At 59.1% G+C, this 57,671-nt stretch carries 50 protein-coding genes and 1 pseudogene (2 of these 51 cut by a window edge); 20 read left to right on the top strand and 31 right to left on the bottom strand.

Annotated features, from left to right (window positions below; translation table 11 throughout):
* Positions 1 to 2,720, top strand: the 3' portion of a protein-coding gene (locus tag BSG20_RS19330) for a proton-conducting transporter transmembrane domain-containing protein (protein ID WP_072377218.1). The gene continues 406 nt to the left of window position 1, outside the view; the window shows 2,720 of its 3,126 coding nt (coding positions 407-3,126); its start codon lies off the left edge, out of view; its stop codon occupies positions 2,718 to 2,720.
* 69 nt (positions 2,721 to 2,789) lie between these two features.
* Here BSG20_RS19330 and BSG20_RS19325 read toward each other — a convergent pair whose 3' ends face one another.
* Positions 2,790 to 3,941 carry an alpha/beta hydrolase gene (locus BSG20_RS19325; protein ID WP_072377216.1) on the bottom strand — a complete coding sequence of 384 codons (1,152 nt, stop codon included), beginning with the start codon at positions 3,939 to 3,941 and terminating at the stop codon, positions 2,790 to 2,792.
* Between the two features lie 949 nt (positions 3,942 to 4,890).
* On the opposite strand from BSG20_RS19325, the gene BSG20_RS39180 reads away from it, so the two are divergent.
* The 3 genes from BSG20_RS39180 to BSG20_RS19305 all read left to right on the top strand — a co-directional run bounded on the left by BSG20_RS39180 (position 4,891) and on the right by BSG20_RS19305 (position 7,526).
* The gene (locus BSG20_RS39180) at positions 4,891 to 5,133 is read left to right on the top strand and encodes an efflux RND transporter periplasmic adaptor subunit (RefSeq protein WP_478013398.1); all 243 of its coding nucleotides are present in this window, start codon (positions 4,891 to 4,893) and stop codon (positions 5,131 to 5,133) included.
* Positions 5,134 to 5,156: 23 nt separating this feature from the next.
* Complete coding sequence (locus BSG20_RS19315; protein ID WP_244541349.1) at positions 5,157 to 5,348, top strand: hypothetical protein; 192 nt, start codon at positions 5,157 to 5,159, stop codon at positions 5,346 to 5,348.
* A gap of 1,038 nt (positions 5,349 to 6,386) precedes the next feature.
* Entirely contained in the window at positions 6,387 to 7,526 is a 1,140-nt protein-coding gene (locus tag BSG20_RS19305) for a helix-turn-helix domain-containing protein (protein WP_072377214.1), read from the top strand.
* A 367-nt stretch (positions 7,527 to 7,893) separates the two neighbouring features.
* On the opposite strand, the gene BSG20_RS19300 is transcribed toward BSG20_RS19305, so the two are convergent.
* From BSG20_RS19300 to BSG20_RS19280, 5 genes are all read right to left on the bottom strand, one after another.
* A complete protein-coding gene (locus tag BSG20_RS19300) occupies positions 7,894 to 10,029 on the bottom strand; it encodes a beta-galactosidase (RefSeq protein ID WP_072377213.1) in 2,136 nt (711 codons plus the stop codon).
* A 17-nt stretch (positions 10,030 to 10,046) separates the two neighbouring features.
* Entirely contained in the window at positions 10,047 to 11,183 is a 1,137-nt protein-coding gene (locus BSG20_RS19295) for an ABC transporter ATP-binding protein (protein WP_072377211.1), read from the bottom strand.
* 24 nt (positions 11,184 to 11,207) lie between these two features.
* Positions 11,208 to 12,059, bottom strand: coding sequence for a carbohydrate ABC transporter permease (locus tag BSG20_RS19290; protein WP_072377209.1), 852 nt, complete (start codon positions 12,057 to 12,059; stop codon positions 11,208 to 11,210).
* Positions 12,059 to 12,943: a carbohydrate ABC transporter permease gene (locus tag BSG20_RS19285; protein ID WP_072377207.1), complete on the bottom strand. Its 885-nt coding sequence runs from the start codon at positions 12,941 to 12,943 to the stop codon at positions 12,059 to 12,061. Before BSG20_RS19285 ends, BSG20_RS19290 begins: the two co-directional genes overlap by 1 nt.
* A gap of 138 nt (positions 12,944 to 13,081) precedes the next feature.
* On the bottom strand, positions 13,082 to 14,362 hold the full coding sequence (locus tag BSG20_RS19280; protein WP_093041291.1) for an ABC transporter substrate-binding protein: 1,281 nt from the start codon (positions 14,360 to 14,362) through the stop codon (positions 13,082 to 13,084).
* Positions 14,363 to 14,572: 210 nt separating this feature from the next.
* On the opposite strand from BSG20_RS19280, the gene BSG20_RS19275 reads away from it, so the two are divergent.
* Positions 14,573 to 15,727, top strand: coding sequence for an ROK family transcriptional regulator (locus tag BSG20_RS19275; RefSeq protein ID WP_083539934.1), 1,155 nt, complete (start codon positions 14,573 to 14,575; stop codon positions 15,725 to 15,727).
* Positions 15,728 to 15,939: 212 nt separating this feature from the next.
* On the opposite strand, the gene BSG20_RS19270 is transcribed toward BSG20_RS19275, so the two are convergent.
* From BSG20_RS19270 to BSG20_RS19250, 5 genes are read right to left on the bottom strand one after another with little or no spacing between them, the layout of a single operon-like run.
* Positions 15,940 to 16,707 (bottom strand): ABC transporter ATP-binding protein, encoded by a 768-nt coding sequence (locus BSG20_RS19270; RefSeq protein WP_072377203.1) that lies wholly within the window; start codon positions 16,705 to 16,707, stop codon positions 15,940 to 15,942.
* A gap of 1 nt (position 16,708) precedes the next feature.
* The gene (locus BSG20_RS19265) at positions 16,709 to 17,557 is read right to left on the bottom strand and encodes an ABC transporter ATP-binding protein (protein ID WP_072377201.1); all 849 of its coding nucleotides are present in this window, start codon (positions 17,555 to 17,557) and stop codon (positions 16,709 to 16,711) included.
* Positions 17,550 to 18,461, bottom strand: a complete 912-nt coding sequence (locus BSG20_RS19260; protein ID WP_072377199.1) for an ABC transporter permease — start codon at positions 18,459 to 18,461, stop codon at positions 17,550 to 17,552. Before BSG20_RS19260 ends, BSG20_RS19265 begins: the two co-directional genes overlap by 8 nt.
* Positions 18,462 to 18,465: 4 nt before the next feature.
* Positions 18,466 to 19,527 (bottom strand): ABC transporter permease, encoded by a 1,062-nt coding sequence (locus BSG20_RS19255; RefSeq protein ID WP_072377197.1) that lies wholly within the window; start codon positions 19,525 to 19,527, stop codon positions 18,466 to 18,468.
* A gap of 23 nt (positions 19,528 to 19,550) precedes the next feature.
* Positions 19,551 to 21,152, bottom strand: coding sequence for an ABC transporter substrate-binding protein (locus tag BSG20_RS19250; RefSeq protein WP_072377195.1), 1,602 nt, complete (start codon positions 21,150 to 21,152; stop codon positions 19,551 to 19,553).
* A gap of 122 nt (positions 21,153 to 21,274) precedes the next feature.
* Between BSG20_RS19250 and BSG20_RS19245 the strand changes: the two genes are divergently transcribed.
* The 3 genes from BSG20_RS19245 to BSG20_RS19235 are packed head-to-tail and all read left to right on the top strand — an operon-like array spanning position 21,275 to position 24,059.
* A complete protein-coding gene (locus BSG20_RS19245) occupies positions 21,275 to 21,985 on the top strand; it encodes a GntR family transcriptional regulator (RefSeq protein WP_072377193.1) in 711 nt (236 codons plus the stop codon).
* Between the two features lie 13 nt (positions 21,986 to 21,998).
* Positions 21,999 to 22,907: a dihydrodipicolinate synthase family protein gene (locus BSG20_RS19240; RefSeq protein ID WP_072377292.1), complete on the top strand. Its 909-nt coding sequence runs from the start codon at positions 21,999 to 22,001 to the stop codon at positions 22,905 to 22,907.
* A 12-nt stretch (positions 22,908 to 22,919) separates the two neighbouring features.
* Positions 22,920 to 24,059 carry a mandelate racemase/muconate lactonizing enzyme family protein gene (locus tag BSG20_RS19235; RefSeq protein ID WP_072377191.1) on the top strand — a complete coding sequence of 380 codons (1,140 nt, stop codon included), beginning with the start codon at positions 22,920 to 22,922 and terminating at the stop codon, positions 24,057 to 24,059.
* A gap of 112 nt (positions 24,060 to 24,171) precedes the next feature.
* Here BSG20_RS19235 and BSG20_RS19230 read toward each other — a convergent pair whose 3' ends face one another.
* The 6 genes from BSG20_RS19230 to BSG20_RS19205 form a co-directional block, all read right to left on the bottom strand.
* On the bottom strand, positions 24,172 to 25,398 hold the full coding sequence (locus tag BSG20_RS19230) for an MFS transporter (RefSeq protein ID WP_072377189.1): 1,227 nt from the start codon (positions 25,396 to 25,398) through the stop codon (positions 24,172 to 24,174).
* 361 nt (positions 25,399 to 25,759) lie between these two features.
* On the bottom strand, positions 25,760 to 26,668 hold the full coding sequence (locus BSG20_RS19225) for a homocysteine S-methyltransferase family protein (protein ID WP_072377188.1): 909 nt from the start codon (positions 26,666 to 26,668) through the stop codon (positions 25,760 to 25,762).
* A gap of 122 nt (positions 26,669 to 26,790) precedes the next feature.
* Positions 26,791 to 27,480, bottom strand: coding sequence for an ABC transporter permease (locus BSG20_RS19220; protein WP_072377186.1), 690 nt, complete (start codon positions 27,478 to 27,480; stop codon positions 26,791 to 26,793).
* Between the two features lie 10 nt (positions 27,481 to 27,490).
* The gene (locus BSG20_RS19215) at positions 27,491 to 28,216 is read right to left on the bottom strand and encodes an ABC transporter permease (protein WP_072377184.1); all 726 of its coding nucleotides are present in this window, start codon (positions 28,214 to 28,216) and stop codon (positions 27,491 to 27,493) included.
* Positions 28,217 to 28,228: 12 nt separating this feature from the next.
* A complete protein-coding gene (locus BSG20_RS19210; RefSeq protein WP_072377182.1) occupies positions 28,229 to 29,002 on the bottom strand; it encodes a transporter substrate-binding domain-containing protein in 774 nt (257 codons plus the stop codon).
* 47 nt (positions 29,003 to 29,049) lie between these two features.
* A complete protein-coding gene (locus BSG20_RS19205; RefSeq protein WP_072377290.1) occupies positions 29,050 to 29,829 on the bottom strand; it encodes an ABC transporter ATP-binding protein in 780 nt (259 codons plus the stop codon).
* 163 nt (positions 29,830 to 29,992) lie between these two features.
* Here BSG20_RS19205 and BSG20_RS19200 point away from each other — a divergent pair, with 163 nt between their 5' ends.
* Positions 29,993 to 30,484, top strand: coding sequence for an Lrp/AsnC family transcriptional regulator (locus BSG20_RS19200; RefSeq protein ID WP_072377180.1), 492 nt, complete (start codon positions 29,993 to 29,995; stop codon positions 30,482 to 30,484).
* 185 nt (positions 30,485 to 30,669) lie between these two features.
* Here the strand turns inward: BSG20_RS19200 and BSG20_RS19195 are convergent, their stop codons facing one another.
* Positions 30,670 to 31,785 (bottom strand): ABC transporter ATP-binding protein, encoded by a 1,116-nt coding sequence (locus BSG20_RS19195; RefSeq protein ID WP_072377178.1) that lies wholly within the window; start codon positions 31,783 to 31,785, stop codon positions 30,670 to 30,672.
* A gap of 227 nt (positions 31,786 to 32,012) precedes the next feature.
* On the bottom strand, positions 32,013 to 33,215 hold the full coding sequence (locus BSG20_RS19190; protein WP_072377176.1) for an ROK family transcriptional regulator: 1,203 nt from the start codon (positions 33,213 to 33,215) through the stop codon (positions 32,013 to 32,015).
* Positions 33,216 to 33,369: 154 nt separating this feature from the next.
* Here BSG20_RS19190 and BSG20_RS19185 point away from each other — a divergent pair, with 154 nt between their 5' ends.
* Positions 33,370 to 34,374, top strand: a complete 1,005-nt coding sequence (locus BSG20_RS19185; RefSeq protein ID WP_177309858.1) for an ROK family protein — start codon at positions 33,370 to 33,372, stop codon at positions 34,372 to 34,374.
* The gene (locus BSG20_RS19180) at positions 34,371 to 36,113 is read left to right on the top strand and encodes a GH116 family glycosyl hydrolase (protein WP_072377174.1); all 1,743 of its coding nucleotides are present in this window, start codon (positions 34,371 to 34,373) and stop codon (positions 36,111 to 36,113) included. Before BSG20_RS19185 ends, BSG20_RS19180 begins: the two co-directional genes overlap by 4 nt.
* A 110-nt stretch (positions 36,114 to 36,223) precedes the next feature.
* Here BSG20_RS19180 and BSG20_RS19175 read toward each other — a convergent pair whose 3' ends face one another.
* From BSG20_RS19175 to BSG20_RS19165, 3 genes are all read right to left on the bottom strand, one after another.
* Complete coding sequence (locus BSG20_RS19175) at positions 36,224 to 37,042, bottom strand: carbohydrate ABC transporter permease (RefSeq protein WP_072377172.1); 819 nt, start codon at positions 37,040 to 37,042, stop codon at positions 36,224 to 36,226.
* Positions 37,039 to 37,887, bottom strand: a complete 849-nt coding sequence (locus BSG20_RS19170; protein WP_244541348.1) for a carbohydrate ABC transporter permease — start codon at positions 37,885 to 37,887, stop codon at positions 37,039 to 37,041. The genes BSG20_RS19175 and BSG20_RS19170 overlap by 4 nt, the downstream gene beginning before the upstream one ends.
* A 101-nt stretch (positions 37,888 to 37,988) precedes the next feature.
* Positions 37,989 to 39,230 carry an ABC transporter substrate-binding protein gene (locus BSG20_RS19165; RefSeq protein WP_072377168.1) on the bottom strand — a complete coding sequence of 414 codons (1,242 nt, stop codon included), beginning with the start codon at positions 39,228 to 39,230 and terminating at the stop codon, positions 37,989 to 37,991.
* Between the two features lie 216 nt (positions 39,231 to 39,446).
* Between BSG20_RS19165 and pglB the strand changes: the two genes are divergently transcribed.
* Entirely contained in the window at positions 39,447 to 40,748 is a 1,302-nt protein-coding gene (gene pglB / locus BSG20_RS19160; protein WP_072377166.1) for a polygalacturonase PglB, read from the top strand.
* Between the two features lie 321 nt (positions 40,749 to 41,069).
* On the opposite strand, the gene BSG20_RS19155 is transcribed toward pglB, so the two are convergent.
* The 6 genes from BSG20_RS19155 to traA form a co-directional block, all read right to left on the bottom strand.
* Complete coding sequence (locus BSG20_RS19155) at positions 41,070 to 41,681, bottom strand: hypothetical protein (protein WP_072377286.1); 612 nt, start codon at positions 41,679 to 41,681, stop codon at positions 41,070 to 41,072.
* Positions 41,682 to 41,941: 260 nt separating this feature from the next.
* Entirely contained in the window at positions 41,942 to 42,412 is a 471-nt protein-coding gene (locus tag BSG20_RS19150) for a transposase (protein WP_072377164.1), read from the bottom strand.
* A gap of 173 nt (positions 42,413 to 42,585) precedes the next feature.
* The gene (locus tag BSG20_RS19145) at positions 42,586 to 43,194 is read right to left on the bottom strand and encodes a hypothetical protein (protein WP_072377162.1); all 609 of its coding nucleotides are present in this window, start codon (positions 43,192 to 43,194) and stop codon (positions 42,586 to 42,588) included.
* Between the two features lie 163 nt (positions 43,195 to 43,357).
* Positions 43,358 to 43,804: a hypothetical protein gene (locus BSG20_RS19140; RefSeq protein ID WP_072377160.1), complete on the bottom strand. Its 447-nt coding sequence runs from the start codon at positions 43,802 to 43,804 to the stop codon at positions 43,358 to 43,360.
* A gap of 300 nt (positions 43,805 to 44,104) precedes the next feature.
* A complete protein-coding gene (locus BSG20_RS19135) occupies positions 44,105 to 44,872 on the bottom strand; it encodes a DUF6118 family protein (protein ID WP_072377158.1) in 768 nt (255 codons plus the stop codon).
* Between the two features lie 8 nt (positions 44,873 to 44,880).
* Positions 44,881 to 48,414: a Ti-type conjugative transfer relaxase TraA gene (gene traA, locus BSG20_RS19130; RefSeq protein ID WP_072377156.1), complete on the bottom strand. Its 3,534-nt coding sequence runs from the start codon at positions 48,412 to 48,414 to the stop codon at positions 44,881 to 44,883.
* Positions 48,415 to 48,661: 247 nt separating this feature from the next.
* On the opposite strand from traA, the gene BSG20_RS19125 reads away from it, so the two are divergent.
* Both BSG20_RS19125 and BSG20_RS19120 read left to right on the top strand, forming a co-directional pair.
* Entirely contained in the window at positions 48,662 to 48,967 is a 306-nt protein-coding gene (locus BSG20_RS19125) for a mobilization protein (RefSeq protein ID WP_072377154.1), read from the top strand.
* Positions 48,964 to 50,637 carry a type IV secretory system conjugative DNA transfer family protein gene (locus BSG20_RS19120; RefSeq protein ID WP_072377152.1) on the top strand — a complete coding sequence of 558 codons (1,674 nt, stop codon included), beginning with the start codon at positions 48,964 to 48,966 and terminating at the stop codon, positions 50,635 to 50,637. Before BSG20_RS19125 ends, BSG20_RS19120 begins: the two co-directional genes overlap by 4 nt.
* 254 nt (positions 50,638 to 50,891) lie before the next feature.
* On the opposite strand, the gene BSG20_RS19115 is transcribed toward BSG20_RS19120, so the two are convergent.
* From BSG20_RS19115 to BSG20_RS19105, 3 genes and pseudogenes are all read right to left on the bottom strand, one after another.
* Complete coding sequence (locus BSG20_RS19115; RefSeq protein ID WP_072377150.1) at positions 50,892 to 51,191, bottom strand: DUF736 domain-containing protein; 300 nt, start codon at positions 51,189 to 51,191, stop codon at positions 50,892 to 50,894.
* A 373-nt stretch (positions 51,192 to 51,564) separates the two neighbouring features.
* Positions 51,565 to 51,696: pseudogene (locus tag BSG20_RS37585) on the bottom strand (histidinol phosphatase); the annotation flags it as partial.
* A 10-nt stretch (positions 51,697 to 51,706) separates the two neighbouring features.
* The gene (locus tag BSG20_RS19105) at positions 51,707 to 52,564 is read right to left on the bottom strand and encodes a GNAT family N-acetyltransferase (RefSeq protein WP_083539933.1); all 858 of its coding nucleotides are present in this window, start codon (positions 52,562 to 52,564) and stop codon (positions 51,707 to 51,709) included.
* 269 nt (positions 52,565 to 52,833) lie between these two features.
* Here BSG20_RS19105 and BSG20_RS19100 point away from each other — a divergent pair, with 269 nt between their 5' ends.
* The 6 genes from BSG20_RS19100 to BSG20_RS19075 all read left to right on the top strand — a co-directional run.
* Entirely contained in the window at positions 52,834 to 54,162 is a 1,329-nt protein-coding gene (locus tag BSG20_RS19100) for an NAD(P)/FAD-dependent oxidoreductase (protein ID WP_072377146.1), read from the top strand.
* Between the two features lie 11 nt (positions 54,163 to 54,173).
* Complete coding sequence (gene argE / locus BSG20_RS19095; RefSeq protein ID WP_072377144.1) at positions 54,174 to 55,298, top strand: acetylornithine deacetylase; 1,125 nt, start codon at positions 54,174 to 54,176, stop codon at positions 55,296 to 55,298.
* 20 nt (positions 55,299 to 55,318) lie between these two features.
* Entirely contained in the window at positions 55,319 to 56,242 is a 924-nt protein-coding gene (locus BSG20_RS19090; protein WP_072377142.1) for a 2-hydroxyacid dehydrogenase, read from the top strand.
* 27 nt (positions 56,243 to 56,269) lie between these two features.
* The gene (locus tag BSG20_RS19085) at positions 56,270 to 56,623 is read left to right on the top strand and encodes a cupin domain-containing protein (RefSeq protein ID WP_072377139.1); all 354 of its coding nucleotides are present in this window, start codon (positions 56,270 to 56,272) and stop codon (positions 56,621 to 56,623) included.
* 5 nt (positions 56,624 to 56,628) lie between these two features.
* Positions 56,629 to 57,099, top strand: coding sequence for a GNAT family N-acetyltransferase (locus tag BSG20_RS19080; protein WP_072377284.1), 471 nt, complete (start codon positions 56,629 to 56,631; stop codon positions 57,097 to 57,099).
* An 87-nt stretch (positions 57,100 to 57,186) separates the two neighbouring features.
* Positions 57,187 to 57,671, top strand: partial view of a hydantoinase/oxoprolinase family protein gene (locus tag BSG20_RS19075; RefSeq protein WP_072377137.1) — the beginning only. The gene runs 1,558 nt beyond the window's last position; the window shows 485 of its 2,043 coding nt (coding positions 1-485); its start codon is at positions 57,187 to 57,189; the stop codon falls past the right edge of the window.

Here is a 57,671-nt window from a genome sequence, read left to right as displayed (position 1 = left end):
TTTTCCTGGAGATCATGTCGATCGGGACCTATGGGCTTCTCGGACTTGAACGGACGCTCGCAGCGCTTGCGGCCAGCTTCAAATACATCATGGCGACGGTGCTTGCCTCGTCCTTCTTCCTTTTGGGAGCCGGACTTCTCTACCATGTGACCGGTACGCTCAACATCGACGACATGATCACCAACCGGGCGGCAATCACCGGCCCGATCGGCGTGACCGCGCTGCTGTTCGTGCTTGCCTGCCTCGTGCTGGAACTGAAGCCGTTCCCGGCCAATGGGTGGGGGCTCGACGTCTACGAGACGGCGGCCAGCGGCGTCGCGGCGCTTGTCTCAGTCGGGGTGTCGGCGGGTGTGTTTTTTACGCTTTTCAAGCTGCTGCCGCTTTTTGGCGATCACCTGGGTATCCTCGCCGTATCGGGTGGGATCACCTTCCTGTTCTCCAATCTCGTCGGGCTGAACCAGACGAGCGTGCAGCGGATGCTCGGTTATTCCTCCGTCGCGCAGATGGGGCTTCTGATGCTTGCGCTGGCGCTGCTGCATCAGCTTGGGGCCGAGCAGTCGCTGCCGCTGGTGGTCGGGGGCCTCTTCATCAACCATCTACTCGCGAAGGCCGGTCTGTTCTGGCTTGCCGGCCTTGTCGAGCGTCGTGAGATCGGCGGTTGGGCGGATGTCGCAGGCAATCGTCTTGTGCTCTCCATCCTTGCTGTGTTTCTGGTCGCGATCGCCGGCTTGCCGCCATTTCCGGGCTTCTGGGCGAAATGGGAGCTCGTGATGCAGGCGGCGGCGGGCGAGCGATATATCTGGATTGCCGTCATTCTGGTCGGGTCGCTGCTTGAGGCAGCCTATATGTTCCGCTGGTTCAAGCAGGCGACGCGGCCAATGCCGAGCCAGTTAGACAGTGGTTTGTCGGCTGGCAACCTGACGCCCATCAGGCTGCCGCTAACCAGGTTGGTTCCAGTGATGACCAGCGCCGTTCTACTGTTTGTGAGTGGCCATGTGGCGGCGACCTTTTCCGGCGCGGCGTCGCTGTGGCTTGTCGGACCGCTTTGCGTCGGTGGCGTTCTGTGCCTTCTCGACAGGCTTCCCGGGCGGATCAAGTGCGTGCTAATGCTAGCGGCGGTGCTGGTTGTCGGTCTGTGGATCACCGATGATATCGAAGGTTTGCGCCGACTATTCGCCGTACTTCTCCTCGCAGGCGGTATGGTCATTGCTTTCGCCAGCCTCTATCGCTCCGATTGTCGGCGAGGCTTCTATCCGATGATGGCGATCCTGCTGCTGTCGATCGCCAGTCTGCTGCGCGCCGCCACCAGCCTCGAGTTCTTTTTCCATTGGGAGATCATCACCCTTTCTTCCTATTTCCTGATCGCGCAGCGGCCCGGCGCCCACCCCTATGTGCTGCAGTTCCTGCTGTTTTCTCTGGTGTCGGCGTTTTGCCTGCTCGCGGGCTTCGGCGTTGCCACCAGCGCCAACGGCAGCACGGCGCTTGCAGCGTTTGCCACGGCTGGCTCGGATGCGGCGCCGGCCTTCATGTTCCTCGCGATCGGCTTTCTAATCAAGGCCGGGGCGGTTGGCGTCCATGTCTGGCTGCCCGGCGCCTATGCCGAGGCCGATGATGACCTCTCGGCGATGCTCTCCGCCGTCATCAGCAAGGTGGCGGTCTTCGGCTTGTTTATGGTGACTTATCTCGCCATTCGCTCAAAGGTTGGGCTCGAGATGGCGCATGTGATGGGTTGGATCGGACTTGTGACGACCATCGCTGGTGCAGTGATGGCGTTTCAGCAAAGCGACCTGAAGCGCATGCTCGGCTATTCCAGCATGAGCCAGATCGGTTACATCATCACGGCGATCGCATTGATGAGCCATCTCTGCTGGGTCACGGCGTTCTACCTGGTTGCCAACCATCTGATGGTGAAGGGCATCCTTTTTCTTGCCGCAGCCGCCGTGATCCTGCGCACCGGCACGCGCTTGTTCGACGAGATCGGGGGCCTCGCCCGAAAGATGCCGCTCACCTTTGCTTCGGTGGTCATTGCTCTTGTCTCGATGTCCGGTCTGCCGCCGCTCGCTGGCTTCGGCGGAAAATGGCTGCTTTTGAGTGCGATGGTGGACAGACGTTGGTACGGCCTTGCGATCGTTGCTGTGCTCGCGACCTTCATTGGTTTCCTCTACATGTTTCGCTTTGCCTATGCGATCTTCCTGGGGCAGCGAAAGCCAGCGCACGACGAAATCACGGAAGCGCCTTTGGCGCTGCTGGTGCCGCAATTCGTTCTGGTTCTGGCAATTCTCCTGCTGTCATTCTTCCCGAAGCTGGTGATGGATCCCGTGTCCGCCGCGATCGATCCATACTTCGCATCGACGCTGGTCTGGCAAGGCATGTCGCTGGAGACCATCTATGGCTACTGGAACCCCTTCCCTGTCATGGCCGTCAGCGTGGCGATCGCAACGGTTCTGCTTGGGCTGTTCCTGTTGATCTATATAATCTGGCGGGGCCGCTCCATTCCTGTCACTACCGCGCATTTCTACGCCTTCTATCGATCAATGTTTGCCCCGCTCGTTACGCCACTTGCAAACTTCGTCTGGGACGGCCTCTGCGATCTGACTGTCGGTGCGGCGGGAGTGGTGCGTAGAGTCTACACCGGCAATGGCCAAACATACGCGCTGCACGTGCTCTACTATGTTATCGCCTTATATCTGTTGGGCACCCTAGGCCTTCTCGCAGCTTGATATGCGGTCAATGCGTGCCGCTGAACGGGTGACGTCTCGGCGATCTGGGTTCGACCTGCACAAACTCCGCTATTGCCCAGCGGCTGCTTGCGCAAGCCCACCCAGAATGCGGCTTGGAAGAAAGATCACCAGGGTTGCAGCACCCTCGATCACCGATGCTCCGTCTGCCAGCATGGTCTGGCCAACGGGACCTTGGTCCTCTCGGAGCACGCTGCGCATCAGGGCATTGTTGCTGACAATGTCCATGAGCGTCGGTGAACTGGCAAAGACGTTGTGTCTACCGCCATCGATGTCAGAGACATCGATAACGGCGATGTCCCTTTTTTGAAGAATCGCGACATCCGAGCCGCTGCCGACGCGCGGGCGGCCGCCCGCCAATCGCCGGGAAATCCCGAGCGCTCGATCGCGCTGTGAAACGATGATTGTAAACGGTCGCGGGATTTCCCCGATATCGTCAAGCTGGCTCAGGAAGACGTCCACGTCGATGTCCGGGGCCGCGAGCACCACTCCACCCAGACGCTTCAGAGTGCTGGTGCGGCCTCTAAGGGCCAAATCGCGTAAGGCTTCGGTGACGACATAGGCGCCCATTGAATGACCGACCAGGATCACTCTCGTCGCATTCGTCTGTGCAGCGATTTCGATCGTCTCGGCAAGTCCCCGCCGGCCGACAAGGGCGCTATCGCGGTCGAAGACGTAGAGAGGGACGGACGCTCCTGACGGCCAGGCATAGTGCAACGAGACCGACTTGATATCGTAGTCGTAGGTGATCTGAGCATTACGGAAGACGCTGTCGGCGAAGTTGTTGTTGTATCCGTGGACGAAGATCAAGATCTCGCGATTTTCGGGCGCACGCTGCGCCAGGGCGGTATTCAGCCGCCTGATGAATTCTTGTCGCTCGGCAATCGGCTGGTAGGTTCGCGCCGAAAAGTGCCGGCTGGGATCGGGCAGGCGCCCGCTTGTCTCGACGCGGCCAGGAACGTGGTTTCTTGGAATTCCAATCTCGAGTTTCGCAAAATTCAGCGTCTTCGACCGTTCAGCCGAATAAGGCAGGGAAAGGTTGTCGGACCGCGCGCGCGTGGTAGCGACGTAGATCGGAACGATTGACCGTGGTTCTGCTCCCGATGACGATGCCACGGGAAGGCCGAGCACCGCGCGTGGTCCGCCACAGCCGAGAAGAGCCAATAGCATGATCACAATGACCGACAATCGCATTGAGGACATGGCTCGGTCTTAATCCCTGGCGAGCTGTTCAAATCGTCAACAGCAAAGTGTCTCGTGGACAATCTCTCACGCGACCTACACGCATGAGGCGAAGCATTTCGTAGTTCTAGGCTATCCGCGCCAGGTTCGGTAGAGGAATTCTGAGCGCGCTCGCAGTCTCGGCGAATGGACGGTGTTTCAATCGTCCGACGAACAGAGACCCGTTCCCCTATGGACGGCAGGCCTGTTTGCGGGATTCAGTGCTGATCACTTCGCTTCTTAAACCGCTCTATAGTTCCCAATGGAGAAGTGCGCCTCCGGGTTCGGTGGCAAGCGCAAGCCGATAGGGCGTTTAAGGGAGCACCGTCACTTGAGTTCCTACTCAGGATTTCTACCAGTGGCGCTGATCACTCCGGCAGATGGATTGATGAATGACGGGCGCATTTCTTCATCGCCCCGTTGTTTCGCCAAAGCCGTCGTGTCGGTCAGGTCGATTTTTGTGTCTCTGATGAGCTTTGCAGCGCGCGCGGTGGGACATGACGACGCGTCCAATCTTATGAGGTGGATGTATCCTATTGATTGCCTTTCATTTCCGCCATCATCCACGCGTGCCGGCGAGCTGTCGCGACGGTGAGCATTCGGGCGCCGATGAGAATACGCCTTGCTGCATCGAGATCCCCCGCAACGTTCCACTTGTCCGCCGCAGTGCTGGCTGCCTTTTTCCTGATCGGGCTGCCAGCGCGAGGATGACACTGCGGAGCGGCCGCCGAGGCCAGTCAGAACGATTGCCGTTTCATTCAATCCCGAGGATACGTACGGGTCGCTTGTCGGAGAGATTCGGCCGCGCATCGAGACCAGCTTCAGCTTCCGACAGGGCGGTGAGATCCGAGAGCGCGATGTCGACGTCGGCGATCTTGTGGAGGTGGGAGCCGTTCTCGCTCGTCTTGATGCCGAAGATGCACAGGACGCCATGCGTAAGGCCGAAGCAAACCTGTTTTCGGCCCAGGCCCAGTTCCAGAACGCAGAGACCGAGCGGGCACGGCAGCAGCAGCTTTACCCGCGCACTTCCACCCGACAGGCCTTCGAGGCCGCCATCGCTCAGGCGAGTATGGCGCAAGCTGGTGTCGATGCTGCCCAAGCCGGTCTGCGGATCGCCCAGACCAATCTCGACAACCGCGTACTGAAGGCAAACGCTGCCGGCGTCGTTTTCTGACGGCGGGCTCGACGGTCCTTGGAATGCTGCCGATCATCCGCGATCCCTTCTGGTCACCGCTCGCTTTTACCGTCATCGGCGGTCTGGTGGTGGCTGCGGGGTTGACACTGATCTTCTTGCCGGTGCTCTATGTGCTGTGGTTCCGCATTCCGGCCGAGACTGCACCCGACAATGTGGAAGTCTCAGCGCCGGAGCCGGCTGCAGCTGGGGGATGACAGCTTTCCGGCCGACGTCGCCCAAAAGCATATGGCCAATGTCAATGTAATAGCACTGCGCGCGGTCGTGTCAGGCCACACTGCTGCGCTGGCTCCCGAAGCTCCTGGGGCTTCACAGTGAGCGTCACCGTGGTCGTCATTGCCGCCATCGGCGCCTCGGAGGCATGAGGGTTCGGCAAGCTTGCGCAATGGCTCTTCGTCAACGCTGACCGTTTTCAGACGATCTATGTAGACTGGACAAAATGCCTGAAGGGCACGGCCTCGCCGTCCAGCGGCGTGCCTATCCTTATTGTGTACATCGTTGATTGCGCGGGCACATCCCCGGGAACGTGAGTTGCCACGTTTCTGTCGCGCCGTTCAAAGGCCGAGGTCGATCGTGAACCAGGAGCAGCAGTGCGAAGACAACTTAAGGCCTTCGTACAGCGAAGTCGCTGGCTCGTCATGCATCTGAGGGTTGAGAAGCCGCATCGGAAAGGCTAGATTGCAGCTGGGAGGGAATGCCACCACAGGGGCTTGCCGCCATTTGCCGTGACGAATGCCGAATATTCGGCATTCGCGGCGTGCGAATGACGGGCTGTCCTGGAAGCCTGCAGAAAACAGTTCGCTTGCATCATTCAAACGTCACCTGGCCCTCGCTTATAGGCCCAAGAGGAGAGTACGAATGAACTGCACATTTTTTTCTGTTGTCTCAACCAGCCTTTCCATCGCGTCAGGCCTCGCACAGATATGCACCCTCGAGAGGATCGTCACCATTTCGAGTGGTCGCTTTCCGCGCAAACCCGGCACTTCAGCCAGCGCTTATTCTCATCGCTGGAACAGCTTCGACACCGATCACAAAACGATACCCTGCAACGACGGCCGCAATATGCTTGGCGGCCAAACCGACAGTGCGGCCGCGCTTGTGGTACGGGCGAAAATCACGCGGCAGCACGACTGCGCGCGTCGGACTTTGCGCTCAAAGTCCACGTCTTTAGGGGCGAATTTTCCGATACCAGCAGCTGGTCGCGCCATGACATCGGCCCACTGGAGGTCGATGCGATGAGGACCGAAGGCGGCATAGCGCCCGTCAGGTTGCTGGCGCGGAAGTTGGAAGACGAAAACCTTGCAAGCCCGAATCTCGAGGCAGATGATGCGGTGTCGGTGGACGCGAGGGCATCGTTCCTGCCCTCCTTTGAATTTTCGACCTCAGGGTTGCCGCGACCGGATCAGTTTGCGGCATGGCACAATAGTTTCGAGCCTATGCTCGAACTGGCTGACATCGACCCAACGACCGCCGCCTTTAACGGCCGGCAGAAGCTTTGGGATCTTGGCAGTCTTGTACTTGCCCAAATCAGCACTGACAGCCTCGCATTTTCCAGCCTACCGGGACATCTCAGGCGGGATCCGGTTGATCACTGGACAATGACAATCCTGCTGTCGGGAAAGATCCGGACCGATGCAGCGAGAAATGCGTTTACCGCGGGTCCCGGTGAGGTCCAGATTCATTCGCTTGGTCGCTCTTTCACCGGCGTCGTCGACAAAAGCGAAATGCTCGTACTGTTCGTGCCGCGTGATCTTTCGCTTGAGACGGCGGCCACGCTTGGCTCGGCGGAATTTTCGACACTTGGGACAGGTATGGGACGATTGTTCTCGGACTACCTGATTGACGTCGCCAATCGTCTGCCGATGCTCGCCCAGGCCGATCTGCCAGGGCTCGCAGCAGCCACACGTGCAATGATCCTTGCCTGTGTGTCGCCGTCTGCAGACCATATCGAGGCGGCCGAAGGACCTATTGCCAATGTGCTTCTCGAAAGGGCGCGACAATTTGTGCACAATCGGTTGCTCGACCCGAAACTCGGAAGTGAGTTAGTGCGACGGGAGCTCGGGATCTCGCGCACGCGCCTCTACAACTTATTCGAGCCCTTCGGCGGGGTGATGCATTACATTCAGCATCGTCGGTTGCTGAGTGCTTATGCCGCGTTGACCGACCCCAACGATCGGCGTCTGATATTCCAGATTGCCGAAGAGCGCGGTTTCAGCGACGGCGCCGAGTTTGGCCGCGCGTTCAAGCGAGCGTTCGGTTACAGCCCGAGCGAAGTGAGGAACCGTGGAGGGGGTGGCATACCGGTTCGCCCAGATCTTGAGGATTGCCCATCCGAGAAGCGATTGGGCGTGCTTCTTCGACGGTTGCAAGGGTAGCCTAAATGCGTGCCTCTGGCCGTTGGCAGGCATCCTCGATCGACAAGTCCTCGTCCCATTTTCATGGCGTGGCTGCAAAGGTTCGTCGCCGCGATCCCGGGCACCCATCTGCCAAGTCATCGCTCCGTGCTGGGCCGCCCCGCTTCCTGGTCGAGGGTCCTCCTCAAATGGTAGGTCACGGTGCGGCCCAACTTCCGGAAAATGAAGTCAGCACCTTTGCTGGCGTCGGTTCAATCAACTGCGATATGCGTAATGGCCTCGCCAGGTAGTCGCCTTTTGAGAAATCGAACTTGCGAGCTCGCGCTGGTTGCTGAGCCAAGCTTGCAAATTCAAGTTTCGAAGCATCTTGGCAGGATGTTGCTCTTCTTCATAATTGAATCACAGCGCATTCATGCGGGCCTAGCGTCAAATTTCCTTCGACAAGCTGACCGGTGATTAGATCGATACCTTGCGGAGGAGTTTTGATTTCCGTTGCTTCGGCCTCGCAATTTAGGACGAATAGCAACTTGCGGTCATCGGCCTCCCGCATTGTGACTTCCACATTCTGCGGCAAGTCCTGGAGAAGAGGTTGAACATGGCTTTCTCCGAACAATTGGGTCGCCAAGGCTTCGACTAGCGACTCCGTTAGATACGTTCCGACATATACCGCCCGACCTTTACCAACTCTGCGGACTGTGACCATTGGTCGACCGCTGGCGAATCGGTTTGTCCATCGCCCGATTACCTTCACATCATCGTCGAGCCCAAGAAGCTCGTACAAATGCGCTGCGTCGTACTCCTGGTTGCCGAGACTGAAACTGTAACGTCTGGTCGCCGAACTCGCCGGCAGACGGTTCGCTGGATTGTGGAGGCCGTACTCAGTTCCGTGCAGGCCGAAGAGCCCATCGGCACCCGGCTCTGCGACGCGGCCGAACTCCTCGACGCGAACGCCGCATAGTCTGGATAGACCCGGTCCCGGAGCGAGTTCGGTTGGAATATGGTTGTTCTCGTCTCTGGTGCCCGTCATCGCACCGACAATCAAGGTCCCGCCATCCTTGATGAACGCTTCCACATTCTCGTTCCATTCCGGTCTCCACATTACCCAATGCGGCACATATAGGACCTTGATACGCGACAAGTCGTCTTCCGGATGGATGAAGCCACACGCTATACCCTTGGAATAGCAGTAGCGATGTAGAAGCCGTCCGTCTTCCAGGGGGCTTGGCATACCCATTGGATAAGTCTTATAGGCCTCCTGATTATCGAAGTCCGCGCCGGCGATGGCGACGTCCATACGCACAGTCGTACCAAGCAGGTGCGGCTTTATCTTGTTGATATCGCCGGCGAACTGGACGGCTTCCTGGTAGCGGCGACGGGGCATGTCATCGTGGTCAATGATACCCATCCAGTAAATTTCGGCGCCGAAATGTGCTGGACGCCAGCGGAAAAACAGGAGGCCGTCGGCCCCGCGGGCGACAGAACTGAGTGCCATCCGGCGCATCTCACCCGGCTCAGGAGTCATAGTCGAGAAACCAGGTTGACTACCGAAGCCTGAAGCCTGTTCGGGCACGATGAAATTGCCTGAATAGGCGCGGCAGATGTCGAGATGCAAGGCTTGAGTAGCGGGATGACCACCGCTCCGTCTCATCTCGTCGTAGAGCATCGGGTAAACGTCGAAGCCAAGGAAGTCGAGGTCCTGACCGAACTGACCACGGAAATCGATGTCTTCAAGACGGCCGAGATTGTGGAAGATGAACCAGTCGGAGTTCGCTCGACGGAGAATTTCCACCTGGTCATGCTGGAAGACAGCAGTCGCATGCGCCAAGAACCGATGATAGTCCTGCATGTGCCCTGGAGCAGGAAAACCCGGATTGTCCTTTCGAGGCACCGCGATCTGGTCAAAGTTGTCGTAGGCCAGCGCCCAGAAATTCCCGCCCCACGCGAAATTCAACGCCGCAATGGTTTCATAGCGATCCCGAAGATAGCGCCGGAACTCCCGTTCGGTCGCCTCGGAGTATGACGTCGACACAGTCGTGTTCAATTCATTGTCGGTTTGCCAGCCGATGACGTTCGAATTGCCTGCGTAGTGCCGGGCCAAAGCCTCCGTGATGCGTCGGCTGTGAATACGGTAGACCGGGCTGTTCGTGTCTGCGTGTTGGCGTGAGCCATGCGACGCAGTGCGGCCGGTCTCGTCCGTGCGCAGCACCTCAGGATAGGTTGATGTCAGCCAACGCGGTGGCGTCGCAGTCGGCGTGCAGAAGATCGTCTTGATACCTTCGGAGGCCAAGACATCGATGGCCCGATCAAACAGCGAAAAGTCGAAATGCCCCTCCTGAGGTTCGATCAGGTGCCATGCAAACTCGCCGAGGCGGACGACGTTGAAACCGGCTGCCGCCATTCGCTGGGCATCACGCAGCCAATAACTCTCGTCAACGTGCTCCGGATAGTGTGGAACGCCCAGGAGAAAGTCATCGAGATTGAGAGTGCGCCAAACCGAAAGCGGCGCAGGAGGGGTACGCTTCATGACTGTTTCATCCTTGCTTAGATTGTCGCGACGGCCTTGGGAGGGGTGATGGTTTTGCCGCCGGGCCCAAAAAGGTAGGCATCGGCTGGATCGAAGCCGACCGACACCGAGCGATCGTTTTGAAAGGGTTTGACGTCCGCGATCTGAACGGTGAAAACGGTCGTGCCGCTGTCCGATCCTGTCGTGGTCAGTGGTCCGGCGTCGACGTAAACGATCGTTTCTCGTCCCAGATACTCCGTCAGACGCACATTTCCAGGAAAACGGATTTCGGCCAGGCCGTCGTCGAGCCGAAGCTGTTCCGGCCGAATACCGACCGTGACTGTATCACCTACAGAAACCTTGTCGGTGAGCCGGTCAAATGTAAGCTCCAGACCGCCGGCGCCTATAATCCGCGCACCCGATCCGTTGGTTTCAGCCACTTGCCCCGCGACGAAGTTCATGCGGGGCGCACCAAGGAACCCAGCGACGAACAGGTTGTCGGGGTTCTTGTAGAGACTGAGCGGCGCGCCGACTTGTTCGATTCTGCCCTGATTGAGCACAACGATCCGGCTCGCCATTGTCATTGCTTCAACCTGGTCATGGGTGACGTAGATCATCGTTGATGCGAGCCGGGAGTGGAGCGTCGACAGCTCGACCCGCATCTGAGTGCGCAAGGCGGCGTCGAGATTGGAAAGAGGCTCGTCGAACAGGAAGACGTCGGGCGAGCGTGTGATGGCACGGCCAATGGCGACACGTTGCCGCTGCCCGCCGGACAGCTGCTTCGGCTTCTTCTCAAGTTGCTCTTCAAGTCGAAGAATTGTGGCGGCGCGGGCAACCGCGGCATCGATTTCGGTCTTCGGTCGCTTGGCCATTCTGAGGCCGAATCCCATGTTTTCAGCGACGGTCATGTGCGGGTAAAGCGCATAGGACTGGAACACCATGGCAATGCCTCTGTCGCCAGGCTCTAATCTGGTCACATCCCTCCCCCTGATCAGGAGCTTTCCCGAACTGGTCGTCTCAAGGCCAGCGATGGTCTTCAGCAAGGTCGACTTGCCGCATCCCGACGGCCCGACCATGACGACGAACTCACCTTCCTCGATGACCAGGTTGACGTCCCTAAGGGCATGGTAGCCCCCATAATGCTTCTCGATGTTGATAAGTTCGACACTGACCATCTTATGTATTCCTTGAGTTTCGCCTCAGCCCTTGATCGCACCGACGGTCAGGCCAGCAATGAAGTGCCGCTGCATGAGGAAGAACATTACGACTGGAGGAATTGCGACCATGATCGTTGCCGCGGCGACGAGATTCCACGCAGACACCCACTCGCCTCGCAGGTTGCTAAGGCCGGCGGTCACGGGCTTTACCGCATCGCTCTGCGTCAACACGATCGCCCAGAAATAATCGTTCCAGACAAAGGTGAATGTCAGGATCGCGAGTGCTGCCAACGCCGGTCGGATCAATGGGAGAACAATGTGCCAAAGTGTCTGCCACGGCGACGCGCCTTCTGCGCGGGCCGCTTGGAAAAGCTCGTCTGGAAGCGCGGCGATGAAGTTGCGCATGAAGAGGGTTGCGAAGCCCGTTTGGAAGGCCACGTGGAAGACAATGAGCGCGTAGTAGGTATCATAGAGTCCGATGGAAACCATCAAATCCCTGACCGGGATCATCATGATCTGGGCTGGAAGGAAGTTCCCCCCGACGAATAGCGCGAACATCACATTCGCCCCGCGAAAGCGGTAGCGAGAAAGCACGAAGCCTGTCAGCGTGGAGAGAACGAGTACGCCGCCCACCGACGGCAATGTCACGATCAGGCTGTTAAGGAAGTATCGCGCCATGGCGGTCTGTGTGAACACAGCCGTGTAGTTCTCAATGAAATTGAAGCTCCTCGGCCAACCCCAATAGTTGCCCGCCATCACTTCCTCGAATGATCGAAGGGACGTGGCCATGACTGCCAGCAGCGGGAGGAGCCAGAGAGCGAGGATCAAAGCGACCATCGCAACATACGCGAACCGCCGAACCGGCAAGTCTTCCGATATGGACCTTGGGTACATCAGAGGCCCTCCCTTTCCGGCCTGAGAAGAGTGCGTAAGTACCAGGTGATAAAGGCCGCCATGATCACGAAAAGTACCGTCGCGATCGCCGCGCCATAGCCGAAACGGTATGAAAAGATTGACTGCTCGTACATCTGATACGCGAGGACGGTGGAGGAGCCGAACGGCCCTCCGGACGTCATCACGGCGACCATGTCGAATGACCGAAGCGCGCCGATGACCGTCACCGCCAAAGCGATGAAACTGACTTCGCGCAATTGGGGAAGAACGACATGAAACAGCATCGGCCAGCCCCGCGCACCGTCGACGCGCCCAGCCCCAATCAGGTCTTCGCTGAGATTGTTGAGGCCCGCCAGAAATAGTACGAGGCAGAAGGCCACCTGTGGCCACAAGGCCGCGACCACGACCGCGAAAGTCACGAAATGCTCGTCGGAAAGCAACGCGGGTGCGCTCGCCCCGAAGTATCCGAAGATAAGCGAGAGAAGTCCGAAGCTCGGATCATAGACCCAAGTGAAAACAACGCCGACCGTAACAGATGCGAGCACCAGCGGCACAAAGAACAGAGATTTCATGATCCGCATGCCGCGGATAGGCTGGTTCAGGAGCAACGCAAGCGCTAGTCCGAGCGGTGGCGCTAGCATGAACATTGCGAGCCAGATGAGGTTGTTCTTGAGCGATATGTAAAACTGCGGGTCATTCAGTAGCTGAACATAGTTAGCCAGACCGACCCATTGTTTTACGCCAACGCCGTCCCATTCAAAGAACGACACCCAGATCGTCTCGATGGAAGCGACAATGATCACCACCCCAAACAACAGGGCACCCGGCGCGATGAACAATGTCGGCGTTATCCAATGTCGATGGCGTCGCCAGAGAGTGGACATCCAGGACTACTCCAGGAAATGTTAATGGGTCCAAGCCCCAGACGTTGGGTTGGCTCGGAGAAGGCAGGACTGCCGCTAATCAGCAGCCCTGCCGTCGTGCGGTACAGCTCCGGGGAGAAACAGGCGACCGCGATAGGCTTACGTCTTGAAGATGCGTTTTCGCGTACCTTCGAGCCGTTCCAGAATCTGGTCGCGCCGATCCGGCTTGGCCATGAACTCCTGGAACCCCTTAAGACCTTCCTGTGCCATATCCGGGTCGGTATCCCGGTCGTAGTACTGCGCGGAGCCCTCGACGGTCTTGAGAGACTCTACCGCCGCATTCACGAGCGGGTCTTTACTCGGCGGGCAGTCGCTGCGAGGCGGCACGGCACTTTCGGTCTCCAGGAAGGCTGAAAGGTTGTCGGGCTTGTAGAAGTAGGCAAGGAAGTCACGCGCGCTTTCCTTGTTCTTGGCATTCTTCGGGACGTGGATCGAATTCAGGGCAAAGTCCTCGTAGCGCGCCATGCCATCCACAATCTGCGGAAACGGTGTGAACGCGATTTGATCCTGCTGACCCTCGGGGAAGCCGTACTTGATGAATCCTGCGAGGTCCATCATCGCCGCTTTCTTCTGCGCCAAGGCTGCAGACGCCTGTTCCCAGCCAAACGACGTGCTGTTGGCACTGAACATCCCAGCGTTGATGAGTTCTGCCCATTTATCGAAGACAGGCAGGATCGCAGGATCGGTGTAAGACATCCTGCCATCCATCAGAGCCATGTGTTTTTCTAGGCCGTTGATGCGCAGGTTCATATGGTCGAACCAGCCGGCCGCGGGCCACATCTCCTTGGTCCCCATGCTCACAGGTACCATTCCTGCGGACTTGGCTTGTTCGCCCAGCCCAAGCAGGTCGTTGATCGTTTTCGGGGGTGCCCACCCCTTCTCAGCAAAGACGTCCTTGCGATAGAAGAGCCCCCACAGCAGCCCGCCGAGGGGCAAGCCATACTGCTTTCCGTCGACAGTCACGGCATTCAATGTCGGGCCCAGCACCGCCTTGTAGTTCTCACGTTCAAAGAGATCGGAGATATCGTCGAAGAGCCCTCGCTTGACGAAGGCCTTCATGCGGTTACCCGAAAACCAGAAGCAGATGTCCGGCGCACCGACCACAAGATAGCTTCGGATAGCAGTCTTGTGAGCCTCGTGATCCATGTTGTTGATGGTCACCTTGACGCCACTCGTCTTCTCGTACTCGCTGGCAATGCGCTGCAGGACGTCGCGCTGCGAAGCGTTGCCGATATTGGAGATGATCGTCATTTCCTTGCTCTGGGCAAGTGCGGGAGCGCTCAGTGACATTCCAGCGAGTGCCGTCCCGGCTCCGATTAGGAATTGGCGTCGGGACGAAGGCGCCCCTGTAAGCAGAGTGGTTATGTCTTTCGGTGTCATTCAGAATCCTCCCAGGACAAAGCTTCGCCGGGCCCGAACCGACCAGCGGTCGGGCTTCTTGAACGTGAATTTGCTTGAGAACATGCGGGCCAGAAAAATCTCGCGCCGCGGTCTCCTCCTCATTGCCAACGCCGAAAAGCTAACCTACCTTCTGAGTTAGGACAAGAGTTAATTTACGAAATAAACTAACTCTCATTGAGGAGGTAGAGTTTGAAAGGCAATGCAAGCACGTCACGCGCCATGAACAGGCGGTTGATTTTGAACTTGCTGCGAAACCGGGGTCCCGTATCTCGCGCCGAGCTGGCATTGATCACTGGTCTCAGTCCGGCGGCCGTAACATTTGTCGTCACCGAATTGATTGAAGACCGGCTCCTTGTAGAGCGGGAGGCCGTCACAAGCTCAAACGGTCGCCGTCCGATCCCCGTAGACATTAACTACGAGGCTCACCTCGCCCTGGGCTTCAAGCTCAATCGAAGCAGCATCGACTGTGTGCTGACTGATCTCGCCACCATCCCACTAGCCACGATGGAAACAGCCGTCGTGGACACCTCCCCCGAGGGAATGATTGAGGCGATCAAGGATGCGATCCCGCGCCTGTTGGCGGAAGCAGGTCGTGAAGAGCGGGATATAATGGGTATAGGCGTGTCGATTCCGGGCGAAGTCGACCCAACGAAAGGGGTGTGCCTGCAAAGTCCACGCTTTGGTTGGTATGACCTTCCCTTCGCCGAGCTCCTGGCCGAACGTGTGCGTGTGCCCGTCTGGATAGACGATGACGTCAACGCTTTCGCTATCGCCCAAAAGCTATTTGGGGCGGGCCGCAACCACCGGAATTTCGCTGCCCTGGCCATCGGCGCTGGGATTGGCTGTTCACTCGTCCTGAATGGGGAAATATACCATGGCAGCAACGGCGCGGCAGGCAAATTGGGCCATATTACAACGATACCGCAAGGTGATCTGTGCGAATGTGGACGCCGCGGATGTCTCATGGCCCATGCTGCGGAACCATACATGATCGCTGAATGGGGACGCAAACGGGGTAAACCGGCTACCCGGACCGATTTCGTGGCCGCCGCCGAGGCGGACGAGGAAACTGCCGTTGCAATTCTACAGGAAGCAGGATCACGTATCGGCAGACACTTGGCCGACTTGGTGAATCTATTCGATCCCGAGATTATTGTCGTGGGAGGAGAAGCTGTTCAATTCGGTGAAGCGCTATTGGGCCCCCTCAAGCGATCGATGAACGAATTCCTATTTTTCTCACGACCGGAACTTCAAACGGATTGGGTTCCGAGCTCCTGGGCAAGAGGAGCTGCAGCGTTGGCTACGCAAAGCATCTTCGACTTCGAGCGATCGCCGAGTGGATGATGACCAGTTCGAACCACAGTCATGATTTCGCCAGATCGGACCAACAACAATCATAGAGGCCTGTCAGATGTACCATGGATGCCGCTTGGGCTCTGGTCGGCGCACGCTTTTCTGTACCTCCCACGAGATCGACAACGGAAAGGAAAGTCCAACAGCCGTCGCAGAAATGCGTCGCTCGCGAATTCGAACAGCGTACAAGCGAGATGGTTGGCTTAATTTCTTTCACGGGTGGGCACGTATCCGCGACTGCCGTCAAGCAATGTTCTTGTATACGAGTGCGCGACCTGCCCTCTGAGAAGCTGCTCACGGGTGGCGATCTCGACGAAGACGCCGTCTTGCATGACCGCGACACGGTTGCAGAGATGCGCTATGACGGCCATGTCGTGACTGACGAGAAGATAGGTCAGTTTCTCTCTTTCACGCAGATCTTTCAGCAGATTGAGGATCTCTGCCTGGATCGACACGTCGAGAGCCGACGTCGGTTCATCGAGAAGCAGGATGCGGGGCCTCAAGATCAATGCACGCGCGATCGCGACTCGCTGGCGCTGTCCGCCCGACAGCTGGTGCGGGAATCGATGGCGAAAGGACGCCGGCAACCCAACGTCGCGTAGGACTGCCTCTACCCTTTCTTGGCGCTGGTCAAGACCGTGAATCTCCAACGGCTCGAGCAGGGTGCGGCCGATCGTGTGGCGTGGATGGAGTGAGCCAAACGGGTCCTGGAACACCATCTGTTGCTTTGCCAGCTGCTGAGGCGAGCGCTTTCGGGAAATAGCCTCTCCATCGACACCGATAGTGCCGCTCCAGTCTTTGATTCTGCCGGCGAGCGCTCCAAGAACAGTCGACTTGCCACAGCCGCTTTCCCCCACGAGGCCGAATGTCTCGCCTGGATCGACATCAAAGGAAACATCCTTGACGACGTGCTTGCGCGCATGACCACTGTCGAACGAAACGGCGAGATTGCTAACGGATATCATCGTCATCTCATACCTCCGCCCAGCTCGCTTCGCGTCGTAAGACCTGAAGCCTGTCCTTCGGGTGATCGAGGCTTGGCAGGCCTTCCAGAAGACCGCGGGTATAGGGGTGCGTTGCATGGTCGAGGCGGCAGGCTTCGAGCGTTTCCACGATGCGTCCCGCATACATAATGATCACGCGATCACAGAAGCTCTTTACCAGATTAAGATCGTGCGAGATGAAGATCAGGCCGATGTCGCGTTCGGCGATCAGGTCATCGAGGATCGAGAGCACCTGCTGGCGAACGGTCACGTCAAGAGCGGATGTCGGTTCATCGGCAATGATGAGAGATGGCGACGAAATCAGCATCATCGAGATCATGATGCGCTGGCCCATTCCGCCCGAAACCTCGTGCGGATAGAGATTGAAGACGCGCTCAGGGTCACGAATATTGACACGCTCGAGCATGGCGAGCGTGCGTTGACGTGCTTCGCGCCGCCCGATGCGCTCGTGCAGAATGACCGTTTCGGCAATCTGTTCGCCAACCGTCATCACCGGGTTGAGCGAATATTTCGGGTCCTGAAGGATCATCGAAATGCGTCGGCCGCGGATCGCGCGCATGTCGGCCTCGCTGGCGCCAAGCAGATCCACCTCCTCAAAACGCATCTCCTCGGCCACGACGCGCGCGTTTGCCGGCTGGAGGCGCATGATGGCGCGCCCGGTGGTACTCTTGCCGGAACCGGATTCACCGATGATGCCGACCTTTTCCCGTCCGACGTCGAACGAGATATCCTTCACGGCCGTCACGGCGCCCGACAAGGTCGGAAACTGGACCGACATATTCTTTACCGAGAGGATCGGCTGAAAAAGGTCAGGCATTTCGGGGATCCATGATGTCGCGCAGTCCGTCGCCAAGCAGGTTGAAGGCGAGACTGACAAGGAGAATTGCAATGCCTGGAACCGTTGTAAGCCACCAGGCATCGAGGAGATATTGCCGACCGGATGCCGCCATGGCGCCCCATTCCGGCATCGGCGGTTGCGCGCCAAGCCCAAGGAATCCCAAGCCCGCCGCCGTCAGGATGACGCTCGACATGTTGAGCGTCAAACGGATGATGATGGACGGCGCGCAAAGCGGCACGATATGGCGAAAGAGGATACGGCCCATGCCTGCACCCTGCAATTCGGCAGCGACCACGAAATCGGCTGAGCGAAACGTTAACGTCTCAGCCCGCGCCAAACGTGCGATTGGCGGCCACACCGTCAGGGCTATGGCAATGACGGCGTTCTCGATACCGGGCCCAAGGGCGGCGGAGAAGGCTAGCGCGAGCACGAGACTTGGAAAGGACAGGAAAATATCGGTGATGCGCATGAGGACGACATCGACCCAGCCGCCGAGGTAGCCGGCCGTTGCACCAATCGCAAAGCCGATCGGAGCGACGATGACGGTGACAAGGATGCTGATATAAAGAGTGGTGCGCGCGCCATAGATCAACCTCGAATAGACGTCGCGGCCAAACTCGTCTGTCCCAAACCAATGCAGCGCCGACGGCGGCCTCAGGGCCATGGTGAGATCCTGCAGAATTGGATCGTGATTTGCCAGCAGCGGCGCAAGGACTGCAATTGCGATCAATGCGGCGACGACCACAAATCCGGCGAAGGCAAGTGGATTGGCGATAAGGCTAAGCCACAGCACATAGGCCTTGTGCAGACGAGCCTGACGCATCGAGGAAAAATCCTCGTTGATCAGCCAATTGTGGAGATCGTTGAAATAGCGTGTCGCCATGATGTCACCGGGTTCTCGGATCGAGGAAGCGATAGGTGAGGTCCGACAGCAGATTGATGGCAATCGAGATGATGCCGATCAGAAGCACGCTGCCGAGGACGGCATTCATGTCCGCAAAGAACAACGCAGAAGTCAGATACTGACCAAGTCCTGGCCAGGCAAAGACTGTCTCGATGAGAACCGTGCCGTCGAGCAGACCGCAGTAGGCAAGGGCGACGATCGTCAAAAGCTGGACCCGGATGTTGCGGAATGCATGACGCCAGATGATGGCGCGTTGCCCGAGGCCCTTGGCCTTCGCGGTTAACACGTACTCCTGCCGCAACTGCTCGAGCATGAAACTGCGGCTCATCCGACTGAGATAAGCCATCGCGGCGTAGCCGAGGATGAGTGCAGGCGCAGCCACATGCAAAAGCGCGTCGCGGAAAACCTCCCATTCGCCGGCAAGCATCGCGTCGACCAGGATCGAGTTCGTCGGCCCTTCCACCAGACCCTCATTGTAGACATCCAGACGACCACTTCCTGGGATGAGGCCGAATTTCGCGTAGAAGACGAGGATGACGATCGTTCCCAACCAGAAGATCGGCGTCGAATGCCCGAGAAGTCCAACGATGCGCGCAACGTGGTCGACCCAGGTGCCCTTCCTGACAGCAGAGATGATGCCGAGAGGAATGCCGAGGCTTGCACCGATGATGGTTGCCAGGGTCGCGAGCTCCAGCGTCGCCGGAAACACGCGGGCAAGGTCGCTGGCGACGGGATTCTTCGTAACATGCGACTGGCCGAAGTCGAGATGAGCGACGTTTCCGAGATAGGTCGCGAACTGCACATAGACGGGCTGGTCAAGGCCCATCTGTTTGTAGACGCGCTCATAGGTTTCGTGGTCGGCCTGATCGCCGATCACGGCAATGACCGGATCGGCGGGCACCATCCGCCCGACAACGAAGGTGATCACCAGGAGCCCTAAAAGCGTGGTCAGGATGACGGCAAAGGACGCCGCCACCTTTTGCAATGCCGCAAGCGCTGCCGTACCGCGGCTCGGCCCGGTTGCGGTTGTCTGTACGATCGTCACGTCATTCTCCTCGAGAGGTCAGGCTATTGATCCTTTGAGACCGTGTCCCAACGTGTCAGCCAGGTTGAATGACCAATGTAGCCCTTGATGTCCTTGCGCACAGCCTTTGCGTCCGTGCGCTGGAACGAGGTGATGAGAGCCGGAGAAGCCTTGAGATAGGCCTGGTTGACCTTCGCATAGAGATCATCGCGCTTCTCCTGGTCCGTCTCGTGCGCTGCCGCCGTCACCATATCCTGGATATCCTTCGGAACGTCCCAGGCGGTGCGCCAGGCGATCAGGCCGCTCAGCTTTGCATCGTCCGCATTGTTGGGATTGGTCGCGTAGGAGGCCAGAACGGCATGCGGATCGGGGAGACGTTCGCCGGTACGGGCAGAAAAGATTTCGAACTCACGGTTACGAAACTTGCCGATATGGTCGCCCCCTTGCAGGTCAAGTTTGATGCCCGCTTTGGCGGCATTGGCCTGAAGGGATTGGGCCACTTCATATTCCGGCGTCACCGGTGTCGCATAATAGACTTTTGAAAATCCATTCGGATAGCCGGCCTCGGCAAGCAGTTGCTTTGCCTTGTCGATATCGAGTTTGTAGGGAGCGGCATCGCTGGCACCCGGCAGGCCAGACGGGACAATCGTCTCTTGCTTGATGCCGTAGTACTTCATGACCGTGTTTGCCAGCCCATCATAGTCAATGAGGTAGCGGAAGGCTTCGCGAACCTTCGGGTTGGCGAGAATCTCGTCCTTCTGGTTAAGCGCCAGATAGTAAAACCCGAATCCCGGCGTCTTCTGGATGTCGGCCTTCCCGCCTGACTGAACGGCAGCGAGATCTGTCGACGAGAGGCGTGTTGCAACATCGACGTCACCCGCATCTAGCTGCAGACGCTGGCCAGACGATTCCGGAATGTGGCGCAGTATGACGCGACGCATCTTGGGCGCGCCGGCCCAATAATCCTTGAAAGCGTCGGCAATCAACAGATCATTGACACGCCACGTCCGCAGCGAATAGGGCCCGGAGCCGGCATCAGCGGTTTGCAGGAATTCCCGACCCATATCGCCATTCTTTTCCTTCCCGGCCAGGAGCTTGCTGTCGAGGATGGAAGTGGAAAAACTCGCTAGCGAATAGAAGATCAGGTTCGGGTTCCACACTTCCGGCGTTTCCAAGACAACCGTGGTGTCATCGCTTGCCTTGATCAGGCTGTCGACATTCTTGTCAGTAAAGCCCCACTGGCGCAGGTCGACGGAAGGCGCAAGCCCGAGCTTGACCAGTCGACGCAACGACCACTCGACATCCTTGGCAGTCAGAGGATTTCCTGAATGAAAGCTCACGCCGGAGCGTATCTTGAAGGTGAAGGTCTTGCCATCGGGCGAAACGGTCCAGCTTTCGGCCAGGCCAGGCATCGGCTTGGTGATGTCATCTGCGGGCAGAGCAATGAGACGCTCGTAGAGATTGGCTACGATCTCTGCCGCCTCGAGTTGATTCAGTTCATTCGGGTCCAATCCACGCATGGACGACATGTTCATCGCAACGACAAGCTGGTCCTTGGGCGTTGCCGCCTGTGCCGAGAGCGGCATCGAAAGCGTTGCGGCGATGAAGGCCGAGGTAATTAGGAAGCTGCGTCTTTGAATGCCCATTCGTTCCTCCCTGGAGCGCTGCAATCGCGTCAAGCGCGCATTTTTCATATCGACATCGATCTGAAATCTGGTATATCAGATCTCACAAAACGATTTTGCCGTCAACGGGGGATTTTCAGGTGATGCAGAAAGAAGCGCTTCCGGCACCGGGTGGGGACCGGATCGAGAAGCTCGACCCCCGCTTCCTGACGACACTGCGCGATCACGTGCATCGCACATTGCGCTCGGCCATTCTTTCCGGACGCTTTGCGGCAAACGAGCGCGTCAACGAACGCCAGCTCGCAGACCAGCTGGGCGTCAGCACCACGCCCATCAAAGAGGCTCTACGCCAGCTCGAAACCGAAGGTCTTGTCGAAACCCTTCCCCGGCGCGGAGTGCTCATCCGGTTCAACTCGGGTTGGGCAGAGGAGATGATCCTTGCCCGCGCAGCTTTGGAGTCGATGATCGCGCATCTGGCCGCGAAGAGGATTTCCAAGAATGAGGCTGACACAATTGAAGCGATCGTGGCGCAGATGAAAACTGCGACCGCAGCGGGATCTCCAGACGAGTTGATTGCGCTCAACGAGACGTTTCACGACCAGATCCATGTGTCGTCGAGGTGTAAGTATCTAGCGCGGATGATCGAACGGCAGCAGTTCTATGACGCAAGCATCCGACGCGTCATTCACTCCGATCCGCAAGAGCGCGACAAGGCCCTGTCAGAACATGCCGCGATCGCTGCAGCCATCATGTCCGGCAACAGCGACAAGGCCGAGCGTGTGATGCGCGACCACGTCGTGCGCTCCGGTGAGACTTACCTCAAAATCGTATTCGAGAAGAACGAGGACATTTGACGTGACCGAGGCAATGAAGAAAATCCGCAAGGCTCTGACGGGCATTTCAGGCGTTCCCGTGACGCCCTATCAGAAGGATGGCAGGATTGACAGCACCAAGTTGTCGGCCCTCATCAGCCGCCTTGCAGGCGCCGGCGTTCACAATCTGATGGCCGCTGGCAATACCGGAGAATTCTTTACGCTGACGCTGGAAGAGATCCGTCATGTTCACGCAACAACGATCACGGCAGCCGACGGGAAATCCCTTGTGAGCGCGGCCGTCGGTCGCTCTCTCAGCGATGCCAAGGCGCTAGCACGCGAGGCGATTGCCGATGGTGCAGACGCCATCATGGGCCATCACCCGATGGACCCATTTGCAGGTCCAAGCTACCAGGCCAAGTATTTCCTGGAGCTTGCGGAAGCCTCGAGTGTCCCCGTCATTGCCTATGTTCGAAGCGATACATTCTCGGTGGCGGACTTCCGAAAGCTTGCCCTTCATCCGAACATTGCCGGCATCAAGTTCGCCTCCGGCAACCTCATGCTTCTCGCCGAGGTAATCCGCGCGACGAAGGATGCATCTGCGATCTGGGTCTGCGGTCTTGCAGAGGGATGGGCACCTGCTTTCTATGCCATGGGCGCGCGGGGCTTTACCTCGGGCCTCGTCAACGTCTTCCCCGAGCGATCGCACGCAATCCATCAAGCGCTGGAAAGGGAGGACTATGCTGGCGCGCGTGCGCTTATCGATGACATTGCCGGATTCGAGGCCATGCGCACGAAGTATCTGAACGGCGCCAACGTAACCGTGGTGAAGGAGGCGCTCGGTATGCTTGGTAACGACGTCGGGCCAGTTCGCATTCCGGGCGTTGAAGCGCTGACGGAAGCAGAACGCGCCGAACTCGAGACTATCGTTGCACGCGTCAGCGAGCTTAGCCGCGCAGCCTGAGGATACAACGACATGCACATCACTGCCCTGAAGACCTACATGCAGAGGGTGGACGATCGCCCGCGCCTGCTGGTCAAGATCGAAACGAGCGAAGGCATTTCCGGTTGGGGAGAAGCCTACAACCATGGACCTGACTGGTCCCTGCCTCCCCTACTCGACTATCTCTTTCACCAGATAGAGGGACAAGACCCGCGGCGCGTTGAGTTCCTGGTGCTCAAGCTCAACCAGCAATGCCGCTTTCCGCCAGGCGCCTTGGGTTTGGCGGCAATTTCGGCGATCGATCATGCATTATGGGATACTGCAGGAAAAGCGGCCGGCCTTCCGGTGTATATGCTGCTCGGCGGAAATGTGCGCGACCGAGTGCGTGTCTATTGCGGCGTCTATACCGCACCCGACCCGGAAGCCGCACGCGACCAAACATTCAAGCTGAATGAGACCTATGGCTATACGGCTTTCAAGCTCAGCCCCTACCGGCGCGATCTGCATGCGGGCCGGTGGGGTGAGCTAGTCAAAGAAACGGGCGACTGGTTCGGCAAAATCCGGGACCTCACGCCGTCGCATTTCGAATTCGCATTCGATGCCCATGCAAAGATCTATGAGCCCTATCAGGCCGCCCAGCTCGCTGCCGCGATCGCGCCGTACGATCCGCTTTTTTACGAGGAGCCGATCCGCCCGGAACACATTCCCGCCTGGGCGGAGCTAAAATCGAAGGTGACGGTGCCGCTTGCAACGGGTGAATCACTTTACTCACGCTTCGAATTTCTGTCGCTGTTGAGCGCGCGCGGCGCCGACATTATCCAGCCCGACATCTGCGTGGTCGGCGGCGTCACCGAAATGCGCCGCATCGCCGCCATTGCGGAGGCACACTATGTGACGGTCGCACCGCACAATCCGATGGGGCCGCTGGCCACTGCGGTCAATATTCATTTCTGTGCGGCGCAGCCGAACTTCAAGATTCTGGAGTTTAAGCCGCATGAATATGCCCCTTGGGCGACCGATCCATATATGCCCGTCGACGGGCATATGGAGCTGAGACCGGACCGACCAGGCTGGGGCATCGAAATTGACGAAAAGGCGCTCATCAAGGAAGACTACGTACATTGGGAGCGCAAGATCACCCGCAAGCCGGACGGCGCGACAGCCTACCCATAAGGCCAGCGCTATTCGGCCACGCACGCCAATGTAAAACACCGCTGTCGCGCGTGTTCTCGTCGTCCGGTCGGCAACCAGCCCAAACGTCGTCTTAGCCCGATCGGGGCGGTCCTCAGTCTCCCGACAGAGTCTTTACGCGTGCGAGATCCGGAAAAAGCCGGATCCAGAGCACAACGACAACAATCGTACCGATGCCGCCGACGATCCCGGTTATCACCGGCCCGAGCAAGGCCGCGACCATGCCGGATTCGAATTCTCCAAGCTGGTTCGAGGTCCCGATGAATAGCGAATTGACGGCGTTGACGCGACCGCGCATCTCATCGGGCGTCAAGAGTTGCACCAGCGAACTGCGCACGACAACGCTAATGGTGTCGGACGCGCCGACGATAAAGAGAGCGCCGATCGAAAGGGCAATGTTCTGTGAGAGCGCAAAGACCATGGTCGCAAGGCCAAAGATTGCCACAGCCCAGAGCATCTTGCGGCCGGCGTCGGTTTTCAACGGATAGCGTGCAAGATAGATCGACATCACGACGGCGCCAATTGCTGGGCTCGCCCGAAGCAGCCCGAGACTCCATGGCCCAGCATGCAAGATGTCGCGAGCAAACATCGGCAGCAGCGCAGTGGCGCCCCCAAGAAGCACAGCAAAGAGATCGAGTGAAATCGTGCCAAGTATGACAGGTTTGCCGCGAATGAATGACACGCCGGCAAATACCGATGCAAGGGTCACTGGCTGGCGAACTGCGGCAGGTCGTTCCGTGCGGATCGAAATTACATTGATGCTGGCTATGAGAAACAGGACGAACGAGAGGACAAACGGTGCCACTTCATCGACACCATAGAGCAGCCCCCCGAACGATGGGCCAATCACAAGGGCGGTCTGCATCATCGAAGTCGTGGTAGCGATCGACTTCTGCAGGAGGCTTGCGGGAACGACAGTGGGAAGCAGAGCTGCCATGGTCGGTCGCTCGAACGCCTGTGCCGCACCGAGAATGGCAACCGCAACGAGGATTCCGCTCGCGCTCAATATGCCTTGCCAGGCAGCCAGTCCCAGAAACAGCGCGGTGACGCCCTCAACCAGTTGACATATGAGACCGATCCGCCTGCGGTCGAAATGGTCCGCCACCTGCCCGACGACGAACGTGAGCATGACCATGGGAAGGAATTGGCAGAGACCAACAAGACCCAGTGCAAATGCGCTATGCGTTTGGTCATAGATCATCCAGCCCATCGCAACGGCGATCGATTGAAATGCTAGCGAGGACAACACGCGGGATGCGGCGAAGTTGAGGTAGCCGGGATGTCGCAGGACGCTTTCCTGCCGGTATTGAACACTATCCATAATGACTTTCATCGGCCTGGTGATGGCCGCGTATATGGCCGGGTCTAAGGCAAATCTGCTCCCCAATAAATGGCCAACCGCGATTTTGTCTCGAGCGGACGCGCGATCCGAGGGGCGCAGGTCAAGTAAACGCCAGAACGCAACCCATCAATCCTTTCAGGCGCCGTGATTGGCACTGCGACGAAGGTGCCAGCCAAAGACCTATAGTCGGTGGATCCTGGCGCCGCTGAGTTGGCGGTCAGCGTGCTGCTTTGAATAAGCTTACGGAGAAGGGCTCGCCACTCAATAGACAGGCGAACCCCTTCAGTGACTTGCCTCGGTATCTCACCGTCATGACAGTTCACCTTCGCCACACATAGGCTCAGCCCAGCAAGGTTTTCTTGAGCCTATGGATATGGCCAGCGCCGATGCCGCAGCAACCGCCGATTATAGTCGCACCTGCTTCGGCCCATGAACAGGCAAAGCGCGAATAAGTATCATCGGTCAGGTCGTTGCGGGTGTCGTGCAGGCCTTCATTGGCGGCTGCTCCGCCTTGCTCCCCTTCAAAGGCATTGGCGTAGACGCCGATTTCGATGTGAGCGTCCATCTTCCGAAACACACGCGCTGTCGTTTCCACCGCTGCCTTCATGACCTCAGGCTTGCTGCAATTGAATAACAGGGCCTCGGCGCCAGACGAAACCGCCCAGAATGCCGCGTCCTCGACCCTTTCGTCGGAGCGAAGCTTCGGTTCGTCGCTCCTGATGTTTGCCTCGTCATCTGCCAGTGTGAACGAAATCCAGAATGGCTTGTCGGTGGTTGCAACGGCCTTGCGGACAGCCTCTCCCTCCGCGATCAGGCTCAACGTCTCGCCGAGCCATATATCGACGAAAGGACTGAGGTTTTCGACAAGCACCTTGAGATAGTCCTGCACGCGTGACGGCTGGAAGTTCTGTGGTTCGTAGGAGCCGAAGATCGGCGGCAGCGAACCGGCGACCAGCACCTTCCGATCGTCGACGGCATCGGCGGCTTCGCGCGCTAGGCGACCAGCGAGGCGTATCAACGCAGCACCCTCCGTGTGGAACCGGTCCTCGCCGATATGAAAGGGCACAAGCGCATAGCTGTTGGTGGTAACGACCTGCGACCCGGCGGCGATGAATTCCTGGTGTACCTTGCGCACGATATCGGGCGCCTCGATCAGCGCCAATGCCGACCATTCCGGCTGTTTCAGTTCGGCGCCAAGTCGCAGGAGCTCGCGGCTCATGCCGCCATCGAGAATTCGCGTTGTGCTCATGAGGAGGTCTCCATTCAGGCGATCGCCGTTATCGGCGGCGAGCTTTTCATAACAAAGTGAGTGAGGTGTGCGTGGTTCGCGTCGGCGCGCAAGGGATCAGGGCCAGTGCCTTTTCGTGTGACCTAACGTCGAACCGGCACCTGCCCTTCGACAACTCGAAAGACGCGGGAGATCAATGCGGTCAGAGCGAGATAGAAGAGGGTGACGACGAGCAACGGTTCGTAGACGAGCAGCGTGTCCTGTCGAACCTTGTTTGCCACGGCGTAGAGATCCATCACCGTAACCGTAAAAGCGAGCGGCGTCGCCTTGAGCTGCATGACGATCTCTCCCGCTATGGTTGGCAGGGCGATCCGGATAGCGCGCGGCAGCCAGATGCGGCGGGTGAGCGTCCAGGGCGACAGGCCAAAGGCTCGGCCGGCTTCGAGCTCGCCTTTGGGAACGGCAAGCAGTGCACCGCGCAACACCTCCGCCTCATAGGCGGCATAGTTCAGCGTAAAACTTACGGCTGCGAAGAAGAAGCCCTCGCGCAAGATTGGCCAGAAAAGGCTTTGGCGGATGCCGGGGACCATGGGCAATAGCGAGCCGATCCCATAGTAGAGGAGCCATAGCTGTATCAGCAACGGCGTGCCGCGGAAAAAGGTGCAGTAGCTGCGGGCGAAGAGCCGCGCAACTCTGCCGCCGCTGACCTGCGCGAAGGCGAGACCTATGGCAATGATGAACCCGAACACCACGGAGATCGCCAGCAACGAAACAGTCTGCCAGGCGCCCGTCAGAAGCAGCGGAAAGTAGGAAGAGATCCAGGTGAAACTCATAGCGCTTTCTTCAGACAAGGCGTGGTTGTCCCTGCCGTACCCGCCCCTCTACCAGTTTAAAGGCGACATTGGAGGCGAGCGTGATGGCGAGGTAAAGAAGGGCTGAGGCAAGGAAAAAGACGAAGTAATGTTTGGTGCTTGCCCCGGCAAGACGGGTGGCGAGCGCCAGTTCCTGGTAGCCGACGACCGCGACCAGCGCACTGTCCTTTGTGATTGACATCCACAAATTGGCAAGACCTGGCAGCGCGTTTGGCAAAAGCGCCGGCAGCAAGACGCGGCGAAACCTCAACACGGGTCCCATGCCGAAGGCCTTGGCAGCCTCGATCTGGCCAGCTGGAATGGCGAGGATCGCGCCGCGCAGCACCTCAGTCATGTAGGCACCCTGCACGAAGCCCAGGACAGCGACGGCTGCGATGAAACCGTTCACAGTGATTGGCGGCAGGTTCAACGCAGCCAGGAGCCGGTTAAGCCCATCCGTGCCCGCATAATAGAGCCCGACGATCAGGATCAGCTCGGGAACAGCGCGGATCACCGTGGTATAGAGATCGAGCAGCAGGCGGAAGATGCGATTGCCCGAGAGCTTTCCAATCGCGCCGCCCGTGCCGAGCAACAGGCCGACGGCGAAGGCGCATGCTGAGATGGCGACCGTGGAGGCGGCACCTGCCAGGAGAACTCCACCCCATCCCGGAGGATAGGGAGATAGCAGGTCCAGAACACTCTGTTGCGTGGTCGCCATCGTTCAGATTGCTTACTTTGCGCCGTAGATGTCGAAATCGAAGTATTTCTTGGTGATGGCGTCATATTTGCCGCTGGCACGGACCGCGGCGATGGCCGCATTCAACTTGGCTTTCAGCTCCGTGTCGTCCTTGCGCAAACCACCTGCAACTCCAGCTCCGAGAACATCCTTGTCGTCGGTGACGTCCCCCATCCTGGCGCAGCAATCCTTGCCCCCGTCGGTTTTAAGGAAAGCGTCAAGCGCCAGGGAATCGCCAAAGACATAGTCGATGCGGCCGGACGCGAGGTCCTGAAAAGCCTCGTCGAGTGTTTGGTAGGTCTTTTCCTCTGCAACCTTGGCAAAGTACTTCTTGTAGTATTCCGATTGGATCGTCGACACCTGAATGCCAATGGTCTTTCCCTGCACGTCATCGGCAGTTACGCCCGGCTTCTGGTCTTTGGGACCGATCAGGCTGCTCGGCGTGTTGTAGTACTTGTCGGTGAAGTCGATCACCTTCGAGCGTTCTGCGGTGTTCGACATCGATGACCAGATCACGTCGAACTTCTTGCTCTCAAGAGCCGGAATAAGACCATCCCATGAAATGTCGACGATCGAGCATTTCTCCTTCATTGCTTCGCAGACAGCGTCCATAAGGTCGATTTCCCATCCCTGCCAATGGCCCGAGGCATCCTTGGCAAAGAAGGGCGGATAGGATTCATTCATGACGCCGAAGCGGACTTCTGCCTGCGCCGTGATGGCGGAAAGCGCAAGCGCTGCGCCGGCGAGAAGCGTGGGGAGCAGTTTCATTCGCAGGATTCTCCTGGTTTGTGTTATCGACGACAGCTCGGTTCGCGCTATTGGGCGCGCAAGCCGGTGAATTCCCGACAGCGGGCGCTAACGGGCGCTCCAAATATTTGCTCCGGCGGGCCTTCCTCCTCGATCCGTCCCTGATGCAGAAAGAGAACACGGTTCGATACATCCCGCGCGAAGCGCATTTCATGCGTGACAATCAGCATTGTTCGGCCTTCTTCTGCGAGATCGCGGATGACTTTAAGGACTTCGCCAACGAGCTCCGGATCAAGTGCCGATGTCGGCTCGTCGAACAGCATGACCGCGGGATCTACGCATAGCGCCCTGGCAATCGCCGCGCGCTGCTGCTGACCGCCGGAGAGGAAAGCGGGGTAGGTGTCGCGCTTTTCAAAGAGCCCAACCTTGTGAAGCAGGGCCTCAGCCTTTTCGATGGCCTCGCGGCGCGAAATGCCCATGACGTGCACCGGCGCCTCGATGACATTTTCCAGGACCGTGCGATGGGCCCATAGGTTGAAACTCTGAAAGACCATCCCCAATCCAGTCCGCAGCCGTTCGATCTGCCGCCAGCTGCGTGGCTGCAGCCGGCCGCCCCGACCCATCTTCAGCGCGATCTCCTCACCGTTCACCGCAATACGGCCACGGTCTGGCGTTTCGAGAAAATTGATACATCTGAGAAACGTGCTCTTGCCGGAGCCCGACGAGCCGATGATCGAAATCACATCCGACTTATGGGCCCGCGCCGAGACACCCTTGAGAACCTCTTGCGAGCCAAAGCTTTTATGAAGATCATCGACGCGAAGAGCGAGAAAGGGTTGATCTGACATGAGGGGTTCCGGCTGCATTGAATTGCGGAGGATAATGATAAAATTGCGCGGCTTTTTCGCGAATTTTTCACCTATTTTGCACAATTTGTGCAAAATAATCTTTCTCGTGCGTCAACTACGGCAGAATACATGATGTCCCGCGGCGAGAATTGGACTGGAAGCAATGGAACAATTGGATCGTTTCGACCGTGACATTCTTGATATCGTTCAGCGCGACTGTCAGCTTAAAGCCGAAACCATTGCCGAACAGGTCGGACTGTCTGTCTCAGCCGTGCAGAGGCGATTGAAGCGCCTGCGCGAAGATGGAATCATCAGAGCTGAGGTTGCCGTGGTCGATCGGAAGGCGACGGGAACATCGATGGTGTTTATCGTCGGGATGGAGATCGAGCGGGACAATTACGATGCGCTGGCGAAGTTCCGTCTTTGGGCAGAGAAGCAGGATCATATTCAGCAGGTCTACTATGTGACCGGAGCCGTGGATTTGATCGCGATCATCACGGCCCGGGACGTCGAACACTACGACGACATCGCCGCCTTGATCATGAAGGAAAATCCCCAGATCCGCCGCATGCACACCAATGTAGTGTTGAGGGATGTTAAACTCGGATTGTTCGTGCCGCTGAACGCCGGCGATCATTCCGATGGGAAGGCATGAGAGAAGGGCAATTCGCGATCGGTCTTCGGCCAATGGCCATCACGCATCAAGCCTTGAGACTGCGCCCTACGTATTGCTGCGGGTTGGTTGATTTTGATTTTCCGACCAGACGTCCTGTTGATTTGAGCGCCACAACAGTGAAAGGCCACAATCGCCACGTGGTCCTGCGACATCGCGGCGGAGCATCAACCGTCAAAAGTCGTCCTGTTCAGATTGACGCTGCTTTCTGAATCAAAAAGATGAACCCGTTGAGGCTGGACAACCAGCGCGAGGGACGAGTGATCTTCGATTGCGACGTGGTCCGACAAATGGGCGATCGTCGCAGTCTCGCTTCCTTCGAGCTTGCCGTAGACATAGGTGTCGGTTCCAATACTCTCGGCGTAGTCGACGTTGAAACGGACCGCAAGCCCGTTTGCCACGCCATCCGTGGCAAGTCGAAAATGGCTCGGCCGCACGCCTAGGATAACGGCTTGTCCAGGCACCGCATTTGCAGCTTCGACAGGCAAATTTACGACCTCGAAGCCCGGCACTTCCACCGCGACGCCACCCGGTCCCGAGCAAAGCAGCGTGCCCTCGAAAAAGTTCATCTGCGGCGAGCCGATGAAGCCCGCAACGAACTTGTTGGCCGGCGCCTCGAATAGTTCCAGTGGGGTGCCGATCTGTTCGACGTGACCGGCATTCAGGACGACGATGCGATCCGCCATCGTCATGGCCTCAATTTGGTCGTGCGTCACATAGACCATCGTCGCGCCCAGCCGCTTGTGCAGGCGGCTGATCTCGCCGCGCGTCTGCACGCGAAGCGCAGCATCTAGATTGGACAACGGTTCATCGAACAAGAACAGTTTGGGATTCCTGACGATCGCGCGGCCGATAGCCACCCGCTGCCGTTGACCGCCCGAGAGCTGCTTAGGGCGTCGATCGAGGAGAGGCTCGATCGCCAGCATCCTTGCCGCTTCCATCACCCGCTGATCGATCTCTGCGCGACTCATCTTGAGGTTCTCGAGCCCGAAGGAAAGGTTCTTCGCAACCGTCATGTGCGGGTACAAGGCATAGGATTGAAACACCATCGCAATCCCGCGATCGCCTGGGGGCGCCATCGTGACGTCGTCGTTGCCAATGATGATCTGACCGGAGCTGGCGCTTTCAAGACCGGCGATAAGCCGAAGCAATGTCGACTTACCGCAACCGGAAGGGCCAACGAGCACAACGAACTCACCCTCGCGTACATCGAGGTCGATACCATGAAGGATGGCATGATGGCCGAAGCTCTTCTTGATGTCGTTCAATTGGAGACCGGCCATGAAACTCTTCCTTCAATGCAACCATCTGGAGGCAGGCATAGGCACGCCGATTTGTCGGATGCCCTCCCTCAAAATTGACCGCAGTTTGCGTGGAACCAATTAGTTCGTCAAGATGACGAACGTAATTTTCTCCGAAAGCTGGTCAGCGCGCTCTCTAAAAGCGCAGGGATATTCTCGTGCAAAATATGCCCGGTTGGTCGCGCTCCAGGCGGAGATTGGCCTGAGGATTAAAGCGGCGGCGGCGGTAGGCGTCGCAGCTCCGGCAGGGTCTGAGGGGAGAAAAGCAGATTGTGAACGTGGTTCAGACCGATGGCAAGCGCTCCCAGGAGGGTCGCACGGCCGCCAAGAACACTGGCTTTGACATCGATGGTGCGACGACTCGCTTTTGCAATACCCTGCCGAACACGCTCGACGATCAGTGGATGGCGGCCAATGCTACCACCCAGAACGACGGCCTTCGGATCCACGATTGCATTGACGGACACAACAAGAAGTGCGGCGATGTCGGACGCTTTGCCAATGACGTCCATCGCGAGCGGATCGGCCTTGTCGGCAAGTGCCAGAATGTCACGTACAGAGGTGTCCTTGGCACCGCCGGAACGAGCATAGAGGTCGCTGATCCCCCGAGCCGCGATCGCGCATTCCAGGGCGCCGCGTTCAAGGCTTTCTTCAGCATAGGGATCTGCGCCAAACGGCATATAGGAGATTTCACCGGCGGCTCCGCTTGCGCCGCGCATCAGCTTGCCATCCTGCAGCACGCCCAGTCCGATACCTGTCCCCAGCGATATGAAAGCGACCGTATCGATCGCTGTCGCGCATCCCTGCCAGGACTCGCCTATCACCGCTGCATTAACATCGTTTTCAAGCACGACGGGACAGCCAAGTCTTTCGCTCAGCGTCCTGCCGATATCGATGCCGCCGATATCGGCTAGGTTCGGCGCCATGGAGAGCGCACCCGTGGCTGGATCAACGACACCGGGTGTCGCTATCGCCGTCACGAGCATAAGCTTCCGGGCGATGCCCATATCCGCAAGCAGTTTCGAGAGCATTGCCTCGGCCTGATCGATCAGGTGATAGCCGCCACGGCAGTCGGACGGAAAGTCGATTTCATGAACAACATTTCCGACAATATTGCCAAGAACGATGCGCGTTGTCGTCGCGCCCATGTCGACACCGACGGCGTAGCCGGCGTCGCCATTGACCTCATAGGTAATGGCAGTGCGGCCGATGCGGCCGCTGGTAACCCCTTTTTCTCGAACCCAGCCACCCTCCTCCAGCGTCCGGATGACCTCGGACATCGTCTGCTTGGAAAGGCCGGTGATCTTGGAAAGTTCCGCGCGCGAAGTGGGGCCGGCGTGAAGCAGAACATCCATGACAGCGCGAACGGAGATCTGCCGCAATACGGGCGGCGCGTTTTCGGTTAATGCCATATTCGAGCTATCTCGCCAGATCCGTCTTCATCGTTGCACTGGTGCTTGCTTTTTCCATGAAAGCCCGCGGATTTCAAACTGCTTGTTGACAGTTCAGGGGCGCGGCAATAATAAATTCGTCAACCTGCCGAACAAATATCGCAAAGGACTAGGTTTGTCAAATATTTCAACCATTGCGTACGGCTTGCGACAGGCAGATCGCAGCCATCGGGCAGACGGGGCAAGTGCGGTTCAGGGTGTCGTTGCCGGCGTGGACCTGGGTGGCACGAAAGTCCTTGCGGGCCTTGCCGATCTTCAGGGGCGGATTCTGGCAACGGTCGAAGAGCCGACCGAGCACGGTGCCGATGCCCCTGTCCTCGCGCAGATTCCGCGCATGGTTTTATCCCTACTGCAGCGCCATCGCGATCAGGGCCCTTTGCGCAAGACAGTTGTCGGCATACCGAGCGCGGTCTCGCCGTCGACGGGGCTTGCTTCGCTTTCACCGCACCTGGCTATTCCCGCCGATCGCCCCCTCGCCCGACTTCTCGCGCGGAACCTGCCCTGTCCTGTCGTGGTGGAAAACGACGTGAATCTTGCGGCTTTTGCGGAGGCCACTCTTGGCAAGGGGCGCAACCGCGATTCCCTCGCATTCATCGCTTTCGGAACCGGTGTCGGCATGGGGCTTGTCGTTGGTGGAGCGCTTTTCCGCGGTTGTCACGGGCGGGCGGGCGAACTTGGCTTGTTGCCGCTAGGCGCCGATCCGCATCAAGCTGCGCCGCAGGCCCGGGCCGGTCTGTTTGAGGACCAGGTCGATTCGCCTGCGGTGCGCGGTTTGTATCGCGATGGGACCGTGCCAGTCAGTGAGATTTTCGCCCGCGCGGCGGTGGGAGAACCGGATGCTGCCGCTGTCATCGAGACGCTCGCAAAATCGGCTTCGCTTGGCATAGCCTCGGTGCAGGCTCTCTTTGATCCCGCCCTTATCGTACTGGGTGGCGGCATCGGCTCACGTACGGAATTTGTCGAGGCCGTGACACGGCATATGTCTGCATTGCTGCCGTTTGCCGCGCAGATAGAGGCCACCGGAATCGGACCGGAAGCCGGTATGCTCGGGGCTCTCATGCTCGGCCTGAGCAACCTTGCAAGTCTCGAGAATAGTGGACAACAGGAGGTCGCTCGATGACAGCACCGCAAGCGAAACCCCAAGTTCTGACACCCCTCACCGACGGACAACTTCGGACCGTGGAGCCCGTCCTCGTGCCCTTCATGGCTCCGCGCCTGCAAGGCGATTGCCGACCTGAAGGCAAGATCGAGCTTTCTCTGTGGGGCTCCGGCAGGCTGGCAAATCTCACCTTTACCGGCTGGAACGCACCCTTCACCTATGCTCCGAACCGTGTGGAGACGGACGGCGGAGGGCTCTATGTGGCGCAATCGGCGCCTGCACTCTTCTTGAAAGGTGCGACGCTACGGACCCTGATCCCTGCCCGGCGCTGCGCCTGGTGGGGCAGCCTGGCAAAGCGAGAACGGGTCGAACGGCTGCGCGATCGCAGGATTGCCCGTACCGGCTGGGGCGTCGTGATCGCGGAACAAAGACCCGACGGGATATTCGTGACCGCTGGCGCGACACTCGATGAAGCTCAGAGGGCGTTTGATCTGGACCAGGCAACGCTGATCGCCGAGGCGAATGCCTATGTGACCCGTTGCGATGCGATGCCAGAGGCTGCCCCGCTGATGCGCAGCATGATCTCGCAGAGCCTGCATGCGGCCCTTTCCAGCATCCGGCAGGATGAGCACGGCAACTTTGCCGGCCTTGCGGCAGGTCAGGCCTATAGCGCGCCAGCACGAACCTATTATCGTGATGGCTATTGGACGCTTCAGGCGCTGCTTGAGCGTGAACCAGAAGCAGTACGGGCTCAGATCGATCTTCTCGCGCGTGGTATCCAGCCGAACGGAGAGGCTCCGAGCGGCGTCATTCTGACAGGGCCGGCCCAAGCCGAGGAATGGGAAAAGGTGCGGCAGTCGGATCCGCGGATCAAAGAGGAGCACCTGCGATCCGGCGACTGGTGGAGTGATCACTTCGATAGCCCGCTGTTCTTTATTCTGACGATCGGCGACTATATCCGCGCAACCGGCGACAGTTCTCCGCTGTCTCTTCACTGGAGCAAGGTGCTAACGATCTTCAACCGCTATTGCGGGTTCGACGAGACTGGAAACGGCTTGCCAGTAAAGCCGCGCCACGACCGTGATTGGGCCGACAACGTCTACCGCCATGGATACGTTGCCTATGATCTCGGCCTGTGGATTGGAGCGCTCGACGTCATTGCGCAGCATGGCGGCTTGGTTGACCCGTCGGTCGCCTTCGACGCGGCCGCCGTGGCGAAAAAAGCGCGCGCTTCGCTGGACGAGGCGCTGTTGCAACCGAGCGGCACCTACGCAGACTACGGAACGAAGACGGATTTCGTCGAAGATCACCTGACGCTGGATAGCCTTACGCTCCTTCGTTTCGATGCAGTATCGCCGGAGAGGGCGAAAGCCGTGCTCACCCGGGTGCAGGAGACCCTGGAAAGCCGCAACAACAGCGAGCAGCCCTATGGCGATTGGGGCGTGCTTTGCGCCTTCCCACCGTTCAAGCGCCCAAAGGACACGCGCGAAAAATCTTATTTTGCGTACCGCTACCATAATGGTTCGGACTGGCCGTACCTCTCGGGTCTCTACGCGGAGCAGCGCCTCGCCTATGGGCTGGGCGAGGCGGACTACCCGCTCTTGCGCTGGTGGAAGACCTGCCTCGAGAATGGCTGGATGGGAGCGGTTGAATACTTCTCGCCACCTTGGGGACGCGGTTCGCTGTTACAGGGTTGGAGCAGCATGCCGGCCGCCGCCGCTCTTGCCTATAAGGACAAGCTGCCGGCGACGATCCGCTGAGTTTTCCCCGACTGGCCGCCATCAGGCGGCCTCTTTTTTGCCACCTGCCGAATCATCGACGCAAAAAAGCCGCCCCGAAGGCGGCTCTTGAGTTCAACGCAGGCCCTGCCCTATTCCTTCGTCGCGCCCGCCATCAAACCGCTCATCAGCATCCGTTGCAGGGCGGTGAACATTACAAGGACGGGCAACACAGAAAGCACGGACATGGACAATAGCCGTGGCCAGTTGATGCCAAAACGCCCGACCGTATTTGCAAGCGCAACCTGGACGGTCCATTTGTCCTGATCGCTGATGATCAGGAATGGCCAGAGATAATCATTCCAGCGCCATACGAGATTGAAGGCGAGCAGCGTGCCGATCGCAGGTATGGCAAGCGGCACGATGATCCGCCAGAGAATGCGCCACTCCGGCGTCCCGTCGAGGCGTGCTGCCTCGAGAAGGCTGTCGGGAATGTTGGTGATGTACTGCCGCATCAGGAAGACCCCGGTGGGCGTCGCTGCCGGCGCGATGATGATACCTGCAAGTGTATCAAGAAGGTTGAGATCGCGCAGTACCAGAAAGACGGGGATCATGACGATCTGCAGCGGCACCATCAGCGACGACATGATGAGCAGGAAGAAGAGCGTATCGCCCTTGAACCTGAATTTCGCCAGCGCATAACCGGCCATGACGCTGATGGTGACGGAAAGGAGCGCCGAGAGCACGGATACGACGGCCGAGTTACGGAAGAAAATCAGGAACTTCGCGCGTGACACGGTATCAATGAAGTTCTGAAGCGTCGGCTGAGCCGGGAAAATGGTCGGCGGCCACTGGAAAATCTCCTGTTGCGACTTCAGCGACGAAAGGAAGAGCCAGACCGGCGGCATCAAAAAGACAAACAGGGTGAGGGCAACGAAGGCCAGTCGCCAGGGAGAGTAGATCCGCGTCATTTTTCACCCCGCGATACACGCAGCTGGAAGACGGTCAGAAGCAGGAGAATGATGAACAGAACCATCGATTGCGCGGCGGCGACGCCTGCCTGCATCGGCTTTTGAAAGGCGGTGTCATAAATCGTCTGAATGAGATAGACCGTCGCCTTGCCCGGGCCACCTCCAGTCAGCGATACGACCAGCTCGTAGACTTTGAAGGCCTCAATCGAAGACAACACCAAAACGACTGCCAGCGTTGGCTTGAGAAGCGGAAGCGTAATGTGTGTGAACTGCCGCCACTTGCTGGTGCCGTCGATTGACGCGGCCTCGTAATAGTCGCTGGAAATTGCGGTTAGACCGGCGATAAAGATCATCATGTTGAAGCCGGCTTGCGCCCACACCCAGGCTATGACCATCGCCACTTGTGCCATCGTGTCCTGCTCCAGCCAGGGGATCGGGGCGATGCCAGCCAGTGAAAGCAGGTAGTTGACCAAGCCGTTGTTGAGACCGAAGAGCCACCGCCAGGCAACGCCGATGATCAGCAGACTGATCATGGAAGGAAAGAAGACGACCGTGCGGACGAGGGCGAACAGCTTGGTCTGCGGTGCCAGAAGAAGTGCCAGCGACAGCGAGACAACGATGTTAAGCGGAACGGCGATGACGACGAAGAGGACGGTCTTAAGAAGCGAATTCTGGAGATCGCCGTTACTGAGAAGCCCGATGAAGTTTTCAAACCCCACATATTGCGGCAGGGTATTCGGCACCTGTGGAACGACGACCACTCCGCGCTTGAAAAAGGCCATGAGCAGGCCTTGGACCAACGGATAGAGCGTGAATGTGATGAGGAGAACCATCGTCGGCAGCATGAGCAAATATGGCCAACCGAGGCTCCCCAGACCGACTCGACGGCCTTTCGGCACTGGGTGAGGACCCAATGCCGAACTGCCTTCTTCTATCATGACCGCAGTCACTTGCTGGCCTCAAGTGAGGCGTCGGCCGCCTTCTTGATCTGTGAAATGGCCTCTGCGGAGGAGATCTGTCCGGCGACGGCCTGAGTGACAGCCGTCTTTACGGTGCCCCAGACGGCTTGCATCTGCGGCCAGGCCTGGTCGGTTGCCGCATAAGCCGGGCTGGCGTTCAGTTCGTTCTGCATCGCCTTGATCGCTTCGGTCGCTGCCGGATTGTCATACTTGACAGCCGGCGCTTTCAGACTTGCTGGAATCGTGCCGAAGGTCTTGGCGTACTGCGCCTGGATTTCCGGTGAGGTGATCCACTTTATGAATTCGACCGCTTCCGGAAGATGCTGACTAGTATTGAAGGCGACGAGATAGTCACCGCCATAGATCGACGACGCCACGGTGCCGCGCGGTGTCGGTCCGGCTTGCCATGCAAAATGTGCATTGTCCGCCAATCCGGCGATCTGCCAGCTTCCCGACATATAGGCTACAGCCTGACCGGCGGTGAAAAGTTCCTTCGGGTTGTCCGAGCTTGCACCGGACCACAGGCCGGGCGGCATGGCAGCCTTGGTGATGTCGATGAACTTGTCGAGCGTGGTCGTCCACGCTGCCTCGTCCATGACGACCTTCACCGGTTCTTTCTCGGTATAGATATGGTTGCCGTATTGATACTCGTGGACGATCCAGCGGCTTGCCGAAACGTCCCAGACCAGCGGATAGCGCGTGCCGGACTTTTCGGCGACTTCCTTGATCTTCGGAATAAATTCATCCCAGGTCCAGCCGGTCGCCTGATCTGGGATCGCAACGCCCGCCTTCTTGAAAGCGTCGACGTTCAAGAAGACGCCGGTCGAGGTCACTCGGAGCGGTGCGGCGATCACCTTGTCGCCGAGTTTGGCACCATCGCCCCAACCCTTGACAAAGTCATTGATCCATTCGGGCCCGATCTCTTTGTTGAGATCGACGAGGAAGGGACGAATGACTGGCTCCATGGAAGACGTGAGTGACAAATCCGGCATGATGCCGGAGGCCGCGTACTGCTGGAATTTTTGGATCATCCCATCATAAGGAGTGATCTCAAGGTCGAAGGTCGTGTCGGGGTGCAGTTTCGTGTACTGGTCGAGCAGGGCGCGCGTGTTCGCCTCTTCCTGATCGTTGTCGACGTACCAGACGATCTTTAGCTCGGATGCTGCTGCAAGCGAAATCGTCATCGCCATGGCAGTTGCTGCCATCATCAATGTCTTGAGCGGTTTCATAGGGTTCCCCTTTTTGGCTCCTCATTTTTAGAACTCTGCCAACAATCGGCCTACCGTTTCGCTCCCTTGAAGCCGATTGTTTGTTCGTAACCATGACGAATTAAATACGAGTTTTCGATGGTGTCAACATAAACAAGTCGACTGATGGCACTTAGTTCGTCCTGTTGACGAATAAAATCGTGCGCCTTAAATGTTGGCAAAGCGAAAGGAGACGAAATGGACATTTCCGTCGAAGCAAATGGCACTGATCTGCAGCAATTCATCGACAGGTTGGCTGCCGCCGGCGGCGGAACTCTTCTGCTGCAGGCAGGACGGCACCTCATGGGGCCGATCCGGCTTGCCAGTGGCGTAACGCTGTTGATTCCCGAGGGGGCGATACTCGAATTCGTGCCTGACTATGAGCTTTACAGCGGAAATTCGGTGAGCGTGATCGCGGAAGGGTCCAACCGTGCTTATATCGTGGCGCATGGTGCGCGTGATATCGCGATCGTCGGCGAGGGAAAGATCGTTGCCTCAGGCCACGCTTTCAGTACCGGCTTCGATGAAACGGTCGGCACCTTCACACCGAGCGAGAAGCGCCCGAGAGTCCTTGTGTTCGAGGATTGCAACAATGTCAGGCTCGAAGGCTTTACTATCGAGGACTCTCCTATGTGGACGGTTCACCTCGTCCGCTGCCACGATGTGACCCTCAAGAACACCAAAGTCTTCAACAATCGCCAACTCCCGAACACGGACGGGATTGTCATCGACAGCTGCAGCAACGTTGCCGTGAACCATGTCGTCATCCGCACTGCCGACGACGGAATCTGCCTGAAGACGAGCCGAAGTGAAATGGGCATCGGACGCTGCGAGAAGATAGAAGTCGCAGATTGCATCGTTGAGAGTAAGAGTTGCGCATTGAAAATAGGTACCGAGAGTTTTGGCGATATCCGCGATGTTCGTTTTACGCGTTCCAAAATTCAGGAATCAAACCGCGGCCTCGGCATTTTCTCCCGTGATGGCGGAGTGATCGAAGATGTTGTCTTTTCGGATATAGAGGTCGACTGCCACGAGACTCCCGACGGCTTCTGGGGCTCGGGTGAGCCGTTGACGATCACCCAGCTCGACCGTCGCCCGGAATTGCCAGCGGGAATCGTTCGAAACGTGCGGGTGGAGAACATCACCGGCCGCTGCCATGGCGCGATTAACCTCTTTGCCGAAAAAGCCGGAGGCATCCATGGGGTCACGCTTCGAAATGTGCATCTGAAAATGGACGAAGGTCCGTTGGGAACGGCCAGACAATACGATCTTCGCCCGACCAACGCCGATCTGACACCTCCGGAGAATGTGGTGGGGCGCGGCAACGCGTGGCTGCGTGGCGCCGACGGAAAGATAGTCGGGCTTTTCGACTATCCCGGCGGGATGCCGACATTCTTTGCACACAAGGTCACAAAGCTGACGCTAGACGATATCGACATTCAGCGTCCTGCATCGTTGCCGACCGGATGGAGTAAGCTGACATCTGTCGTGGAGGATTGATGGCGGCGAACCCTTCGATGCCTTATCTCGGTATCTCATCCCGTGACATCTGAGCCTCGCAGGATCGGCGACGCTGGACGCCAAAACCTTGCCCGCGACATTGCGATGGTTCGGCGGTGCGTAAGCGTTGGTCAGGTCGACCGGCCTCAGCTTTGGTGGCCGAATATCGACGCAGGTCGTGAAGCCTAAAGCCCAGTCTCATGGGCGAAACTCGCAACACGTGGTTCTCGGTTCGAGGCAGCGGAAGTCACGAAATAGCCAGGACTCCGAGCGCATGTTCAAACGTCAACTCTTACTTACGCTTGTTGTTACTTATGCGCTCTAAACGACACCAAACCGCCCAAGCATCCTCTTGAGTTGCAGGTTCTGCCGAAGAAGATGCTCTGCCCATAACCGCTTGAGCCGTCTGTTCTCAGCATCAAGGGCAATCACCTCATCAAGGGAGATCGAACTCTGAATGGCTTCGGATTTCTCACGCGAATCCGTCGTCTTGCCCCTCTTCATGCGGCCAGTCTCACGAGCCGGCTTGCGTGTTCGAGATTTTCCATCGGCTTTCTTCGATGTTGGTTGTGGCTCCAATGCATCCCCGCTCGCGGGCATCTGTGCAACACCGACCTTGTTCGCATCCTCGGCCTTCTGTGACGGTGTCCCTTCAGCGCCAATCCTTGCAGCTGAAGGCATACCTTGGGCCCTGCCGTCAGCGTCCCTGACATGTCCAGAAACCGAATCTGTATGGAGCTGGGTAGGCCGGCCTTCCGCTGCGACCTGCGTGTGCGGCGCTTCAGCCGACGAAAACAGATGCGGTGCCCCGTCTTCCACCTCGCGGGTCAACGCTTTGAGGTCCGTGCCGCCCCAAATTGATGCCGCCTGCGCCTTCGGCAGTCGTCGTCCTCCCTTGATCTCTACCACGAACTGGCGTTGTCTTGTTTTCATATTGTCTAGTGTCCCGAGCATATCGCACGACCGGCGCCGACTAGCGCCCCTTAAAGCCCTGCCTTCTGCCGAATACAGAACCAGGCAGGATCATTCAAGAAGGGTGGGGCTACGCAAAAGCCCTTACGGAATGACGGCCTCGCAGGGGCCGTCATTGTAAGACCCCGCCAAGCCCAAATGTTGTAGAGGTTGAAAGACCCATCATTTTCAAGCCAGCGCTCCAGCAACGACACAAAGCGCGGTAGCAATCCAAACCAACCTCAGTCTAACCCGAGACGCTTGCGCAATTCAGCGTTTTCCGTCCGCAACTTTGCAGCCAGCGCCTTGCGAAGCTTAAGGTTCTCCTCTTCGAGTTGAACGAGATCCTCGAACGCATCGACAGCGGCAACTGACTTCTGCTCGGGTTGCTGGACAGGCTTAGCGGCTCGTTTCCACAGATAGTACGTCTGCTCCGAAATGCCGGCTTTTTTGATGGCGTCCTTGAGCGTACCGCTGCCCCCGGAGGCTTGCATCTCGATTAGCTTCAGCTTCTCGATTTTTTCCTTGTCAGTGTGCTTCCTTGGCTTGGCTGCTGGCGCCTTTGGAGCCGGGGCTTGGGTGGCTTCGTGAGGCGATTGCGCAGCTGTTTTCTGGCCACGTGGCGATCGTTCTTTTTTGGGCGCCGGTATTTTCACCTCGCCATCAGTGTCCGCCATTACAGCAATAGGTCCGGTTTCACTCTCGTCAGCCATCAACAACTCCCTCGTTAAGACGTTTCTTTTCATCCCAGTGAACCAAAGAGTCAATGAAGCCCCACCCAAAGTTCGCCAGGGAAACCTTCAAGCCAATATGTCTCTCGTGTCCAAAAGCTCAGCCAACAGCACCTGCACCTTGCGCCAATCGAAAAAGCGCGGTGAAGGCAGGCTCACGACACATCAAACCGCTCAAGCATCTTCTTAAGCTGAAGGTTCTGCAAATAGAGCTTTTGAGCCAATAGCCTTTTCATCTGCTTGATTTCCTCATCGAGGCCCGCCACTTCATCGAAGAGGCTAGGCTCCTTGAAAGTCAAGGATTGAGCGCTTTGATCTTCGTTTATGTCAACGGCGCTCTGCGTGGCCTCCCGGACGCGGGTTCGCTTCGGGCGTTCTGGACGCTTGTTTCGCGGTACTCGTGGAGACAGTACGCGTGTCTCACTTCCCTGCACGAACGCATGCGCTTCAGCACCTGGATGATCGGCCTGATCACTGTTCGATATGCGAAGTTCCTCAACACTGGCTGATGGCAGTACAGCTCGTGCGACATCGAGATCGCCCTCAGCTTCATTTGAAGCCGTCGCCATTTGATCAACTGGGACGTCCCCATTGTGCTCAGGTTTGCCGGACGCTTCCCTTGAATTCGAAGGCAGCACCGACAGGTGTTCGATTTCGCTGTCGAAAGCCTCGGAGACCGGATCATCCCCAATCGAGCTCTCTTGTGCTTCTGCCTGTCGTCGCCGCGACCCGAAGCCAACAAGATATTTCCATGGTGATTTCATCGTGTTTCAACCTTGCAAACTGCACCGCAATGCCGCTGCAGCTTCCAACAACCTGATGCGTCGTTCCGCCGCCGGCTCACGAGGTGAACGCGGTGAATTTTCCTGCCGAAAATGCAGTGCCCGAGGTCGTTCTCACGACCCGGCCACCTGCCCCACTGGCTGGTTAATCGAGTCCAAGCCGCTTGCGTAGCTCGGAATTCTCCTTACGCAACTTTTCCGCCAGCGTTCTTCGAAGCCTCTGGTTCTCCTCTTCGAGTTGAACAAGATCTGCCATCTCATCGATTGCCAGAACAGACGACTTTGCCGTTTGTTCAATATGCTTCGCAGCCTTCTTCCTTCCGGCACTCTTGATGGTGGAGTTGAGCGTGCTCGCGCCTTCAGTGACTTTCGTCGCGATCGACTTGAGCTTCCCTGCTCTATCTTGTTCGCCACGCTTCCCGGGTTTTACAGTCGGGGTCTTCGCACTCGTCGCCTTTGAAGATTGAACCGGTACGACAGCCGTCTTTTGACGCCGTGGTGCACGCTGCTTCTTGGACGACGCGGGCGTTTTTACCGGGGCATCGTTCTTGACAACTTCAGCAATCAAGTCTGGATTATTCTCGTCAGCCATCAGCTATCTCCCTCTGTAGTCAAGCCACCTTTCGACCTAGTGAAAGGCGGTGTCAAGACAAGTGCTACGCATCGCTGACTGCCCACCTGCGAAAGCCAGATACTGACGATCATGGGAAAGGTCGAAGAACTGCACCGCTGCTGGTTTTGAAACGATATCAATCGGGAGCCCCGCAATTTACCGCCAGGCACACAGCGGCTTGCGAGAAGACATCTCAGGTTCGTTACGCTTGTCGAAACGCCAGGGCACCGACGATGAGTGGTGCAGGCGCTGCTGTCGCACGTGACGTGTTGGTCGTCGTCAATCGCGCGCCCCTAAATGGGATGCCGATCTGTGCTGCGCCGGCGCCGAAACATTGATCGCGCAGCTCTGATCTTTCATCGCTCGGGCGGCAGTCTCCGCACAGACGGCCAATGCCTCCTGATTGGCCCGCACGAGGTTGCTCGCCGCAACAAGATTGCTCCAGTCTTCCGGGCTTCCGGACCGCATCAGCGAGATTCCGCCATTCCAGCGATCGGCATTCATGATGATTGCGGCGAGGCTGACATCGACGGGCCCGGGCAGCATGCGCGGCGCAAACAGCACAACGAGGCTACCGAGCAGCAGGCCGGCTGCGCCTGCGCCCAATATCCGCCAATTCTGCGAGCGCCGATCCCGGACGCTCCTGATATAGTGGCCAAGCTCTGCCGAGATGTGCTCGAGATCGCCGCCTCTTGCGTCGAGCATCCGGCCGGCATTCGCCAAAACCCGATCAGCGACACTCTCAAGCACCCGCGCATGATGATCCACACCGTTTCTCAGCGCTGGCGACTTCTCGATGGTATCGAGGCGTTCCGCAACAATGCCGAGCTGCTGGACGATGCGGCCGAGGTCGGGGCCGTAGTCGGCAGGCTGCTGAAATCGCTCGAACTCCTCGAACGCCGTTTCCACGCCCTTTCGAATGATGGTCATTTCACTGCCAAGCTCACGCACCAACGTCTCGACGGTCAGCCGCAGGGCGTCGAATGCCTGTGCCGGATCACCATCCTCCTGCTGTCGCCGCTCGAACTGCGGCGTTTCATGCGTCATGCTGCCTCCTATCGTTCGCGCTCCTGGCCGCGCCCGCGCGACAGGCTTTGCTCGATCTCGCGGGTGATGATCTGCTCGCGGCTGACATGGCTGATGCCAAGTTCCCGGCTTCGGTTGCGAAGAATGAGTTCGACCTGCGGGTCCCCTTCGAGACCCTTGGCCATGCCCCGCATCAAGGCTTCAACCTTGTCGCGCGCAGCCCCATGCTGCCAACCGTGACGTTCCCGTCGCTCCTGCTGCAGCTCCCGCCATCGCTGCACGAAGCGATCGGCGCGAATGTCCGGGTCGGCGAGCGCGGCACGTTCGCGCTCCATGCCGTCGATGAGGTGACCGGCGCGTTGCCGGCCGGAGAACTCGGTCATCGCCCGCAATGTTTCGGGGTCATGCTGGAGGGCCGACGCCATCAGCGCCGCCGCTCCCGGCCGAAGGTGGTCGAGTTCGCGGCCTGCGTGCTGCAGTTCCTGCTTCTGCGTTTCGAGCATCGGCAGACCCGCCAGCAGGTTTCGATCTGCTGCAGCGAAGGTCCGCGCGTAGCGATCGACGGCCCACTCGATATCGGATGGTGGTCGCAAGCACTGGGATTGCCTCTCCTCGCCGACCCTCTGCTCCACGACAGGTGATCTTTCGCCACCCTCTTCTCTTTCTGCGCTCTGCCGGACCGCTGCGCCCGGTCCGAGCTTCAAGCCATCGAACATCCCGCGATGTCGCGTCCCGGCCTCTGTTGACCGCTGTCGACCAATGCGTCCATGGTCCGGCGAAAGAGAGCCGCTCCCCCGCGCCTGCTGAGGCGCCGATGGCAGATCGATTTCGCTGCGAACACCGAAATGCTCTGCAACGCCGCGCCGCTCCGCGAAGTCCTTCACATAGTCGATGACGCTCTCCTTGGCGCCGGACCGCGAAAGCCGTTCCGACAGTTGTCCATAAGCGAGCTCCTCCGCACTACGAACCTTCCAGATGTTCCGCTCTGCGGTCGTGCCATCGGGCAGCCGCACCATCTTTGAACCGGCATGCTCAAGGCCAATCCTGGCACCGATTTTGGGCGCGGGCGTCGCATCCTTCATCGCCCGTTCGAGATCGACACCCCAGATCGTGTGCGTGCGGCCGCGGTCGTTTTCCAGCGTCACGTAATAGCTGTCGCGGCTGTTCGGCTTGTGCTCGAAAGGCGCCCTGCCGTGCGCGATTAGGCGGCCACCCCGCCGGTCGGTGAACTCGTCACGGGAGGCATAGAGGCTCACGTCATCCCTGTGGCGCGTCATCGCCACATAGGTGAGATGCCGGTTCATGGTCCTTGAGGCGAGCACGAAGGCGCGGTCGACCGTCGCGCCCTGGTTCTTGTGAATCGTCGTGGCGTAGCCATGATCAAAGGACTGGTAAGCATTGACCGGTATGGAGACGGAACGAGCTTCCATTCCCGCTTCAAGCACTTTGCCGTCGATCTTCACATGTATCGCGTTTGGCTCGACGGCCGAGACAGTTCCCAGCATCCCATTTTTGACGCCGAGATCGCGATCGTTCTGGAGGAACACGATCCGATCGCCTGCCGCAAACGACCGCATGCCGTCCTTCGTCTGATAGCTGATCTCGCGCGCCGGTCGGTCGGCGCCGTTCTCCTCTTCGCCTTTCGCCAGCGCTCCGCGTTCCTGTAGCGTCGTCCTGATCGCCTCGTTGATAGCACGGACATCGGCGCGCCGGTGAGCCATTGCCACGCGGCTGTCGTCGCGATGCTGATCGCGATCGGCAAGGTAATCGCGCACAAGCCTCGCACGTGCCTCCTCGATGCCGTCGCTGAATCGGATTGCGCCATGCCCACGGTAGTTGGCAAGCCCCTCCCTCGTCCGATGCGTAGCAAAGGCGACGGAGGCCTGCCGCTGCCAGTCTGAGCGCTGGCGGCGAATCTCCGATAGATCCGCATGACCGACCTGCTCGGCAATCGCCCGGAAGGGCGCGCCGGACGAAATCGCCTGCAGCTGCTCGTGATCGCCGACAAGCACGATCTTCGCGCCACGCGCCTGCGCCTCATCAACGAAACGCGAAAGCTGGCGGCTTCCGACCATGCCGGCCTCATCGATGACGAATACGTCGTTGCGGTGGAGCTGGTCGCGACCCGCCTCCCCGCCAGGCGAATGCCAGCGCAGATCCCAGGACGCCAATGTGCGGCTCGTGATCCCGGAGGATTCCTCCAGACCTTCGGTCGCCTTGCCCGACAAGGCGGCGCCATGAACCGTGTAACCCTGCGCCTCCCAGGCCTCGCGCGCAGCGGCAAGCATCGTGGATTTGCCCGCACCGGCGAAGCCGACAACCACCGAGATGCGCTCCGGGCCGGTGATATATTCGATCGCATGCCGCTGCTCGTCCGATAGCCGCGCCGCCTGAACCTGCCGCTGACGCTCGCCGACATCCATCTCGCCGCGCTCGACCTTGCCGCCAGTATCGCTGGCGACGCTCCTGCGAATGGCCATGTCCTGCCGTTCGATCGCCTGTTTCACATGATGACGATCGACCCGGTGGGTCTGCGTCTCCGCAAGCCCGACTGCGGTTCTGGCCAGCGCCACTTCAAGCTCGAAAAGCTCCCGCGTCGTGTAGCGGGCAAGCTCGGAGACTTCCGAGCCATGCCGCTTCTCCGCCTGAAGCTCAACCAGTGCCGGCGACGCCATCACGGCCGCAAATGCGTTCTGGAATGCCTGCACATCATCACTGATGAAACGATGCAGGATCCGCGCGACATCATGACGATCAAAAACGCTCTTCTCATGCGTCAACAGAGTGAGGATCTGCTCCGGCTTAGCGCGGATGAGCTCGGCGTTCCGCCGCGCGGCCCCGCTGTCGATCCGCGCCCGCTCCACCGGCCCGCCGCGCCGCTGCACGTTCGTCGCCCTGACACCCATATGCTCCGTTGGCTCAATCTCAAGCCCGCGTTCGGCATGCGACCGATGGTCGATGCGGATATCGAGGCCGGCGATCGCCAGTTCGCGGTTCACCATATGCTCCCAGGAACGTCGGATATCGACCAGTTGCATCTGCGTCGTCGGCAGACCGCAGGGCAGCAGCTCCTTGTTGGCAAGCTCCAGATAGGTTTTGCCGCCAAGCCCCCCCGCCGTCACCTGCCGCGTCGTCATCAGGATATGCGCATGATGATTACGGACGTCGCCCATTGGATGCGGCGCATGGATGGCAAAATCCACTGCTGCCCCGTAACGATTGGCGAGGTCCTGCGCGAAGGCTCGCGTCAGCCCAAGCCGCTTCTCCTCCGACAACTCATGCGGAAGCGCCAGCACGAATTCGCGGGCCACGCGGCTATCCTTGCGGAACTCGCGCTTCTCGACGGTGTTCCACAACGCCGATCGGTTGTACGCCCATTCCGCCTCGATGCCCTCCGGCAACACGATCTCAGAATGATCGATGCCTTGGCGTTTGCGGTAGTCATGCACGAGCCCGTCGCACGCGTTCGTCAGCTTTTCTGCGGCACGATAAGCGGCGGCGGCAACCGCACTGCGGCCGGAGGAGCGGGAGATGGGCGTCATCTGGCAATAGAATATGGCCAATGCTCTCGACCTCTTTCGACCGCGTCAGCGGCGCAAGGGTTGTGCAACAACCCGTATTTGCGCCCTTCGAACGCGCACAACCTACCGCCAATCACATAGAACGCGCAAGTGGCATGAGACTTTTTTACTCCTTATACTTGCAAACAGGCCTCAATCTCCGCATAAACACTCAACTGAAATGATCGACCCTTAATCACCGCGAGGCGTTTGCATCCACCAGAGAGGAAACGTCAGAAGGAGGAGCACCGTGGCACGAAAGACGATTGAAGAGCGGCTCGCTCAGCTCGAAGCGCAAAAGAAGGCACTTCAAGCCCGTCTCACCAAACAGGAACGGGCCGCTGACACCCGGCGCAAAGTCCTGCTTGGCGCCTTCATCCTGGACCGGCTGACGAATGATGGTCACGAAGAGTTTTCCCGCCGCCTCGCCGATTGCCTGCGCCGCGAGCTACCGCCCTTTCTAACCAGAGATGCAGACAAGGCGCTGTTTGCGGACATCCTTCAGCCGTCCTGTGCAGCCGTCAATAACGCAAGCAATCGCAATGGTGCCCCATGAATCGCTTGGCGTCCGCCGGTGCCGCCTTTGCCAGTATGTTGCGAGCAGCGATCCGAGACCCACTATGGGCCATGCTTGCCTTGGCTACCGCTCCCATTCGCCATGCCGAATATCTTGTGAAGACTGTCATCGGCTTTGTCGTCATCGTCCTCATAACTGGCTTTGGCCTGCAATATCTGCTGCACGACCTCGCCGGTATAGAGAAAGGCGAATTCCTCTGGCACATCGGCAACATCGCCTTCACGCTGTTCGTCCTGCTGGTTCTCTTCCGCCTCATCAGTACGCCGCTGATTAATCATTTCGGATATCTGGAATCGGACACCCATGGCACCGCACGCTTTGCCAGCAAATCGGACGTCGCCGCTCTGACGCGGGCGACGGCCGGCAAAGGCCTGCTGATTGGCCGCGATCCAAAATCCGGCAAGCTCATCCACTATGGCGGCCAGTCCCATTTGCTCACGATCGCTCCGACCCGCACCGGCAAGGGCGTCGGCACGATCATTCCCAATCTGCTGACCGCTGATCGATCGGTGATTTGCATCGACCCCAAGGGCGAGAACGCAAAAATCGCCCGCCGCGCCCGCCGCGCTTTCGGTCCCGTGCATGTCCTCGATCCCTTTGGAGTGACGTCGGAACCGACAGCGGCATTCAATCCGTTGGATGGCGTCGATTCCGAAAGTCTGGACGTCGCGGAGGATGCAAGCACACTGGCGGAGGCGCTCGTTTATGACGAACCGGGGATGGCCGGAGAGGCGCATTGGAACGAGGAAGCCAAGGCCCTGATCGCCGGCATCCTGCTGATGATCGTCATGCGGAAGACCAGTAGCCAGCGCAATCTACCGACGCTGCGCGCATATCTGACGCAGCCGCCAGAGGACTTCGCGGCGCTCCTTCGGCGCATGCAGGAGATCAGCGAGGCCGAAGGCCTGATTGCTCGCGCCGCCAATCGCCACCTCGGCAAGTCCGACCGCGAGGCAGCGGGCGTTCTCTCGGCCGCGCAGCGCCATACCCATTTCCTCGACAGCCCTCGCATGACCAGGGTGCTCGGCCGCTCTGACTTCTGCTTCGCCGATCTCAAGAAAGACAATGGGACGGTCTTTCTGGTCTTGCCACCTGATCGGCTTTCCACTTATTCGCGGTGGCTTCGTCTGCTCGTCACCCAGGGCCTGCTCGATATGGCCCGAACGATGGACAAGCCTGGCCTTCCGGTGCTGTACATACTCGACGAGTTTGCCTCCCTCGGCCATCTCCCCGCTGTCGAGCGCGCGATGGGGCTAATGGCTGGCTACGGCGTCCAGCTCTGGCCGATCCTTCAGGACATCCATCAGCTTCGCGCCACGTATGGGCAGCGCGCCGGCACCTTCCTGTCGAACGCTGGCGTCCTGCAGGTGTTCGGCGTCAACGACAACGACAGCGCCCGCCTCGTCTCAGATCTGCTCGGACAGGAGACCGTGGTCTTCCAGACGATGGGTCGCGCTCCCGATGTCGAAAAATCCGGACTTTCGTTCAGTGAGCAGCACGTTGCGCGACCGCTGCTAACCCCAGACGAGGTTCGCAATCTGCCGAGAGATGCCGTGCTGCTATTCCTGGCAGGGCAGCACCCGATCATCGGCCGCAAGTTGCACTACTACCGTGATCCTGAATTCAAGTGGAAGTTCGATCCACAGTGACTGGCTTGACGATTGGTCTTCAGGCGCGAGACCGGAAGAGTGCCAGGAGGACTATAATCTCACGAACTGGAGGGCGACTGACGAAAACGACCCTCATGGCATAGGTGATGAGAGCAATGATCGATCTTTATCTGAAAGAGGACGACGATCGAGCGGCCTCGCGTGAGGATCCAATCGTCAATTTGCGTTTGGCACCGCTGAGTGGCTCGTCTTGACAGTTGGCGCCCCGCCAGATGCGGGGCGCCCCTGGGCGATCATCGTGACCAGATGAGCTTGTGTTCGCCCTTCTCGCCCTGGACCAATGAGGCGTAGACCGGAGCCGTGAAGGACGGATCGTCGAGCTTGAGCGAAAGATATTCAGCGCCGGTTTCCCGAGCTATCCGGCTCCAGCCTGCGCCGAGTTCGACGCCACCTGCGGTGACACGGAAGTCGGGGGCCTTGTCGTTATCTCGGTCGCAGGGCTTGATACTGGCCTTGATGTTGAATGCGAGGGTCTTGATCGCACCGGTGTAGGTGCCGTTTTCATCGCGGGTGAAAGTACCGATCTGAGCCACTGTCTTATCTCCTGACTGTTCGTCGAAGCCGCCCCATGCGGTCTCGATAGCGGTCGTTAGGCGACGGACCGGATGACTGCACCCCATGGGCCGTAGCGCGAGCGGAGGACGGCGGCAGCCGAGCTTGTTGGCCAGCGAGGAATGTGGCGAAGCCGCAGGGGAAGAAGGTCGGAGAAGCCGTTGCAGGCCAAGGACGGACCGGCGCCAGACCAGCCAAAAGAGAGGCCGTGGGGGCTTCACCAGCACTGTCGAACGGGAATGACGCTGGCGATCGGCATGATCCGTTATGTCGGCACAAGCGACGCCATCCGTCCGTGCGGCCGAGGCGGACAACATCGCGCACGGTGAGCTGCGTATCAGTCGTCGACTGCTACTCGACGAAGGCGACGCGGCGGGCGATTGCCGCACGCGACGGCGTTAAGACATCGTCTTCGCCGAGGCGGATTACGCCGCTTTTGACCTGCCGCAGCCGACAGATCGGCCTGAGCAAGCTGGATTGCCCAGATTGGATTGAATCAGCCGAGTGTGTGGCTGGCGAGCGCATAGGTTCTTGGTTGGCGTGGCGCGTCACCTTCACGTACTTTCAGCCAACGCCGCCCCAGCGACATAGTTGTCACGGTGTCGTAAACTGGGAGACCGCAGCGCGACAGAAAATCGGAAAATCTGCCATCCTTCTCGCGGGTATCGAGCCGCAGGAAGGAGGCTGCATGTCGGACGGCGTGCGGATGAACCACGGCGATTGCATCCTCGTCGTTGGCGGCCACCACCGGGCCGATTACGTGGCCACGCCCAAACGGCCGACAAAGCGAAAAGGCTTCCATCTTGCCGCCGCGTATCAGCCCGATGCCCTTAGAGCATGTCAGCAGTCGGGCCAGCAATATCCTGCGATCCGCACCGAAGGCGGCCTTGTCCAATTCGCCGATGGCATTCAGATCCCTGGGCTCCAACACCCGCGGCACGGCGCCGGCGGGTGGATCGAGTTCCGGCGGAGCGATGGCTTCACCATTGCACTGGTAGACGGTCGCCTCTCGGGTGAAGTTCAGGGAGAGGTACAGACGCCGCGCCGCTCGCGTGGCGTTGAGTCCAAGGTCCCGTCCTGCAACCCGATCCAACACATTGCCCATCAGCCATTGCCCCGCACCGTTGGATTGCAGGCGCGGAGAGGTAATCACCATACCGATCGTGGCAAAATGCTCATCATAGGGAAACCACATCGCAGAGCCCATTATGCGGCCGATTTCGTCCATCGCAACGATGCCCTCGCCGACGTCCCGCAGGAACTGCCAGTCTTCGGCGCGGTGCGGCCATCCGACAGAAATCGATAGTGCATGCAGCTGATCGAGATCTGTGGTGTTGAGATCGGCAATGCGCATATCGAAACTATCGACAACTCTCGATTCCCTTGGGACCACGTGCGTTTCTCCCGAACACCGATCTTCACGCCGAACGCGATATCTCGCATCGGCAGGTCGACTTAAAGATATGCGAAAACAATCGATAGAAATTGCTTGTGCGGCTACTGCAAACACAACAATCGACCAAATCGACCGCGATTTCGGCATGTAACGCCTGGGTTGATGTCTAGACTCAACGAAACAGGCTCAAGCCGGCGACACCGCCGTGAGAAGTTAAGAGATTAGAGATGTCGCCTCCGGTTAGCTCCGTTTCCAGTTCTTCCAGAATTCCATCCCGTGCCGACGTCGTCGTCATTGGTGGCGGCATGGCCGGCGTGGCAGCCGGCTATGAACTGGCGCGCCGAGGAACGTCTGTCGCCATCATCGAGAAAGGCCTGGTTTCGGGCGAGCAATCGAGCCGCAATTGGGGATGGTGTCGCCAGCAGAACCGCGATCCGCGCGAACTGCCGCTCGCCCAGCTCGCGATGCGTATCTGGGCGGGACTGAATGCTGAACTCGGCGAAGAAACCGGCTTTCGCCGCACGGGTCTCGTTTACGCTTCTGGCAACCCAGCAGATATCGCAAGTTGGGAGAAATGGGGCCAGATTGCTCGTGTTTTCGACGTCGATACGCGCCTGCTGACGAGTGCGGAGACGGCTGCCCTCTTGCCTGGAAACAGTCGCAACTGGCTCGGCGGCGTGCATTCCCCCACCGACGGCCGCGCCGAGCCCCAACTTGCGGTTCCCGCGCTTGCCCGCGCCGCCCAGCGCGTCGGTGCCATGATCGTCCAGAACTGCGCGGTGCGCGCACTCGAGACCGAGGCCGGCTGCATAGCCGGCGTGGTGACGGAACAAGGCCCGATCCGCTGCGCAGCCGTCCTCGTCGCTGGAGGCGCCTGGAGCGGCATGTTGCTGCGCCACCAGGGCGTCCGCTTTCTGCAGGCCTCAGTGAAGTCCACGTGTTTTTACACCGAACCGGCTGCTGCGGTGACCGAAGGCGGCATTTCGATGCAAAATGTCGCGTTGCGCCGTCGCCTGGACGGCGGTTACACGGTGGGCCTGAGCGGCCAGGGGGAGTTGCAGATCACACCTTGGGGGCTGATGCAGTCGAGGGCCTTCTGGCCGACGTTCCAGGCGCGCCGCAAGGGACTGACTTTTGCCATCGGACGCCAATTTTTCGAAGGGCCGGAGGCGCTTCGCCGCTGGAAGTCCGACAGTGTCTCGCCCTTCGAACGCATCCGTGTGCTGGATCCGGCACCCGACCGGCACCTGATCGAAAGGGGGCTCGAAAGATTGCAGAACATCTATCCGCAACTCACCGGCCTCAAGGTCGCGCAGGCATGGGGCGGCATGGTCGATTCGACCCCGGACGCGATTCCGGTTATCGCCCCGGTCAAGGCGCAGCCCGGCCTTTTCATCGCCTCCGGCTTCAGCGGTCACGGCTTCGGCATCGGTCCCGCGGCCGGGCGCCTTGCAGCCGACCTCATTCGAGGCGACACGCCTTGCGTCGATCCGACACCCTATCGCTACGAACGCATGATCGACGGCACCGATCTCGGCAAGCCGGGTATGCTGTGAGGACCACAACAATGCAGGCAATCGAAATCCTTGAAACGCTTGTTGGCTTCCCCTCCGTCGTCGGTACGCCCAATGCCGGGATCGTTGCCTGGATCCGCGATTATCTGCGAAGCTACGGCATCAACGTCACCATCCTTCCTGGCCCGGAGGGTGACCGATCGAACCTCTTCGCCACCATCGGCCCGAGGGAAGTGCCGGGCTATATCCTTTCGGGCCATATGGACGTGGTCCCGGCTTCCGAGAGTGGCTGGACGAGCGATCCCTTCCGGCTGCGCGCTGAAGCGGGCCGCCTATATGGTCGCGGCGCGACAGACATGAAGGGTTTTCTTGCCGCTTGTCTTGCTGCTGCCCCTAGCCTTGCGCAGGCACCGCTCCGGCGGCCGATCCACTACGCTTTCTCCTATGATGAAGAGGCGGGCTGCCGAGGGGTACCGCACATGATCGCGCGCCTGCCGGAGCTCTGTAAAACCCCGCTCGGCGCCGTCATCGGCGAGCCGAGCGGCATGCGCGCGATCCGCGCCCACAAGGGCAAGGCGGCCGCCCGGCTGACGGTCAACGGTCGTTCCGGTCATTCCTCACGTCCCGACCAGGGGTTGAATGCGATTCATGCCGTCGCCGGCGTGCTCGCCCAAGCGGTGACGCAAGCCGAGCGGCTTGCCCGCGGTCCCTTCGAGCCCGTGTTCGAGCCGCCCTACTCCTCTCTCCAGGTTGGCACGCTGAGGGGTGGACAGGCGGTCAACATCATTCCGGATTGGTGCGAGGCCGAGTTCGAGGCACGCGCAATTTCCGGCGTTGATCCCGTCGCACTGCTCGCACCCATCCGGGTGACGGCCGAGGCGCTGTCGGAACAGGGCTTCAAGGTCGAATGGCAGGAACTCAGCGCCTATCCGGCGCTTTCGCTTGCCGCCGATGCGCCACTTGCAACGCTATTTGAGGAACTGACCGGGAGCAAGCCGCTCGCCGCCGTCAGCTATGGTACAGAAGCCGGGCTTTTCCAGCAGGCGGGGATCGATGCGATCATCTGTGGGCCTGGCGACATCGGACGCGCCCATAGGCCGGACGAATTCATCTGCGCAGACGAACTCTTCGCATGCCTGGCGGTGATCGAGGCGCTCGGCGCCCGCTGCATCGCCTGACGATCAAGTAGGAGTTCGCCATGGCCTTCCTCTTCAACTCCGATGCCAAGCGCGGCGCAATTTTCGCCGAAGCGTTCGCGCGCGAACTGCCCGACATTCCCGTTTCGCTGGACCCGGCGACAGTTGATCCGGAAGCGGTGCGGTACCTGATCACCTGGACGGTGCCGGAAAATCTCGCGCGCTATCGCAATCTCGAAATACTCTTTTCCATCGGCGCCGGCGTCGACCAGTTCCGCATCGATGCCGTTCCGGCGCATGTAAAGGTGGTACGTATGGTCGAGGACGGCATCGTCCGGATGATGCAGGAATATGTGATACTCGCCGTCCTCGCACTGCATCGCAACCTGCCGGCCTATCTGAACCAGCAGCGACTGCGGTCCTGGCAGGCGATCGCGCCGGTCCAGGCTTCAGAACGCCGCATCGGCGTGCTCGGCCTCGGCATGCTCGGCACGTCGGTGCTCGAACGATTGAAGCCCTTCGGATTCCCGTTGTCCGGCTGGAGCCGCAGCCCGCGCGAGATCGGCGGTGTCAGGTGCCTGAGCGGCCGGGACGGACTGGACACGCTATTGCGCGCAACCGACATTCTCGTCTGCCTATTGCCGCTGACAGATGAGACACGCGGCCTCCTGAGCGCAAAGCTCTTTGCACAACTCCCGGCCGGTGCCGCGCTCGTCCATGTCGGCCGCGGCCCGCAGCTCGACCATCAAGCCCTCCTTGCCGCGCTTGACAGCGGGCATCTCACCGGTGCGGTGATCGACGTCACCGATCCGGAACCGCTGCCGGCGGACCATCCCCTCTGGATCCATCCGAAAATCCTGCTGACGCCGCATATCGCGAGCGTCACCCAACCTGCAACCGCCGCTGCGGCGGTGATCGAAAACATCAAGCGCTTCCGCGCTGGCCACGATCCGGTCGGGCTGGTCGATCGCCACCGCGGCTACTAATTTGTCAACCCACCGGAAAGGAAGCCCATGTCCCTCTTGAAGACGATCGATACCAATCCATCCTTTGCGCCGCGCGAGTCCGTTCCCCTCCCGGACCGCCTGATTTCCGGGGATCCGTCCTTCAAGACCTGGGCGCAGGACGTCGCCCGCGGGGAGATGATCCACACGGGCGTGTGGGAAGCGACCCCGGGCGAGACGCGCTCGATCAAAGGCGAGACTTTCGAATTCTGCCAGATTCTTTCCGGCGTCGTCGAACTCACCCCGGAAGGCGGCGCGCCGGTCGTCTACAAGGCCGGCGACAGCTTCGTCATGAAGCCGGGATTTGTCGGCGTCTGGAAGACGATCGAGACCGTGCGCAAGATCTATGTGACCGTGATGTAATGCCAATGCCGCGCGACCCGATCGTCTTCGAGGCCTACCGGAACGGCTACCTGCTCAGCACCGATCGCGCTCGCCTCGATCCGGCAACAGTCCACCGCTTCCTGGCAGGCGATTCCTACTGGGCGCGCGGCATGACGCTCGAGCAGCTCCAGCGAGCCTTGGACCATTCACTCCCCATCGGCATCTATGCCGAAGATGGCACGCTCGCCGGCTTCGGCCGTGTGGTCACCGACTATGCCATCTTCGCCTATCTGCGCGATGTCTTCACGCTGCCGGCCCATCGCGGCCAGGGGCTTGCATCCTGGCTTGCCGACGAGATCCGTAATCATCCGGAACTCGTCGACGTCACCAGTTGGATGCTCGCGACGAGGGACGCGCACGCCGTCTACGAGAAGGCCGGCTACCGACGGGCTCCGCATCCCGAATACTATATGACCGTTCCAAAGCCCGACGAGTCGGAGGCACACAGGCCATAACCGCGGGTTATGGATTCCATTCATGTCTTTCGTGGTTTCGCCTGCTGCTTGCGCGCATCCTCTCATTGACCACACAGGAGACGCGCCATGACCTATCGCATTGGCGTCGACGTCGGCGGGTCCTTTACGGACTTTGCCGTGTTCGACACAGGCACCGAAAACATCGCTACACTGAAGGTCTTTTCGCGGCCGGATGCGCCTGGCGAGGAGATTCTCTCTGCTCTCGATATGCTCTCCAAGCGCGACGGAATCGAGCCGAGCGAAGTCTCCTATTTTACGCATGGAACGACCGTCGGCGTAAATACCGTCATCGAGCGCAACGGCGATGACATTGCCCTTTTCACCACGAAAAATTTCGAAGACGTGCTGCAGGTCGCGCGTCTCAAGATCCCCGAGATCCACAATCTCTATTCAGTGCGTCCGGAACCGCTGATCAGCCGCGACCGGGTGTTCGGTATCGACGAGCGTATCCTGGCGAGCGGCGAGGTTCTGAAGACGCCCGATGAGAAGGACGTGGCCTGCGCTGTCCAGGCGGCGATCGAAGCCGGCTGCAAGGGGATCGTACTCGCCTT

This window comes from Rhizobium tibeticum, assembly GCF_900110205.1.
In the GTDB taxonomy this organism is placed as follows: domain Bacteria; phylum Pseudomonadota; class Alphaproteobacteria; order Rhizobiales; family Rhizobiaceae; genus Rhizobium; species Rhizobium tibeticum.
The sequence above is the reverse complement of the archived record's forward strand: the minus strand, read 5'-3'. Positions and strand labels throughout refer to the sequence as shown.

Bases quoted from the DNA above. Each gene is read 5' to 3' on its own strand.
- BSG20_RS19155 (WP_072377286.1), bottom strand. From the start codon at position 41,681: ATGAAAACAAGACAACGCCAGTTCGTGGTAGAGATCAAGGGAGGACGA.
- BSG20_RS19240 (WP_072377292.1), top strand. From the start codon at position 21,999: ATGAAGAAAATCCGCAAGGCTCTGACGGGCATTTCAGGCGTTCCCGTG.
- BSG20_RS19260 (WP_072377199.1), bottom strand. From the start codon at position 18,461: ATGGCGACACGCTATTTCAACGATCTCCACAATTGGCTGATCAACGAG.
- BSG20_RS19295 (WP_072377211.1), bottom strand. From the start codon at position 11,183: ATGGTCAGTGTCGAACTTATCAACATCGAGAAGCATTATGGGGGCTAC.
- BSG20_RS19285 (WP_072377207.1), bottom strand. From the start codon at position 12,943: ATGTCCACTCTCTGGCGACGCCATCGACATTGGATAACGCCGACATTG.
- argE (WP_072377144.1), top strand. From the start codon at position 54,174: ATGCAGGCAATCGAAATCCTTGAAACGCTTGTTGGCTTCCCCTCCGTC.
- BSG20_RS19085 (WP_072377139.1), top strand. From the start codon at position 56,270: ATGTCCCTCTTGAAGACGATCGATACCAATCCATCCTTTGCGCCGCGC.
- BSG20_RS19090 (WP_072377142.1), top strand. From the start codon at position 55,319: ATGGCCTTCCTCTTCAACTCCGATGCCAAGCGCGGCGCAATTTTCGCC.
- BSG20_RS19300 (WP_072377213.1), bottom strand. From the start codon at position 10,029: ATGAAGCGTACCCCTCCTGCGCCGCTTTCGGTTTGGCGCACTCTCAAT.
- BSG20_RS19325 (WP_072377216.1), bottom strand. From the start codon at position 3,941: ATGTCCTCAATGCGATTGTCGGTCATTGTGATCATGCTATTGGCTCTT.
- BSG20_RS19200 (WP_072377180.1), top strand. From the start codon at position 29,993: ATGGAACAATTGGATCGTTTCGACCGTGACATTCTTGATATCGTTCAG.
- BSG20_RS19150 (WP_072377164.1), bottom strand. From the start codon at position 42,412: ATGGCTGACGAGAGTGAAACCGGACCTATTGCTGTAATGGCGGACACT.
- BSG20_RS19280 (WP_093041291.1), bottom strand. From the start codon at position 14,362: ATGACACCGAAAGACATAACCACTCTGCTTACAGGGGCGCCTTCGTCC.
- BSG20_RS19305 (WP_072377214.1), top strand. From the start codon at position 6,387: ATGAGGACCGAAGGCGGCATAGCGCCCGTCAGGTTGCTGGCGCGGAAG.
- BSG20_RS19080 (WP_072377284.1), top strand. From the start codon at position 56,629: ATGCCGCGCGACCCGATCGTCTTCGAGGCCTACCGGAACGGCTACCTG.
- BSG20_RS19100 (WP_072377146.1), top strand. From the start codon at position 52,834: ATGTCGCCTCCGGTTAGCTCCGTTTCCAGTTCTTCCAGAATTCCATCC.
- BSG20_RS39180 (WP_478013398.1), top strand. From the start codon at position 4,891: ATGCGTAAGGCCGAAGCAAACCTGTTTTCGGCCCAGGCCCAGTTCCAG.
- BSG20_RS19190 (WP_072377176.1), bottom strand. From the start codon at position 33,215: ATGGCATTAACCGAAAACGCGCCGCCCGTATTGCGGCAGATCTCCGTT.
- BSG20_RS19140 (WP_072377160.1), bottom strand. From the start codon at position 43,804: ATGGCTGACGAGAATAATCCAGACTTGATTGCTGAAGTTGTCAAGAAC.
- BSG20_RS19165 (WP_072377168.1), bottom strand. From the start codon at position 39,230: ATGAAACCGCTCAAGACATTGATGATGGCAGCAACTGCCATGGCGATG.
- BSG20_RS19215 (WP_072377184.1), bottom strand. From the start codon at position 28,216: ATGGCGACCACGCAACAGAGTGTTCTGGACCTGCTATCTCCCTATCCT.
- BSG20_RS19145 (WP_072377162.1), bottom strand. From the start codon at position 43,194: ATGAAATCACCATGGAAATATCTTGTTGGCTTCGGGTCGCGGCGACGA.
- BSG20_RS19290 (WP_072377209.1), bottom strand. From the start codon at position 12,059: ATGTACCCAAGGTCCATATCGGAAGACTTGCCGGTTCGGCGGTTCGCG.
- BSG20_RS19265 (WP_072377201.1), bottom strand. From the start codon at position 17,557: ATGCCTGACCTTTTTCAGCCGATCCTCTCGGTAAAGAATATGTCGGTC.
- BSG20_RS19235 (WP_072377191.1), top strand. From the start codon at position 22,920: ATGCACATCACTGCCCTGAAGACCTACATGCAGAGGGTGGACGATCGC.
- BSG20_RS19135 (WP_072377158.1), bottom strand. From the start codon at position 44,872: ATGACGCATGAAACGCCGCAGTTCGAGCGGCGACAGCAGGAGGATGGT.
- BSG20_RS19195 (WP_072377178.1), bottom strand. From the start codon at position 31,785: ATGGCCGGTCTCCAATTGAACGACATCAAGAAGAGCTTCGGCCATCAT.
- BSG20_RS19315 (WP_244541349.1), top strand. From the start codon at position 5,157: ATGCTGCCGATCATCCGCGATCCCTTCTGGTCACCGCTCGCTTTTACC.
- BSG20_RS19225 (WP_072377188.1), bottom strand. From the start codon at position 26,668: ATGAGCACAACGCGAATTCTCGATGGCGGCATGAGCCGCGAGCTCCTG.
- BSG20_RS19230 (WP_072377189.1), bottom strand. From the start codon at position 25,398: ATGGATAGTGTTCAATACCGGCAGGAAAGCGTCCTGCGACATCCCGGC.
- BSG20_RS19170 (WP_244541348.1), bottom strand. From the start codon at position 37,887: ATGCTGCCGACGATGGTTCTCCTCATCACATTCACGCTCTATCCGTTG.
- BSG20_RS19250 (WP_072377195.1), bottom strand. From the start codon at position 21,152: ATGGGCATTCAAAGACGCAGCTTCCTAATTACCTCGGCCTTCATCGCC.
- BSG20_RS19105 (WP_083539933.1), bottom strand. From the start codon at position 52,564: ATGCGCATTGCCGATCTCAACACCACAGATCTCGATCAGCTGCATGCA.
- BSG20_RS19175 (WP_072377172.1), bottom strand. From the start codon at position 37,042: ATGACGCGGATCTACTCTCCCTGGCGACTGGCCTTCGTTGCCCTCACC.
- BSG20_RS19205 (WP_072377290.1), bottom strand. From the start codon at position 29,829: ATGTCAGATCAACCCTTTCTCGCTCTTCGCGTCGATGATCTTCATAAA.
- BSG20_RS19180 (WP_072377174.1), top strand. From the start codon at position 34,371: ATGACAGCACCGCAAGCGAAACCCCAAGTTCTGACACCCCTCACCGAC.
- BSG20_RS19120 (WP_072377152.1), top strand. From the start codon at position 48,964: ATGAATCGCTTGGCGTCCGCCGGTGCCGCCTTTGCCAGTATGTTGCGA.
- BSG20_RS19210 (WP_072377182.1), bottom strand. From the start codon at position 29,002: ATGAAACTGCTCCCCACGCTTCTCGCCGGCGCAGCGCTTGCGCTTTCC.
- BSG20_RS19220 (WP_072377186.1), bottom strand. From the start codon at position 27,480: ATGAGTTTCACCTGGATCTCTTCCTACTTTCCGCTGCTTCTGACGGGC.
- BSG20_RS19270 (WP_072377203.1), bottom strand. From the start codon at position 16,707: ATGACGATGATATCCGTTAGCAATCTCGCCGTTTCGTTCGACAGTGGT.
- BSG20_RS19245 (WP_072377193.1), top strand. From the start codon at position 21,275: ATGCAGAAAGAAGCGCTTCCGGCACCGGGTGGGGACCGGATCGAGAAG.
- pglB (WP_072377166.1), top strand. From the start codon at position 39,447: ATGGACATTTCCGTCGAAGCAAATGGCACTGATCTGCAGCAATTCATC.